47 protein-coding genes, 2 tRNA genes and 3 rRNA genes (1 of these 52 running past the window's edge) are annotated in these 56973 nt (G+C 66.4%); 15 read left to right on the top strand and 37 right to left on the bottom strand.

All coding sequences use genetic code 11. The features are described 5' to 3' along the window. Positions 1-111: 111 nt before the first annotated feature. The 12 genes from rrf to phnS all read right to left on the bottom strand — a co-directional run bounded on the left by rrf (position 112) and on the right by phnS (position 13145). Positions 112-224, bottom strand: a 5S ribosomal RNA gene (gene rrf / locus JYG32_RS29735). Between the two features lie 152 nt (positions 225-376). Continuing rightward, positions 377-3258: ribosomal RNA gene (locus JYG32_RS29730) — 23S ribosomal RNA — on the bottom strand. A 296-nt stretch (positions 3259-3554) separates the two neighbouring features. Then, a tRNA-Ala gene (locus JYG32_RS29725) sits at positions 3555-3630 on the bottom strand. Between the two features lie 39 nt (positions 3631-3669). Further along, positions 3670-3746: transfer RNA gene (locus JYG32_RS29720), tRNA-Ile, on the bottom strand. A gap of 63 nt (positions 3747-3809) precedes the next feature. Next, positions 3810-5342 (bottom strand): 16S ribosomal RNA (locus tag JYG32_RS29715). The 16S, 23S and 5S rRNA genes sit together here with 2 tRNA genes alongside, the layout of an rRNA operon. A 514-nt stretch (positions 5343-5856) precedes the next feature. Continuing rightward, the gene (locus JYG32_RS29710; RefSeq protein ID WP_213265979.1) at positions 5857-6408 is read right to left on the bottom strand and encodes a phosphonate degradation HD-domain oxygenase; all 552 of its coding nucleotides are present in this window, start codon (positions 6406-6408) and stop codon (positions 5857-5859) included. Between the two features lie 4 nt (positions 6409-6412). Further along, positions 6413-7867, bottom strand: coding sequence for a phosphonoacetaldehyde dehydrogenase (gene phnY / locus JYG32_RS29705; protein WP_213265978.1), 1455 nt, complete (start codon positions 7865-7867; stop codon positions 6413-6415). After that, positions 7864-9171 (bottom strand): phosphonoacetate hydrolase, encoded by a 1308-nt coding sequence (phnA, locus tag JYG32_RS29700; RefSeq protein ID WP_213265977.1) that lies wholly within the window; start codon positions 9169-9171, stop codon positions 7864-7866. Before phnA ends, phnY begins: the two co-directional genes overlap by 4 nt. Beyond that, on the bottom strand, positions 9168-10028 hold the full coding sequence (gene phnV / locus JYG32_RS29695) for a 2-aminoethylphosphonate ABC transport system, membrane component PhnV (RefSeq protein ID WP_213265976.1): 861 nt from the start codon (positions 10026-10028) through the stop codon (positions 9168-9170). The genes phnA and phnV overlap by 4 nt, the downstream gene beginning before the upstream one ends. Next, the gene (phnU, locus tag JYG32_RS29690) at positions 10018-10938 is read right to left on the bottom strand and encodes a 2-aminoethylphosphonate ABC transporter permease subunit (RefSeq protein ID WP_174382656.1); all 921 of its coding nucleotides are present in this window, start codon (positions 10936-10938) and stop codon (positions 10018-10020) included. The genes phnV and phnU overlap by 11 nt, the downstream gene beginning before the upstream one ends. Further along, positions 10916-12010, bottom strand: a complete 1095-nt coding sequence (phnT, locus tag JYG32_RS29685) for a 2-aminoethylphosphonate ABC transport system ATP-binding subunit PhnT (RefSeq protein ID WP_213265975.1) — start codon at positions 12008-12010, stop codon at positions 10916-10918. Before phnT ends, phnU begins: the two co-directional genes overlap by 23 nt. 43 nt (positions 12011-12053) lie before the next feature. Then, a complete protein-coding gene (gene phnS / locus JYG32_RS29680; RefSeq protein ID WP_213265974.1) occupies positions 12054-13145 on the bottom strand; it encodes a 2-aminoethylphosphonate ABC transporter substrate-binding protein in 1092 nt (363 codons plus the stop codon). Between the two features lie 259 nt (positions 13146-13404). Here phnS and JYG32_RS29675 point away from each other — a divergent pair, with 259 nt between their 5' ends. Beyond that, the gene (locus tag JYG32_RS29675; RefSeq protein ID WP_213265973.1) at positions 13405-14514 is read left to right on the top strand and encodes a 2-aminoethylphosphonate--pyruvate transaminase; all 1110 of its coding nucleotides are present in this window, start codon (positions 13405-13407) and stop codon (positions 14512-14514) included. 111 nt (positions 14515-14625) lie between these two features. Here JYG32_RS29675 and JYG32_RS29670 read toward each other — a convergent pair whose 3' ends face one another. The 3 genes from JYG32_RS29670 to aroQ are packed head-to-tail and all read right to left on the bottom strand — an operon-like array spanning position 14626 to position 17324. Beyond that, on the bottom strand, positions 14626-15969 hold the full coding sequence (locus JYG32_RS29670; RefSeq protein WP_213265972.1) for an MFS transporter: 1344 nt from the start codon (positions 15967-15969) through the stop codon (positions 14626-14628). A gap of 48 nt (positions 15970-16017) precedes the next feature. Beyond that, entirely contained in the window at positions 16018-16872 is an 855-nt protein-coding gene (locus JYG32_RS29665) for a shikimate dehydrogenase (RefSeq protein ID WP_213265971.1), read from the bottom strand. Continuing rightward, positions 16869-17324: a type II 3-dehydroquinate dehydratase gene (aroQ, locus tag JYG32_RS29660; RefSeq protein ID WP_174382662.1), complete on the bottom strand. Its 456-nt coding sequence runs from the start codon at positions 17322-17324 to the stop codon at positions 16869-16871. Before aroQ ends, JYG32_RS29665 begins: the two co-directional genes overlap by 4 nt. 257 nt (positions 17325-17581) lie before the next feature. Between aroQ and JYG32_RS29655 the strand changes: the two genes are divergently transcribed. Next, a complete protein-coding gene (locus tag JYG32_RS29655; protein ID WP_213265970.1) occupies positions 17582-19474 on the top strand; it encodes a bifunctional sugar phosphate isomerase/epimerase/4-hydroxyphenylpyruvate dioxygenase family protein in 1893 nt (630 codons plus the stop codon). A gap of 288 nt (positions 19475-19762) precedes the next feature. After that, positions 19763-20026, top strand: coding sequence for a hypothetical protein (locus JYG32_RS29650; RefSeq protein WP_174382664.1), 264 nt, complete (start codon positions 19763-19765; stop codon positions 20024-20026). 70 nt (positions 20027-20096) lie between these two features. Here the strand turns inward: JYG32_RS29650 and JYG32_RS29645 are convergent, their stop codons facing one another. Then, the gene (locus JYG32_RS29645) at positions 20097-20891 is read right to left on the bottom strand and encodes an AraC family transcriptional regulator (RefSeq protein WP_174382665.1); all 795 of its coding nucleotides are present in this window, start codon (positions 20889-20891) and stop codon (positions 20097-20099) included. Positions 20892-21538: 647 nt separating this feature from the next. On the opposite strand from JYG32_RS29645, the gene JYG32_RS29640 reads away from it, so the two are divergent. Further along, a complete protein-coding gene (locus JYG32_RS29640) occupies positions 21539-22675 on the top strand; it encodes a branched-chain amino acid ABC transporter substrate-binding protein (RefSeq protein ID WP_174382666.1) in 1137 nt (378 codons plus the stop codon). A gap of 314 nt (positions 22676-22989) precedes the next feature. Next, entirely contained in the window at positions 22990-24300 is a 1311-nt protein-coding gene (locus tag JYG32_RS29635) for an MFS transporter (RefSeq protein ID WP_174382667.1), read from the top strand. A gap of 90 nt (positions 24301-24390) precedes the next feature. Here JYG32_RS29635 and JYG32_RS29630 read toward each other — a convergent pair whose 3' ends face one another. From JYG32_RS29630 to garD, 4 genes are all read right to left on the bottom strand, one after another. Continuing rightward, positions 24391-24828 carry a DoxX family protein gene (locus JYG32_RS29630; RefSeq protein ID WP_174382668.1) on the bottom strand — a complete coding sequence of 146 codons (438 nt, stop codon included), beginning with the start codon at positions 24826-24828 and terminating at the stop codon, positions 24391-24393. A 206-nt stretch (positions 24829-25034) separates the two neighbouring features. Further along, positions 25035-25490, bottom strand: a complete 456-nt coding sequence (locus JYG32_RS29625; RefSeq protein WP_174382669.1) for an RbsD/FucU family protein — start codon at positions 25488-25490, stop codon at positions 25035-25037. A 79-nt stretch (positions 25491-25569) separates the two neighbouring features. Beyond that, positions 25570-25971 carry a nuclear transport factor 2 family protein gene (locus JYG32_RS29620; protein WP_213265969.1) on the bottom strand — a complete coding sequence of 134 codons (402 nt, stop codon included), beginning with the start codon at positions 25969-25971 and terminating at the stop codon, positions 25570-25572. Positions 25972-26189: 218 nt separating this feature from the next. Beyond that, positions 26190-27743, bottom strand: a complete 1554-nt coding sequence (gene garD, locus JYG32_RS29615; protein WP_213265968.1) for a galactarate dehydratase — start codon at positions 27741-27743, stop codon at positions 26190-26192. A gap of 230 nt (positions 27744-27973) precedes the next feature. Here garD and kdgD point away from each other — a divergent pair, with 230 nt between their 5' ends. Continuing rightward, positions 27974-28888, top strand: coding sequence for a 5-dehydro-4-deoxyglucarate dehydratase (kdgD, locus tag JYG32_RS29610; protein WP_174382672.1), 915 nt, complete (start codon positions 27974-27976; stop codon positions 28886-28888). 202 nt (positions 28889-29090) lie between these two features. Here kdgD and JYG32_RS29605 read toward each other — a convergent pair whose 3' ends face one another. Next, positions 29091-29642: a hypothetical protein gene (locus JYG32_RS29605; RefSeq protein ID WP_174382673.1), complete on the bottom strand. Its 552-nt coding sequence runs from the start codon at positions 29640-29642 to the stop codon at positions 29091-29093. 195 nt (positions 29643-29837) lie between these two features. Further along, positions 29838-31415 carry an aldehyde dehydrogenase (NADP(+)) gene (locus tag JYG32_RS29600; RefSeq protein ID WP_213265967.1) on the bottom strand — a complete coding sequence of 526 codons (1578 nt, stop codon included), beginning with the start codon at positions 31413-31415 and terminating at the stop codon, positions 29838-29840. 248 nt (positions 31416-31663) lie between these two features. Between JYG32_RS29600 and JYG32_RS29595 the strand changes: the two genes are divergently transcribed. Next, positions 31664-33040 carry an MFS transporter gene (locus tag JYG32_RS29595; protein WP_213265966.1) on the top strand — a complete coding sequence of 459 codons (1377 nt, stop codon included), beginning with the start codon at positions 31664-31666 and terminating at the stop codon, positions 33038-33040. A 61-nt stretch (positions 33041-33101) separates the two neighbouring features. On the opposite strand, the gene JYG32_RS29590 is transcribed toward JYG32_RS29595, so the two are convergent. Then, positions 33102-33827, bottom strand: a complete 726-nt coding sequence (locus tag JYG32_RS29590) for a site-2 protease family protein (protein WP_174380786.1) — start codon at positions 33825-33827, stop codon at positions 33102-33104. Further along, complete coding sequence (locus tag JYG32_RS29585) at positions 33824-34777, bottom strand: DUF2167 domain-containing protein (RefSeq protein ID WP_213267507.1); 954 nt, start codon at positions 34775-34777, stop codon at positions 33824-33826. Before JYG32_RS29585 ends, JYG32_RS29590 begins: the two co-directional genes overlap by 4 nt. A gap of 201 nt (positions 34778-34978) precedes the next feature. On the opposite strand from JYG32_RS29585, the gene JYG32_RS29580 reads away from it, so the two are divergent. Together JYG32_RS29580 and JYG32_RS29575 are read left to right on the top strand one after the other, a co-directional pair. Continuing rightward, a complete protein-coding gene (locus JYG32_RS29580; protein ID WP_213265965.1) occupies positions 34979-35824 on the top strand; it encodes a helix-turn-helix domain-containing protein in 846 nt (281 codons plus the stop codon). Between the two features lie 200 nt (positions 35825-36024). Then, the gene (locus JYG32_RS29575) at positions 36025-37053 is read left to right on the top strand and encodes a hypothetical protein (protein WP_213265964.1); all 1029 of its coding nucleotides are present in this window, start codon (positions 36025-36027) and stop codon (positions 37051-37053) included. Here the strand turns inward: JYG32_RS29575 and JYG32_RS29570 are convergent. The 11 genes from JYG32_RS29570 to JYG32_RS29520 form a co-directional block, all read right to left on the bottom strand. Beyond that, on the bottom strand, positions 37023-38510 hold the full coding sequence (locus JYG32_RS29570) for a dihydroorotase (RefSeq protein WP_433960864.1): 1488 nt from the start codon (positions 38508-38510) through the stop codon (positions 37023-37025). The genes JYG32_RS29575 and JYG32_RS29570 overlap by 31 nt on opposite strands. A 3-nt stretch (positions 38511-38513) precedes the next feature. Next, positions 38514-39074: a carbonate dehydratase gene (locus JYG32_RS29565; protein WP_213265963.1), complete on the bottom strand. Its 561-nt coding sequence runs from the start codon at positions 39072-39074 to the stop codon at positions 38514-38516. Continuing rightward, the gene (locus JYG32_RS29560; protein WP_174380782.1) at positions 39071-39652 is read right to left on the bottom strand and encodes a 6-pyruvoyl trahydropterin synthase family protein; all 582 of its coding nucleotides are present in this window, start codon (positions 39650-39652) and stop codon (positions 39071-39073) included. The genes JYG32_RS29565 and JYG32_RS29560 overlap by 4 nt, the downstream gene beginning before the upstream one ends. Continuing rightward, a complete protein-coding gene (gene folE2 / locus JYG32_RS29555) occupies positions 39646-40566 on the bottom strand; it encodes a GTP cyclohydrolase FolE2 (RefSeq protein WP_213265962.1) in 921 nt (306 codons plus the stop codon). Before folE2 ends, JYG32_RS29560 begins: the two co-directional genes overlap by 7 nt. A gap of 60 nt (positions 40567-40626) precedes the next feature. Beyond that, entirely contained in the window at positions 40627-41835 is a 1209-nt protein-coding gene (zigA, locus tag JYG32_RS29550) for a zinc metallochaperone GTPase ZigA (RefSeq protein ID WP_213265961.1), read from the bottom strand. Between the two features lie 177 nt (positions 41836-42012). Then, complete coding sequence (locus JYG32_RS29545; protein WP_174380779.1) at positions 42013-43224, bottom strand: acyl-CoA dehydrogenase family protein; 1212 nt, start codon at positions 43222-43224, stop codon at positions 42013-42015. Continuing rightward, entirely contained in the window at positions 43221-44072 is an 852-nt protein-coding gene (locus tag JYG32_RS29540) for a hypothetical protein (protein WP_213265960.1), read from the bottom strand. The genes JYG32_RS29545 and JYG32_RS29540 overlap by 4 nt, the downstream gene beginning before the upstream one ends. 54 nt (positions 44073-44126) lie before the next feature. Continuing rightward, positions 44127-44783 (bottom strand): methionine ABC transporter permease, encoded by a 657-nt coding sequence (locus tag JYG32_RS29535; protein WP_047902352.1) that lies wholly within the window; start codon positions 44781-44783, stop codon positions 44127-44129. Next, positions 44776-45954 carry a methionine ABC transporter ATP-binding protein gene (locus JYG32_RS29530; protein ID WP_213265959.1) on the bottom strand — a complete coding sequence of 393 codons (1179 nt, stop codon included), beginning with the start codon at positions 45952-45954 and terminating at the stop codon, positions 44776-44778. Before JYG32_RS29530 ends, JYG32_RS29535 begins: the two co-directional genes overlap by 8 nt. 18 nt (positions 45955-45972) lie before the next feature. Then, positions 45973-47385, bottom strand: coding sequence for an LLM class flavin-dependent oxidoreductase (locus JYG32_RS29525; protein ID WP_174380775.1), 1413 nt, complete (start codon positions 47383-47385; stop codon positions 45973-45975). An 11-nt stretch (positions 47386-47396) separates the two neighbouring features. Next, complete coding sequence (locus JYG32_RS29520) at positions 47397-48257, bottom strand: MetQ/NlpA family ABC transporter substrate-binding protein (protein WP_213265958.1); 861 nt, start codon at positions 48255-48257, stop codon at positions 47397-47399. A gap of 433 nt (positions 48258-48690) precedes the next feature. Here JYG32_RS29520 and JYG32_RS29515 point away from each other — a divergent pair, with 433 nt between their 5' ends. The 5 genes from JYG32_RS29515 to JYG32_RS29495 all read left to right on the top strand — a co-directional run bounded on the left by JYG32_RS29515 (position 48691) and on the right by JYG32_RS29495 (position 54859). Further along, complete coding sequence (locus JYG32_RS29515; protein WP_174380773.1) at positions 48691-50055, top strand: 2-hydroxycarboxylate transporter family protein; 1365 nt, start codon at positions 48691-48693, stop codon at positions 50053-50055. 103 nt (positions 50056-50158) lie between these two features. Further along, a complete protein-coding gene (locus JYG32_RS29510; RefSeq protein WP_213265957.1) occupies positions 50159-52042 on the top strand; it encodes a sensor histidine kinase in 1884 nt (627 codons plus the stop codon). Continuing rightward, the gene (locus JYG32_RS29505) at positions 52032-53393 is read left to right on the top strand and encodes a sigma-54-dependent transcriptional regulator (RefSeq protein ID WP_213265956.1); all 1362 of its coding nucleotides are present in this window, start codon (positions 52032-52034) and stop codon (positions 53391-53393) included. Before JYG32_RS29510 ends, JYG32_RS29505 begins: the two co-directional genes overlap by 11 nt. Before the next feature lie 25 nt (positions 53394-53418). Next, positions 53419-53760: a DUF3579 domain-containing protein gene (locus JYG32_RS29500; protein ID WP_213265955.1), complete on the top strand. Its 342-nt coding sequence runs from the start codon at positions 53419-53421 to the stop codon at positions 53758-53760. Positions 53761-54007: 247 nt separating this feature from the next. After that, positions 54008-54859 (top strand): alpha/beta fold hydrolase, encoded by an 852-nt coding sequence (locus JYG32_RS29495; RefSeq protein ID WP_174380768.1) that lies wholly within the window; start codon positions 54008-54010, stop codon positions 54857-54859. Between the two features lie 124 nt (positions 54860-54983). On the opposite strand, the gene JYG32_RS29490 is transcribed toward JYG32_RS29495, so the two are convergent. Further along, positions 54984-55424, bottom strand: a complete 441-nt coding sequence (locus JYG32_RS29490) for a PACE efflux transporter (protein ID WP_213265954.1) — start codon at positions 55422-55424, stop codon at positions 54984-54986. Between the two features lie 122 nt (positions 55425-55546). Between JYG32_RS29490 and JYG32_RS29485 the strand changes: the two genes are divergently transcribed. After that, positions 55547-56413: a LysR family transcriptional regulator gene (locus tag JYG32_RS29485; protein WP_213265953.1), complete on the top strand. Its 867-nt coding sequence runs from the start codon at positions 55547-55549 to the stop codon at positions 56411-56413. 29 nt (positions 56414-56442) lie between these two features. On the opposite strand, the gene JYG32_RS29480 is transcribed toward JYG32_RS29485, so the two are convergent. Continuing rightward, positions 56443-56973, bottom strand: the 3' portion of a protein-coding gene (locus tag JYG32_RS29480) for a LysR family transcriptional regulator (RefSeq protein ID WP_213265952.1). 438 nt of this gene lie beyond the right edge of the window; the window shows 531 of its 969 coding nt (coding positions 439-969); its start codon lies off the right edge, out of view; its stop codon occupies positions 56443-56445.

Here is a 56973-nt window from a genome sequence, read left to right as displayed (position 1 = left end):
GCCTGCGGGACCCCGCTCCGACCACGCTGCCCCTTGCTCGGCCGGCCTGCAATTTGGCCGCGCCAATGCAAAAACCCCCGCCTTTACGGGCGGGGGTTTCTGGCTTAGGGAGCCTGACGATTACCTACTTTCACACGGGAATCCGCACTATCATCGGCGTAGAGTCGTTTCACGGTCCTGTTCGGGATGGGAAGGGGTGGGACCGACTCGCTATGGTCATCAGGCAAAGAGGGGTGTCGCGCGGCTTCGCAGCGCGACCAATCGGGAAGAAGCAGTAATCTTGGGTTGTGTGTATCACACACGAGAATCCAACCCGTCTCTCTCGGATGGCAGCACGTGCATCGCACGGCGCTCATCTACAAGGCAGACTTGTTATAGGATCAAGCCTTACGGGCAATTAGTATCAGTTAGCTGAACGCATTACTGCGCTTACACACCTGACCTATCAACGTCCTGGTCTCGAACGACCCTTCAAGGGGATCTAGTCCCCAGGGATATCTCATCTTAAGGCGAGTTTCCCGCTTAGATGCTTTCAGCGGTTATCTCTTCCGAACATAGCTACCCGGCGATGCCACTGGCGTGACAACCGGTACACCAGAGGTTCGTCCACTCCGGTCCTCTCGTACTAGGAGCAGCCCCCTTCAAATATCCAACGCCCACGGCAGATAGGGACCAAACTGTCTCACGACGTTTTAAACCCAGCTCACGTACCTCTTTAAATGGCGAACAGCCATACCCTTGGGACCGGCTACAGCCCCAGGATGAGATGAGCCGACATCGAGGTGCCAAACACCGCCGTCGATATGAACTCTTGGGCGGTATCAGCCTGTTATCCCCAGAGTACCTTTTATCCGTTGAGCGATGGCCCTTCCATACAGAACCACCGGATCACTATGACCTGCTTTCGCACCTGCTCGACTTGTCGGTCTCGCAGTTAAGCACGCTTATGCCATTGCACTATCAGCACGATTTCCGACCGTACCTAGCGTACCTTCGTACTCCTCCGTTACGCTTTGGGAGGAGACCGCCCCAGTCAAACTGCCTACCATGCACTGTCCCCGACCCGGATCACGGGCCAAGGTTAGAACCTCAAACAAACCAGGGTGGTATTTCAAGGACGGCTCCACCGAAACTAGCGTTCCGGTTTCATAGCCTCCCACCTATCCTACACAGATCGGTTCAAAGTCCAATGCAAAGCTACAGTAAAGGTTCATGGGGTCTTTCCGTCTAGCCGCGGGTAGATTGCATCATCACAAACACTTCAACTTCGCTGAGTCTCGGGAGGAGACAGTGTGGCCATCGTTACGCCATTCGTGCAGGTCGGAACTTACCCGACAAGGAATTTCGCTACCTTAGGACCGTTATAGTTACGGCCGCCGTTTACCGGGACTTCAATCAAGAGCTTGCACCCCATCATTTAATCTTCCGGCACCGGGCAGGCGTCACACCCTATACGTCCACTTTCGTGTTTGCAGAGTGCTGTGTTTTTATTAAACAGTCGCAGCCACCAGTTTATTGCAACCCCTTCACCCTTTGCCCGCAGGGGCATCAAGCTACAAGGGCGTACCTTATCCCGAAGTTACGGTACCAATTTGCCGAGTTCCTTCTCCCGAGTTCTCTCAAGCGCCTTAGAATACTCATCTCGCCCACCTGTGTCGGTTTGCGGTACGGTCATCGTTAGACTGAAGCTTAGAGGCTTTTCTTGGAACCACTTCCAATTGCTTCGCTCCCTAAGGAGCTCGCGCCACACCCTTGAATTCCGCGCCCGGATTTGCCTAAGCGCCTTCTCCAATGCAGCGACCGGGACTTCCAACACCCGGACAACCTTCCGCGATCCGTCCCCCCATCGCATCTAACAATGGTGCAGGAATATTGACCTGCTTCCCATCAGCTACGCATTTCTGCCTCGCCTTAGGGGCCGACTCACCCTACGCCGATGAACGTTGCGTAGGAAACCTTGGGCTTACGGCGAGGGGGCCTTTCACCCCCTTTATCGCTACTCATGTCAGCATTCGCACTTCCGATACCTCCAGCACGCTTTTCAACGCACCTTCGCAGGCTTACGGAACGCTCTCCTACCATGCGAGCATAGCTCGCATCCGCAGCTTCGGTATATAGCTTAGCCCCGTTACATCTTCCGCGCAGGACGACTCGATCAGTGAGCTATTACGCTTTCTTTAAAGGGTGGCTGCTTCTAAGCCAACCTCCTGACTGTTTTAGCCTTCCCACTTCGTTTCCCACTTAGCTATATTTGGGGACCTTAGCTGGCGGTCTGGGTTGTTTCCCTCTTGACACCGGACGTTAGCACCCGATGTCTGTCTCCCGTGATTGCACTCTTCGGTATTCGGAGTTTGCTATGGCGGGGTAATCTGCAATAGACCCCCCAACCATGACAGTGCTCTACCCCCGAAGGTGAGACACGAGGCACTACCTAAATAGTTTTCGGAGAGAACCAGCTATTTCCAAGTTTGTTTAGCCTTTCACCCCTATCCACAGCTCATCCCCTAACTTTTCAACGTTAGTGGGTTCGGACCTCCAGTACGTGTTACCGCACCTTCATCCTGGCCATGGATAGATCACTTGGTTTCGGGTCTACGCCCAGCAACTGAACGCCCTATTCGGACTCGCTTTCGCTACGCCTGCCCTATACGGTTAAGCTTGCTACTGAACGTAAGTCGCTGACCCATTATACAAAAGGTACGCCGTCACCCCTTGCGAGGCTCCGACTGTTTGTATGCATGCGGTTTCAGGATCTATTTCACTCCCCTCCCGGGGTTCTTTTCGCCTTTCCCTCACGGTACTGGTTCACTATCGGTCGATCACGAGTATTTAGCCTTGGAGGATGGTCCCCCCATCTTCAGACAGGATTTCACGTGTCCCGCCCTACTTGTCGTACACTTAGTTCTTTCATACTGTTTTCGCCTACAGGGCTATCACCTGCTATGGCCGCACTTTCCAGAGCGTTCGGCTAACAATACAAATAAAGAGTACAAGGCTCATCCCATTTCGCTCGCCACTACTTTGGGAATCTCGGTTGATTTCTTTTCCTGCGGTTACTTAGATGTTTCAGTTCACCGCGTTCGCTTCACTGGACCTATGTATTCAGTCCAGGATGACCCAAAAGGGCCGGGTTTCCCCATTCGGACATCTACGGATCAAAGCTCGTTTGCCAGCTCCCCGTAGCTTTTCGCAGGCTACCGCGTCCTTCATCGCCTGTGATCGCCAAGGCATCCACCACATGCACTTGTTCGCTTGACCCTATAACGAGTCTGTCTCGTTACAGGTTGAGTTCTCGCGTTGTGCCGTATTCCAAAATCGAGTCGAACATGAAGTTCGAATCATCTTGAGATACATCGATACAATCACAACCCGGATAGTTTTCACGTCCATCTCATAGACGCTTCCGCTATCCAAATTACTTGCTTCTTCCAGATTGTTAAAGAACGACAGCCGATATGGTGTTACTCATATCACTCTGACTGGCTCAATCGCCAATGGCAAATGCTCGTCTCACACGTCACTTTCGTGTGATCCAAACGCTTCCCATTGAAGATTGGTGGAGGCAGACGGGATCGAACCGACGACCCCCTGCTTGCAAAGCAGGTGCTCTCCCAGCTGAGCTATGCCCCCATGTACAGAGACCTCAGGTACCCACATACCGCCAGACAATGGTGGGTCTGGTTGGATTCGAACCAACGACCCCCGCCTTATCAAGACGGTGCTCTAACCGACTGAGCTACAGACCCCTGAGTCTGTCTTTAATTTACAGCCGATAAGCGTGAGCGCTCAACTTTGCGAGATAGCTCTGGAAAGGAGGTGATCCAGCCGCACCTTCCGATACGGCTACCTTGTTACGACTTCACCCCAGTCATGAATCCTACCGTGGTGACCGTCCTCCTTGCGGTTAGACTAGCCACTTCTGGTAAAACCCACTCCCATGGTGTGACGGGCGGTGTGTACAAGACCCGGGAACGTATTCACCGCGGCATGCTGATCCGCGATTACTAGCGATTCCAGCTTCATGCACTCGAGTTGCAGAGTGCAATCCGGACTACGATCGGTTTTCTGGGATTAGCTCCCCCTCGCGGGTTGGCAACCCTCTGTTCCGACCATTGTATGACGTGTGAAGCCCTACCCATAAGGGCCATGAGGACTTGACGTCATCCCCACCTTCCTCCGGTTTGTCACCGGCAGTCTCCTTAGAGTGCTCTTGCGTAGCAACTAAGGACAAGGGTTGCGCTCGTTGCGGGACTTAACCCAACATCTCACGACACGAGCTGACGACAGCCATGCAGCACCTGTGTATCGGTTCTCTTTCGAGCACTCCCGCCTCTCAGCAGGATTCCGACCATGTCAAGGGTAGGTAAGGTTTTTCGCGTTGCATCGAATTAATCCACATCATCCACCGCTTGTGCGGGTCCCCGTCAATTCCTTTGAGTTTTAATCTTGCGACCGTACTCCCCAGGCGGTCAACTTCACGCGTTAGCTACGTTACTAAGGAAATGAATCCCCAACAACTAGTTGACATCGTTTAGGGCGTGGACTACCAGGGTATCTAATCCTGTTTGCTCCCCACGCTTTCGTGCATGAGCGTCAGTATTGGCCCAGGGGGCTGCCTTCGCCATCGGTATTCCTCCACATCTCTACGCATTTCACTGCTACACGTGGAATTCTACCCCCCTCTGCCATACTCTAGCCTGCCAGTCACCAATGCAGTTCCCAGGTTGAGCCCGGGGATTTCACATCGGTCTTAGCAAACCGCCTGCGCACGCTTTACGCCCAGTAATTCCGATTAACGCTCGCACCCTACGTATTACCGCGGCTGCTGGCACGTAGTTAGCCGGTGCTTATTCTTCCGGTACCGTCATCCCCCGGCTGTATTAGAACCAAGGATTTCTTTCCGGACAAAAGTGCTTTACAACCCGAAGGCCTTCTTCACACACGCGGCATTGCTGGATCAGGCTTTCGCCCATTGTCCAAAATTCCCCACTGCTGCCTCCCGTAGGAGTCTGGGCCGTGTCTCAGTCCCAGTGTGGCTGGTCGTCCTCTCAGACCAGCTACTGATCGTCGCCTTGGTAGGCCTTTACCCCACCAACTAGCTAATCAGCCATCGGCCAACCCTATAGCGCGAGGCCCGAAGGTCCCCCGCTTTCATCCGTAGATCGTATGCGGTATTAATCCGGCTTTCGCCGGGCTATCCCCCACTACAGGACATGTTCCGATGTATTACTCACCCGTTCGCCACTCGCCACCAGGTGCAAGCACCCGTGCTGCCGTTCGACTTGCATGTGTAAGGCATGCCGCCAGCGTTCAATCTGAGCCAGGATCAAACTCTTCAGTTTAAACCTGTTACTGTTTTCGGTTCTTTCGAACCGGTCGCTCACTCAAAGCTGACAGGTATATGAATCACTTCATAAACCTGACTTACTTTAGTGTGAGACTCTTGATACTTTCGCTATCTGATCCGAGGATCAGCTCGCTTCCATCAAGCGCCCACACTTATCGGCTGTTAATTTTTAAAGAGCGGTTCTGCGAGAAATTCGGCGTTGGCTTCGTTTCCCGGCAGCGCTGCGTTTTCAGCAGCAGAGAAGCGAGATTATGAACCGTGTTTCGCAGCGCGTCAACAACTTTCTGAACGACTTCGTTGCGACTGCGGGGCCCATCTTCCGTCGCCAGCCGTGCGCCCAACCTGCTGCACACCACCGACTCCGCTTCCCTCTCCCGCGCCGCGTTTCCGTGAGCGCGAAAGAGGCGTGATTCTATGCAGCCCGCGGCAATCGTGCAAGGGGTTTCGCAAAAAATATAAGGCCCCGCACGCTACCGCGTGCGGGGCCTTATATAGAAGCAGCCAAACCGTCAGGCCGCGCGTACCTGGCGCGCGACGATCTCCATATAGTGATCGAGATCCGGCGTCGTTTTTCCTTCTTCCTTCGCCGTATCGTCCCAGCGGCGCAGACGCAGCGCGTCCTCCGCGAACGGGCGCTGCAGGAATGCCGCCGTCTCCTCTTCACTGAAGATGCCGCCCTGCAGCGCGAGGCTGCGCACCGAGTCCGGCGACAGGCTCTTGAAGTAGCCGGCGTCCGTGCGGCACAGGCAGCGCTTCGCGTCGACGTGCAGCCGGATCGGCTCCAGCACCGCGTCGGAAAACAGCGGCCGCACGAACGGCAGCACGTAATACTGATGCAGGTCGTCGATCCCGCGCGCGCTCGGCGTCTCGCCCTGGCGATTCAGCAGATGCCCGAGATCGTGCAGGAACGCCGCCGCAACCAGCGCTTCGTCCGCGCCCGCCTCTTCCGCCAGCAATCCGCTTTGCAACGCATGCTCGAGCTGCGTGACAGGTTCACCGCTATAAGCCACATGGCCATGCTCGCGATACAGCCCGTGGATCTCTTCCACCGTCAATGCCATTCGTTCACTCCCAGGGCAGCGAAAACGTCTTCAGGTTCGTGAAGCTCTTCATCGCCTCCTGAACGCCTTCCTTGTAACCGAGCCCCGAATCCTTGATCCCGCCGAACGGCGACAGTTCGATCCGGTATCCGGGCACTTCCCATACATTCACGGTGCCGACGTTCAACTCGTTCACGAACCGCACGACGGCAGCCGTGCTGTCGGTGCAGACACCCGACGACAATCCGAACGCCGTCCCGTTGCTGATCCGGATCGCGTCGTCGATCGTGTCGAACGTGATGACGGGCGATACGGGACCGAACGTCTCCTCGCGCACGATCGTCATCGACGGATCGACGTTGTCGAGCACGGTCGGCGCGTAAAGCGCGCCGCGCCGCACGTTGCCGGTCAGCAGGCGTGCGCCCCGCGCGACCGCCTCTTCGACCCGCGCCTCGAACAGCCGCGCCGCCGCCTCGTCGATCACCGTGCCCATTTCGTTCGCGGGATCGAACGGATCGCCGTACTTCCACGCGCGCGTCTTCTCGACGAGCAACTCGGTGAACGCGGGCGCGATCGAACGCTGCACCAGCATCCGCTTGACGGCCGTGCAGCGCTGGCCCGAATTCCGGTACGAGCCGAGCACCGCCAGCGATGCCGCACGTTCGAGATCGGCGTCTTCGAGGACGATCAGCGGATCGTTGCCGCCCAGTTCCAGCACGATGCGCCGGTAGCCGGCCCGCGCAGCAATCGCCTTGCCGATCGCCACGCCGCCGGTAAACGTGATCAGCGACGCATGCGGATGCGTGACAAGCTCGTCCGCGATCTCGCGCGGATCGCCGGTCAGTACCTGCAGCATCGGCTCCGGCAATCCGGCCTCGACCAGCAGGTCGGCCAGATAGAACGCCGACAGCGGCACCTTCTCCGACGGCTTCACGATCACGCGGTTGTTGGTCGCGATCGCCGGCGCGATCTTGTGCGCCACCTGGTTCATCGGATGATTGAACGGCGTGATCGCGACGATCACGCCGTCGAGCGGCTGCCGCTGCGAGAACACGCGCCGAGCCTTGCCGTGGGGCGTCAGGTCGCACGAAAAACTTTGCGCGTCGTCGCGCAGCGCCTCGACCGCCGCGAACTTCAGCACGTCGGCAACGCGGCCGATCTCGTAGCGGGAATCCCGTTTCGACAGCCCCGATTCGAGCGTGATCAGGTCGGACGCTTCCTCGGTGCGCTCGCGCAGCAGCGCGGCCGCGCGCTCGAGGATCTGCGAACGCTCGTAGCGCGTGAGCTTCGGCCGGTAGGCCATCGCATAATCGAACGCGGCGCGCACGTCGTCGACACTGGCGAGCGGCGCGGTGCCGACCCGGGCGCCCGTATAAGGATCGTCGATGTCGAAGGTGCGCTCGCGCGTCGCGCGCGTGCCGCACCAGCGCAGCGCCTCGGCGCGAAACTCGGGGTGGTCTTGCCGGGGGTGAGCCATCATGTCGCGATCCGGTTCAGCACGAAATCGAACACGTCGAAGTTGCGCGGGCGACGCGCGGGATCGTCCCGCTCGATACGGCGATTGAACAGCAGCGGCACTTCCTGCTCCGACACACCGCCATGCGAACGCAGCGGCACCGTGAGGCCCGACAGATCATGTTCGCGCTCGCGCGTACCAAGCGTCGTGTCGCGGCGGCCGATCACGACGAGATCGCCGATCCGGTCGGCCGGCAGCTCGAAGCGTGCGGCGGCTTCCGCGTTGTCGAGCACGAGCTCGACGCCGTCGAGGCCGCCGACGCGCCACATCGCCTCGGCCCGGTCGACGCCCGGCGCGAGATAGACGGTCGCAAACGAGCCCAGCGCGCCGTGGTGCACGACGTACGGATCGGTAATCGGCAGGATCACGCGCGCAGCCTGCGCGCCGTACCAGCCGTCGAACGCATCCTGCAGATAGATCACGTTCGGCCGACCGGTCGCGGGATCGTGCTTCGCGTTCATCCCGTGGTCGGCCGTGAGCCCGATCGCCCAGCCGAGCGCGTCGAGCTGCGCGAGGTAGCCGTCCATCATCGCGTAGAACGCGTTCGCGCCGGCGCTGCCCGGCTCGCACTTGTGCTGCACGTAGTCGGTGGTCGACAGGTACATCAGGTCGACCTGGCGCGTCTGCGCGAGCCGCACGCCGGCCGCGAATACGAATTCGGACAACGCCGCGCTGTATACATCCGGCGACGGCAGGCCGACCCAGTCGAGCACGTCGACGATGCCGTTTTCCGCGAGATTCGCCTGCGCGGCCTTCTCGGCGGAAAAGCAGATGCCGTTCATCTGCCAGCCGAGCAGCCGGCGCAGCTTGTCCTTCGCCGTCACGACGGCCACCCGTGCACCGTCGTCGGACACCGCCGCGAGCAGCGTGCCGGCCCGCAGATAGGCCGGGTCGTTCATCATCACTTCGGCGCCGCGCCCGCCGTCGGCGGTCGCGTCCCAGAAATAGTTGCCGCAGATCCCGTGGACCGACGGCGGCACGCCGCAGACGATCGACAGGTTGTTCGGGTTGGTGAAGGTCGGCACGACGCAATCGGCGCGCCACGCCGTACCTTCCGCGATCATCCGGCCGATGAACGGCGCGACGCCCGCCTCCACCGCGCGTTCGAGATAGTCGTACTCGCAGCCGTCGACGCAGACGACCACGGTCGGCTCGACCGGCAGCCGGTAGCGCCGGCCGTTGACGTCGACGGATCGTCCCGCGAGATCCGGCGATGCGCCGGGCGCCGACGCTTCACCGGGATGGCGCAATGCGAACGCGGCGTTCATGATGCCGCGCGCGTGCCGCGCGGCACGCGCGCGGCGATCAGCAGCAGCGCCGCGAGCGACGCACCGAGCATCAGCAGCGACAGCGCCGATGCCGGGAGGTAATAACCACGCTCCACCTGGCCGATCACGACGATCGGCACGGTCGCGAAGCCGGGCGGATAAACCGTCAGCGTCGCGCCGAGCTCGCCGAGCGACAGCGCGAAGCCGAGTGCGAGGCTCGCGCGCAGCGCCGGCACGAGTTGCGGCAGCAGCACGCGGCGCAGCACCATCGCGGGCGGCGCACCGAGGCTCGCCGCGGCTTCGCGCAGCACGGTCAGTTCCGGACGCAGCGCGGCGGCCGCGCAGCGATAGCAGAACGGCAGAATCAGCGCGAGCTGCACGAGCACGACGATCGCCGCCGAGCTCGACAGGTCGAGCGGCTTCTGGTGATACGCGATCAGCACCGCGAGCCCGAGCACGACGCTCGGCACACCGTTCGGCACCATCACGAGCGCGTCGACGACCGCGCCGAGGCCGCGCCGGTCGCGCCCTTCGAGCGCAAGCGCGAGCCACAGCCCGAGGATCGTGCCGATCGCCGCCACGCCGAAGCCGATCTCGAGGCTCGTCAGCAGCGCGTCGTATTCCGGCGACCCGAGCCGCTCGAACCAGCGCAGGCTGTAGCCGGCCGGCAAGATCGTGCCCGACCATTGCGTCGACACGCTCGACAGCGCGACGACGATGACGGGCAGTACGAACAACCAGAAGCACGCGAATGCGGCCAGCGCGAGCGCCGCGCGAGACGCATGCTTGAGCAGCGCGTCGCTCCAGCCGATCTGGTGACGCGGCACGCCCTGCCCGATACGGAATTCAGCGGACATCGTTTCCTCCCGTCGCGCGCCGGTTCACCCGGCGATAAACCATGTACAACGCCAGCGACAGCGCGAGCATCACGACCGCGCCGGCCGACGCGGTCGGCAGGTCGAGATCGACGGTCGCGCTGCTGTAGATCGCGACCGGCAGCGTCACGAGCCGCGCGCTGCCAAGCACGAGCAAAATCCCGAATTCGTTCAGCGTCAGCAGGAAGCACAGCACGGTGCCGGCGGCGATGCCCGGCCACGCGATCGGCAGCACGACGCGGCGCGCGAGCATCCAGCCAGGCGCGCCGAGGCTGCGCGCGGCTTCGATCAGCCGCAGGTCGAGCGTCGCGAACGATGCGAGCGTCGGCCGCACGACGAACGGCGTATAGAACACGGTCTGCGCGAGAATCACGCCACCGATGCCGAACAGGAAATCGAGCGGCGGATTCTCGAGATGGAACAGGTGCTGCAGCGCGATGCTGATCGACCCTTGCGAGCCGTACAGGAAGATCAGCGTGAACGCGACGAGGAACGACGGAAACGCGACGTACAGTTCCAGGAAGCGCGTGACGAGCGATGCGCCCGGAAACGGCTTGAAGAACAGCAGCGCGGCCAGCAGCACGCCGAGCACCGACGCGGTGCCGGCGCTCGCGAACAGCACGCCGAGCGTCGTCAGCAGCACGTTGCGCGTGTCGGGGTTGCCGAAGAAGGTCCGGTACGCGGCCAGGCTCAGCCCGTGATCGCCCGATACGCTCAGCAGCACGAGCCGCACCAACGGATAGATGACAAGCGGGCCCAGCACGACGGCTGCGAGCGCGGCCAGGTGCAGGTCGCCCATGCGCTTGCGGCGCCGCGCGACGGCGGCGTGCGCGGCGGCGGACGCGAGCACGTGCGGCGGCAGGCCGGCTTCAGGGCTCGATAAGGACGACATCGTCTGCCTCGCAATGCAGGGAAACGCGCGCACCGCGCTCGGGGGCCGCGCCGCGGCCGCGTTGCATCGTCACGCGCACGGGTTCGTCGGGTGCCGCGTCGATCACGACCGCGATCGACAGGTCCGCGCCCTGCCATTCGACGGACGACACCGTGCCGTGCAGGCCGCCCGCCGCGGGCGGCATCACGGTCAGGCGCTCGGGGCGCACGCACGCGACCTTGCCGCGCACGTCGTGGCGCGGATCGCCGAGCGGGAAGATCACGTGCGGCGGCAGCAGGTTCGCCGGGCCGAGATAGCGTGCGACGTAGCCGTCCCGCGGCTCGTCGTAAAGCTGCTGCGGCGTGCCGAGCTGCGCGATGTGGCCGTCGCGCATCAGCAGCGCGCGGTCGGACAGCACGAGCGCGTCGTCGCGGTCGTGCGTCACGCAGACGACGGTCAGGTTCGGCAGGCGCTCGTGCAGCGCCTTCAGTTCGCTGCGCACCGACGCGCGCAGGTTGGCGTCGAGCGCCGACAGCGGCTCGTCGAGCAGCAGCACGTCCGGCTCGATCACGAGCGCGCGGGCCAGCGCGACGCGCTGCTGCATCCCGCCCGACAGTTGCGCGGGCAGGTGGTGGCCCGCATCGCCGAGCTGCACGAGCTTCAGCGCGTCGGCGACGCGTCGCGTCACTTCCGCCGACGCCATGCTGCGCGCGCGCAGCCCGAATGCGACGTTCTCGAACACCGACAGGTGCGGGAACAGCGCGTAATTCTGGAACAGCAGACCGAGATTGCGCTTGTGCGGCGGCGCATAGGTCAGGTCACGTCCGGCAACGGTCAGCGTGCCGGTCAGGCCGTCGGCCTTCACGAACCCGGCGATGAAGCGCAGCAGCGTGGTCTTGCCGCAGCCGCTCTTGCCGAGCACGGTCAGAAATTCGCCGGCGCCGATCGACAGCGACAGATCTTCCAGCACCGTGCGTGCGCCGTAGCGCACGCTCAGGTGCTCGACCTGCACGCCGCCCGGCGCGCCGGACCGCAGCGTCGCGTGCGGTGCGGCGGCGCCGAATGCGCCGGGATGGGTCAGGGTGGTTTCCACCGGGTTCGTCCTCTTGCTCGCTAATACAGGCGGCGTGCGCCGATCACTTCGGCTTGACGACGTCGAGCTGCTTGCCCGAGCTGCCGATCACGTCCTTCTTCCAGCGCTCGATCCACACCGGCTTCTTCGCCATCACCTGGGTCCAGTCGACCGGGATCAGCTTCACGCCCGCGATCGCCTTCTTGACCGCGTCGCCGTTCTTGCCGGCCAGCGGCACGTCCGTGCGGCCCGGGATGCCGTACATGTCCGGCACCTTCGACTGCACTTCCGTCGACATCAGGTAGTCGATCAGCTTCTTGCCGACGTCCTGGTTCGGGCCGCTCTTGATCAGGCCGATGCCGTACGGGAGCTGGAACGTGGTCGGCTGGTCGCCTTCCTTCGCGGCCAGGAAGATCGGCTTGACGGACAGCGCGCCGTGTTCGGCGTCGTCGAGGTCCATCTGCAGGTCGCCGTTCGCGACGCTGATCTCGTTACGCGACAGCAGCACGTTCAGGTAGCCCGTGCCCTTCGTGTGGAACTTCACGCTCTGCGACAGCTTCGCGAGGTAGTCGAACGCCTTGTCCTCGCCCATCAGCGAGGTCGTCAGGATCAGCACCGCCATCCCGTCGCCGGCCGTGGCCGGGTTCGAGTACGCAACCTTGCCGGCATACGCCGGCGACAGCAGGTCGGCGAACGTCTTCGGCTGGTTCTTCACGACGTCCGGGTTGATCGCGAACGAGAAGTAGTTGTTCACGAACGTCGCCCACATGCCGTCCTCGGACTTCGCGATGGCCGGCACGTTCTTGTAGTTCACGCTCTGGTACGGCTGCAGCAGGCCCATCTGGCCGGCCTGCTGAATGAACGGCGGCAGCGTGACGATCACGTCGGCCTTCGGGGAATTCTTCTCGATGTTCGCGCGGTTGACGACCTCGCCGCTACCCGCCGTCACGATGTTGACCTTGACGCCTTCCTTCTTCTCGAAGGCCGGCAGTACATCGCGATAGAGGTTCTCGAGACCGTCCGCCGTATACAGCACGACCGCGTTTGCCGCATGCGCCGGCATCGCGGCACCTTGCAGCAGACCGGCGGCGCAGGCGGCCAGCGCGAGCTTGCGGAACGCGCCGGCAGCGGCGCGCGAGGAATTCTGCAGTGTCATCTCACTTCTCCGTAGGCGGAACACCAAACGGCCGGGGCACGATCCGGCGCCTGTTATCGATCCGGGCGAACCGCTTGGCCGGCCCGCCTCGTTGCCGCGCTGAAGGTGGTTTCGCGCGGCAACCGAAGGATCACAGCGTTCGATGACAAACCCATGACGAGTGCCACAATTTCCAAAAAATGACACATTTTGCCACTATCATGCAAGTCATTCAGAAATGCCGCCCGGCGTTTCGTCCGACCTTCGCTAGAGAAAACCCATGCCCGATCCGATCCTGCTCACGCCCGGCCCGCTCACCACGTCCGCCACAACCCGCCACGCAATGCAACATGACTGGGGGTCGTGGGACGCCCCTTTCAACCAACTGACGGCCAGCGTCTGCGCGGACCTCGTCACCATCGCGCGCGGCGGTGACGACTACGTGTGCGTGCCGATGCAGGGCAGCGGCACGTTCTCGGTCGAGGCCGCGCTCGGCACGCTGGTGCCGCGCGATGGCGTCGTGCTCGTGCCCGACAACGGCGCGTATTGCGCGCGCATCCTGAAGATCCTCGGCCGCATCGGCATCGACGCGATCGCATTGCCGTTCGGCGAGGACGCGGCCGTCGACGCGGCAGCGGTCGAGGCCGCGTTCGCACGCGAGCCGCGCATCACGCACGTCGCGCTCGTGCACCTGGAAACGAGCGCCGGCATCCTGAATCCGCTGGACGCAATCGCGGCCGTGTGCCGACGCCACAACAAGCGGCTGATCGTCGACGCAATGAGTTCGTTCGGCGCGCTGCCGATCGCGCTGGCGGACAGCGGCATCGACGCGTTGATCTCGGCGAGCGGCAAATGCCTCGAAGGCGTGCCGGGGATGGGTTTCGCGATCGTGCGGCGCGACGCGCTCGACGCAAGCGAAGGCAACTCGCGGTCGCTCGCGCTCGATCTCCACGATCAATATGCGTACCTGCGCAAGACGGGTCAGTGGCGCTTCACGCCGCCGACGCACGTGATCGCCGCGCTGCGCGCCGCGCTCGACCAGTATCTCGCCGAAGGCGGCCAGCCGGCGCGCGGCGCGCGCTATGCGGAGAACTGCCGGACGCTGGTCGAATCGATGCGCGCGCTCGGCTTTGTCCCATTCCTCGACGCGAGCGTGCAGGCGCCCGTGATCGTCACGTTCCACGCGCCCGACCATCCGGCCTACGATTTCCGCCGCTTCTACGACGCGGTGCGCGACGCGGGTTTCATCCTGTATCCGGGCAAGCTCACGCAGCTCGAGACGTTCCGCGTCGGCTGCATCGGCGCGATCGATGCCGACGATATCCGGCGCGCGGTCGCGGCGATCGCGCAGGCGGTCGAATCGCTCGGCATCGCCGTGCAGCGCGCTTGACGCGGCACGCGAGCCGGGACACAAGTCGGCACACCCGCCGGCGCACCAACAAAAAGCCCGGCGGCCAACCGGCCGCCGGGCGAACGCACGCGAGGTGCGTGGAGCCGGTGCTTAAAGCTCGATCCGCTTGATGTCGCCGACGACGAAGATGTACGACAGCGCACCGACCAGCGCGATCACGCCGATGAACACGAGCGCGCCGACGAACGACCCGGTCGACGCGACGATGAAGCCGACGACCAGCGGCGTGACGATCCCCGCGAGGTTCGCCGCGAAGTTGAAGATGCCGCCCGTCACGCCGAGCAGCCCGTCCGGCGCGATGTCCGACACGAGCGTCCAGCCGAGTGCGGCCATCCCCTGCGCGAAGAACGCAACCGACATGATCGCGATCACGGCTTCATTGCTCTTCACGTAGTTCGCGAGAATGATCGTCGATGCGAGCAGCAGGCCCGCGATGATCGGCAGCTTGCGTGCGAGGTTCGCGGACTTGCCGCGGCGCAGCAGCCAGTCGGAGAAGATCCCGCCGAACATCACGCCGACCGACGCGGCGATGAACGGCATCACCGCGAAGAAGCCGATCTTCAGCCAGCCCATGTGGCGCTCGGTCGCGAGGTAGGTCGGGAACCAGGTCAGGAAGAACACGAGCGTCGAGTTGCCGGCGAACTGGCCGAGGCAGATGCCCGCGAGCTGGCGCTTCTTCAGCAACTGGCCGGCCATCGCCCAGCTGAACTTCTTCTGCTCGCCCTTGCCGCCGTTGTCGCCGTCCTTGCGTGCAGCGTGCACGAGACCGCCGCCCGCCTCGATATACGCAAGCTCTTCCGAGTTGGCGCCCGGATGGTTGCGCGGCTCGTGATAGAACTTCCACCAGACCAGGCCGAACGCGATGCCGACCGCGCCGACGACCCAGAACAGCGAGCGCCAGCCGAACGCGCCCATCAGCGCGAACAGCACGGGGCTGAAGAACGCGAGACCGATGTACTCGCCGACGGTATAGGTGCCGGTCGCCATCGCGCGTTCGTTCTGCGGGAACCACGTCGCGACGACGCGGCTGTTGGTCGGGAAGCACGGCGCCTCTGTCACGCCGAGGCCGAGCCGGCATGCGAACAGCGTCGCGATGCCCGGCACGAAGCCCTGCAGGAACGTGCACAGCGACCACAGCGTCATCGACCAGTAATAGGTGATCTTGCTGCCGAAGCGGTCGAGGAACAGGCCGCCGGGCACCTGCATCGCGACGTACGTCCACGAGAACGCGGAGAACATGATGCCCATCACGGCCGCGTTGATGCCGAGTTCCTTGGTGAGCTGCGGCGCAGCCACCCCCAGCACGGTACGGTCGAGATAGTTGATCATCGTGCCGATCGCGAGCAGCGCGAGAATCTTGTAGCGCGCTGACGTGCGCCGGACCGTGCCGGTCGCCTGCGCCGGCGCGGCATTCGTGTGGGTGGTGTGCTGCATGGTCGTCTCCTGGTCTCTCTTTCTGTATCTACAAGGTCTACAAGGGGGTCAGCGCGCGACGAGCGACTGAAAGTGATCGAACATCCGCTCGGCGTCGGGCGTACGTCCGGTGAAGATCTCGAACGCGTCGACAGCCTGGTAGACGGCCATCCCGCCGCCCGGCAGCGTGGCGCAGCCGGCCGCACGCGCGGCACGGATCAGTTCGGTTTCGAGCGGGAAATACACGATGTCGGCCACCCACATGCCCGCATGGAGCAGTTCGGCCGGCAGCGGCAGGCCGGGGTGCTTGGTCATGCCGGTCGGCGTCGCGTGGATCAGGCCCGTCGCGGCACGCATCGCGGCCGCGAGATCGTCGCCCTGCACGACCCGTGCCGCAGAGAAACGCTGCTGCAGCTCGGCCGCGAGCGCGGCGGCACGCGTGCCGTCGACGTCGAAAATCGTCAGTTCTGCCGCGCCCATCTGCAGCGCCGCGTGGGCCACGGCCGCGCCCGCGCCGCCGGCGCCGAGTTGAACGACGCGCTCGAGCGACGCGCCGGGCAGCCCGCGGCGGAATGATTTCGCGAAGCCCGACCAGTCGGTGTTGTGGCCGATCCGCTTGCCGTCGTTGAACAGCACGGTGTTCACCGCGCCGAGCGCGCGGGCGTCGTCCGACAGCGCGTCGAGGTGCTCGATCACGCGCTGCTTGCACGGGTGCGTGATGTTGAGGCCGTTGTAGCCCATCCGCTGCGCGGCATCGAGCAGTTGCGGCAGCGCGTCGACGGTCACGCCGAGCGCGTCGAGATCGATGCGCCGGTAGACGTAGCCGAAGCCCTGGCGGAATCCCTCTTCCTCGTGCATCGCGGGCGACAGCGAACCGCCGATACCCTGGCCGATCAGGCCGATCAGAAACGACGGGCGGCTCATCGCGCGGCTCCCTGCGCAAACAGCGTCGACAGACGCTGCAGCGCGAACACGTAGCCTTCGGTGCCGCAGCCGCAGATCACGGCTTCGGCGACCGCCGACACATAGGAATGGTGGCGGAACGCCTCGCGGCGATGCACGTTCGAGATATGCACTTCGATCACCGGCTTCGCGATCGCGGAAAGCGCATCGGCCAGCGCCACCGACGTATGCGTATAGGCGGCCGGGTTGATCACGATGCCGTGCGTGTCGTGACGCGCGGCATGCAGCCAGTCGATCAGTTCGTGCTCGGCGTTCGACTGGCGGAAGTCGATTTCCAGCCCGAGCCCGTCGGCCGCCGCGCGGCAGCGCTGCTCGACGTCGGCGAGCGTTTCCGCGCCGTAGATGTGGGGCTCGCGCGTCCCCAGCAGATTCAGGTTCGGGCCGTTCAGCACCAGCACCTTGTGCTTGCTCATGTGATTTTGCTCCAGAAACGGGGGCGAATCGTTAGCCGACTCCGCCCCCTGACGTCAAGATTTGGCGCTAGTGTGCGCTTGCGCAAGCTCGATGTCTTTTCGGGTTTTCGCTAATTTGTACCACCTAGTTAGTTTGTATAATTCGTCTCACTTACCCAGTAAATTCGGGATATGGCGTGTGCCCGGAACTCAACGACTGGTTCATTCAGGGCCGGTTCGACCGACGCCACGCCCCGCTCATCCGCAGGAATCGCCCCATGCAGCGCTCGATCGCCACCGTGTCACTGTCCGGCACGCTCGCCGAGAAGCTCGCCGCCATCCAGGCCGCAGGCTTCGACGGCGTCGAAATCTTCGAAAACGACCTCGTCTACTTCGACGGATCGCCCGCCGACGTCCGGCGCATGGCCGCCGATCTCGGCCTCGACATCGTGCTGTTCCAGCCGTTTCGCGATTTCGAGGGCGTGAGTGCGGCACAGCTCGCGCGCAACCTCGATCGAATCAAGCGCAAGTTCGACGTGATGCACGCGCTCGGCACCGACCGCATCCTCGTCTGCAGCAACGTGTCGGCCGACACGATCGCGGACGACGGGCTGCTCGTCGACCAGCTCGGCGCGCTCGCCGAAGCCGCGCGGCAGGCCGGCGTGGTCGCCGCGTACGAAGCGCTCGCGTGGGGCCGCGTCGTGAACCGGTACGACCATGCGTGGAAACTCGTGGATGCGGTGAACAGCCCGCATCTCGGCCTCGCGCTCGACAGCTTCCACACGCTTTCGCTCGACGATTCACCGGATGCGATCGCCGGGATTCCCGGCGACCGGATCGCCTTCGTGCAGATCGCCGATGCGCCGAAACTCGCGATGGACGTGCTCGAATGGAGCCGCCACTACCGCTCGTTCCCGGGCCAGGGCGACTTCGACCTTGCGCGCTTCACCGCGCGCGTGATCGAGTCGGGCTACACGGGGCCGCTGTCGCTCGAGATTTTCAACGACGGCTTCCGCGCGGCGCCGACCGCGATCACGGCCGCCGACGGCCATCGCTCGCTGCTCTATCTGGAGGAACTGACGCGCACGCGGCTCGCGCAGGACGGCCGTGCGCCGGCCGCCGGCCAGCCGCTCTTCGCGCCGCCGGCACCGCCCGCGCACGTCGGGTTCCAGTTCATCGAATTCGCGGTCGACGCGCAGGCGGCGGCGACCGTCGGCGAATGGCTCGGCAGGATGCGCTTCCGGCTCGCCGGCCGGCATCGCTCGAAGGACGTGACGCTGTTCCAGCACGGCGCCGCGTCGATCGTGCTGAACGCGGAGCGCGACTCGTTCGCCGATGCGTTCTTCCAGCAGCACGGGCTGTCGCTGTGCGCGTCGGCGTTCCGCGTCGACGACGCGAAAGTGGCATTCGAGCGCGCAGCCGGCTTCGGCTACGCGCCGTTCTCCGGCCGCGTCGGCCCGAACGAGCGCGTGTTGCCGAGCGTGCAGGCGCCGGACGGCAGCCTCGAGTATTTCGTCGACGAAGCGCCGAACGCGCCGACGCTGTATGAATCGGACTTCGTGCTGACCGACATCGACGGCCCGAGCGAAGTCGGCCCGCTGACGGGCATCGACCATGTGTGCCTCGCGCTGCCGGCCGACGCGCTCGACACGTGGATCCTGTTCTTCAAGACGGCGTTCGGCTTCGAGGCCGAGCGTAGCTGGCTCGTGCCCGATCCGTACGGCCTGATGCGCAGCCGCGCGGTGCGCAGCGCCGACGGCTCGGTGCGGATCGCGCTGAACGCGTCGGTCGACCGTCACACGGCCGTCGCCGAATCGCTCGACCGCTACCACGGCACCGGGCTGAACCACGTCGCGTTCCGCACGGACGACATCGTGAAGACGGTCGCCGCGTTCGCGGCCGACGGCGTGCCGTTCCTGCGCATTCCGCCGAACTACTACGACGATCTCGCCGCGCGCTACGCGTTGCCGGACGAACTGATCGACACGCTGAGCGCGCACCACCTGCTGTACGACCGCGACGAGCACGGCGGCGAATTCCTGCACGCGTATACGGAACTGGTCGACAACCGCTTCTCGCTCGAGATCGTCGAGCGGCGCGGCGGATATGACGGCTATGGCGCGACGAACGCGGCCGTCCGGCTCGCCGCACAGGCGCAGCGCAGGAAATAAGGGAAGGATACGAATCGCGCTTTTCGAGGCCGAATTGCATCGCGGCCAGCGGCCGACGCAAAGGGCCGCATCCGACGCGCACCATCATGGTGAATCGTGTGGCCCCGCACCAGCCCGCGCGGCTGCACGCGACCCGGCCGGGCGCCGCGCTCCGTATGACGTTACATCCGGTAACCCGTACCGCAGCGCAGCATCCCGTCACCGGCCACGGTTTTAAGAATCGCTTAAGTCTTCGACGGCACCATCCGCAACCAGTACCCGATGGATATCTCGAAAAGGAGGAAAGCGATGAGCGCCGTAGAAGCACCCGCGGGCCGCCAGGCCGCGCCCCCTGCAAAGAAGACGATGCTGCGCCGCCTGCTCAGTCATCATGAAATCGCGACGCTGCTCGTGCTGCTGCATGCACCGATCGGCGCGAACGCCAAACCCGAACTGCCTGCGCTGCAGGAAGCCGGCCTCGTGGAGATGGTCAAGCTCGACCCCGATACGGCCCCGAGCTTCCGGCTGACCGACGACGGCACGGCCGTCCTGAAAGGGCTCGGCTACCGCTGAGCCGCCGTTTTCCCCGTTTCCCCGTATTGCCCCGATCCCTGCGACGCGTCGGCCCGGCCGGCGTCTCGCGTCACCCCGCCCGCTCCTGCAACATCAGCCGGTATTCCGTCGGCGTCACGCCGACCGTCGCCTTGAACTGGCGCGTGAACGCGCTGTGATCCGTATAGCCGCATAGCGCCGCAACGTCGGTCACCTTGTCGTGCGTGATCAGCAGCGCGGTAGCCGCATCGAGCCGCGTCTTCAGCAGTACCTGGCGCGGCGTCAGGTGGAACACCTTGTGGAAGTAGCGTTCGAGCTGCGCGACCGACATCCCGGCCATCTGCGCAAGCTGCTTCAGGTTCAGCGGCTGCACGTAGTGATCCTGGATGTGCTGGACCACGTCGGCGAGCCGGCTGTAGGCCGGATGCGATCCCTCGTGCGCCTTCAGGTCTCGCGAGATGCCCGCGAGGCCGACCACCTTGCCCGCGGCATCGCGCAACGGCTCCTTGCAGGTCAGGCACCAGCCCGGCTGGCGGCCCGGATACAGGTGCAGCTCGAGCTGGTCCATCAGTTGCTGGCCGGCGTTGATCGTCGCCATGTCCTGCTCGAAATAGCTGCGGCCGAAGCGGCGCGGAAACACTTCGTCGGCCGTCTTGCCGAGCAGGTCGCGCTTGTCCTTGTAGCCGCAGCGCATCGCCAGCGTGCGGTTGACGAGCGCGTAGCGGCCGTTCGCATCCTTCACGAAGAACGCGACGTCCGGCAGCGCATCGAACACCGGTTCGAGCAGGCGGAAGTGCGCGAGCATCGCGCCGAGATCGGCGTTGTCGGGCTGGTTGCGCAACGTATCGGGCAGGCTCATGGGCGGTACGGCAAGCAAGGTCGTCATCCCGGCAACCGCGAAGCGAGTGGCAGATGGCGTCGATTATAGGAGCGCCGCTTCAATCGCGTCGTGACGATTGCAAGGGCGGACAAGCTGGCGACAGCCGTCGCATCGCGTCGCCGATCGGCCAGCATCGGCAAGCGACACACGTTGCGCGCGCAACCACTGTGCCGCGCGTACACGGCCGGCTGCGAATCCGCTTGCACCGCCGCATGCGGTCACACATGCACCGATGCCGACCTGCCGCATTGGCGCACCGGCACCGCGCGCCCGAATCTACCATCCTAAAAATGCGGGCGTGCAGCGTCTTGGCGCGATTGTGCATTCCGGGTGACGATTTCGGCATATATCAGGGTTATCGACGATATGCCGATATCGTCGCCGGCCACGCACCGTACGCGCAAGACGCGCGCATTTTCGCTATCTAGACTTCGCTTCACGGTCACGAGACGACTTCGCGCCGCTGCAGCAATCGGCACGCACGGCCCGCTCAAGCAACCGTCGCGCACGCCGATTCCGGCACAAGCCGGGCAGCGCGCGGCGAGCAGGTACGGCCCTCGCATCCGCCTGCCGACCGAAACGTCTCGCCCGGTTTACCGGCGCCGGCCCGCTGGCCGGCGGCGGCCCAACCACGCCATCAAGGGGAAGTGAAAGTGAAGCTGAAGGTATCGCACGTCGCGCTGGCCGCTGCCTGCGCACTGTCGGGCGCGCACGCCATCGCCGCCGACGTCGTCAAGATCGGTTTCGCCGCACCGCTGACCGGCCCGCAGTCGAACTACGGCACGGACATGCAGAAGGGCGTGCAGCTCGCGATCGCCGACTTCAACGCGACGCGTCCGACGATCGGCGGCAAGCCCGTCACGTTCCAGCTCGACTCGCAGGACGACCAGGCCGACCCGCGCACGGGTACGACCGTCGCGCAGCGGCTGATCGACGACAACGTCCGCGGGGTCATCGGTCACTTCAATTCGGGCACCAGCATTCCGGCGTCCGACCTGTACGATCGCGCGGGGCTGCCGCAGATCTCGATGGCGACGTCGCCGCAGTACACCGCGCGCGGCTACAAGACGACCTACCGGCTGCTGACGAGCGACGCGCAAGCGGGCCGCATCGTGGGCACGTACGCGGTGAAGACGCTGCGCTACAAGCGCATCGCGATCATCGACGACCGCACGGCCTACGGCCAGGGCATCGCCGACGAATTCGCGAAGGCCGTCGAGGCGGCGGGCGGCACGATCGTCAAGCGCGACTTCACGAACGACAAGGCGCTCGATTTCTCCGCGATCCTGACCAACCTGAAGGGCGTCAATCCGGATGCGGTCTTCTACGGCGGCGGCGACGCGCAATCGTCGCCGATGATCCGCAAGATGCGCCAGCTCGGGATGAAGTCGGCGTTCGTGACGGGCGAGATGTCGCGCTCGCCGACGTTCCTGAAGGTCGGCGGCGAAGCGGCCGAAGGCGCGATCGTCTACATGGGCGGGCTGCCGAAGGAAAAGATGCCGGGCTTCGCCGGCTACGCGGCACGCTACAAGGCGCGCTTCAACGAAGACGTGATCACGTATTCGCCGTACGCGTACGACGGCACGATCGCGCTGCTCACCGCGATGAAGGACGCGAACTCGACCGACCCGAAGGTGTACACGCCGTATCTCGGCAAGGTGTCGATCAAGGGCGTGTCGGCCCCCAGCATCGCGTACGACACGAAAGGCGACCTGAAGGATGCGCCGGTCACGATCTACAAGGTCGAGCGCGGCGCGTTCAAGCCGGTCGATACGATCGCCGGCAACTGATCCGCGAGACCCTGCCTCGCGCGGCGCGTCAGCGGCTCACCGGCCGCCCGCGCCGCGCGCACTTCGGCTGCACGGTCCGAAACGTTCCTCGACGCGCACCCGCGCGCGCATTTCGCGCTCCTGTAGAATCCCCTCACCCGCTTTGACGCTTCGTCTGCGCCGCGCCCCATCCCGGTGCGGCGGCGCGTGTCTCGTGCCCTATCCGGCACCCGGCACGCTTCGACGACGCAAGCCGCGCCTTGTCAGTCCATGCCGATAGCGGGCCCTGGAGACGCAGCACCGACAACAACATTCGAAAACCGATCGTCCTGACCATGCAAGCTTCCGAATTGAGCGGCGTGCCTCGCGCCGCCGAACGCGCGCTCACGCGCAGCGACTACAAGACCCTTGGCCTTGCCGCACTCGGCGGCGCCCTCGAGTTCTACGACTTCATCATCTTCGTGTTCTTCGCCCCGGCGATAGGACAGCTCTTCTTCCCGCACGACATTCCCGACTGGCTGCGCCAGTTGCAGACGTTCGGCATCTTCGCGGCCGGCTATCTCGCGCGCCCGCTCGGCGGCGTGATCATGGCGCACTTCGGCGACCTGTTCGGCCGCAAGCGGATGTTCACGCTGAGCGTGCTGATGATGTCCGTGCCGACGCTGCTGATGGGCCTGCTGCCGACCTACGACACGATCGGCATCCTCGCACCGGTGTTGCTGCTGCTGTTCCGCGTGCTGCAGGGCGCGGCGGTCGGCGGCGAAGTGCCGGGCGCGTGGGTGTTCGTGTCCGAGCATGTGCCGTCGCGTCATATCGGTTATGCGTGCGGCACGCTGACCGCGGGCCTCACGGCCGGCATCCTGCTCGGCTCGCTGGTCGCCGCCGGCATCAACAGCCGTTACTCGACCGCCGAAGTCGGGGCGTTCGCATGGCGCATCCCGTTCCTGCTCGGCGGCGTGTTTGGGCTGTTCTCCGTGTACCTGCGCCGCTGGCTGCATGAAACGCCGGTGTTCGCCGAGATGAAGGCGAAGAAGGCGCTCGCGGCCGAGATTCCGCTGAAGGCTGTGCTGCGCGACCACGGCCGCGCGGTGATCGTGTCGATGCTGCTCACGTGGATGCTGTCGGCGGCGATCGTCGTCGTGATCCTGATGACGCCCGCGCTGCTGCAGAAGCAGTTCCACCTGACGCCCGCGACCACGCTGTTCGCGAACAGCGTCGCGACGCTGTGCCTGACGGCCGGCTGCATCACCGCGGGTTCGCTCGCGGGCTGGATCGGCGCGAAGCGCGTGCTCGCCATCGGCGGCCTCGGGCTGGCCGCGTGCTACTACCTGCTGTTCGTGCAGGTCGCGGCCGACGCGTCGACGCTGCCGCTCTACTACGGGATCGCGGGCTTCATGGTCGGCACGATCGGCGCGGTGCCGTTCGTGATGGTCAGGAGCTTCCCGGCCGTCGTGCGCTTCTCGGGCATCTCGTTCTCGTACAACGTCGCCTATGCGATCTTCGGCGGCCTCACGCCGGTGATCGTGTCGCTGATGATGAAGTCGAATCCGCTCGCGCCGGTCGTGTACGTCGCGGCGATCTGCGTGCTCGGCGCGATCGCCGTGCAGTTCTCGAAGGATGCGAAGGACGTGAAGGACACGCACTGAACGCGGCGCGCGACCGTTCCATGAACAAAGGGCCGAATCCCGCGGGATTCGGCCCTTTTGTTTTGCTTCAGCGCAACGGCGTGCGCGAGGTCAGCGCAAGCCGCCGTACGACGAACTCGGCCGGCGCAGGCCGTCGATGCTCGCGCCGCCGGCGCCGGTGACGAACAGCAGCAGGAAACCGCCGGCGATCGAGATGTTCTTCCAGAAGTGGATCACCATGTCGTGCTGGACCGCGGCGTCCGTCGCGTCCCAGAAATTGTGCCCGACCATCGCGGTCGCGACCGTATAGAACGCCATCATCAGCGCGAGCGGCTTCACCTTGTAGCCGACGATCAGCAGCAGGCCGCCGAGCCCCTCGATCGCGACGACGATCGGCCCGATGACCTGCGGATACGGCACGTTCAGCCCATGCAGGTAACCGACGAAATCGCTGTAGCCGAGCAGCTTCATCACGCCGCCCCACAAGAACAACGCCGCCAGTGCCAGGCGTGCGAAAAAAATGACGCCGGAATCGACGGAACGCGTCATGCCTCTCTCCTCGTATGCAATTCGGCCGGCCGCACGGGGCGCGCCCGTGAAGCTCGGGGCCGCGCGACCCTGCGGGGCCCGCGGCAAATGGGCCAGCATAGAGGGTCTTTCGGCCGGGTCCAAGAAAAAGGTTGTAGCAAATCTTTACACGGCGGCGGCCGTGCGGCTCGATGGCGGCGGCACGAAAAAGACGCAACAAGGGGCGTTTAGCCCGCGTCGCTCAACAACACGCCTTTCTTGAAGAGGAAGCAGCCGTAGCCGCGCAGCTCGCCGGTGACGATCACCGCGTACGCCTGCTGCGCGCGCTCGTAGAACGCGAAACGGTCGACGCCCGCGAGCGGCACCGCGCGCCCTTCCGCTCGGTCGATCTCGGCCTGCACCTCGCGCTGCACGGGCGGCACCGCCGCCGCATCGCCGACGACTTCCATCCGCCACGCGGGCGTGTCGACGAACGTGTCGAGCGGCAGCACGGACAGCACCGCACGCGCGACGCGCGCCGAATCGGCGCCGTCGATCCGCAGCGCGCGGCCGACCACCGTGTGCTCCGCGACGGATTCCGCCGGAAAATTCGCGTCGCAGATCGCGATTTCGTCACCGTGGCCCATCGCGCGCAGCGCGTGCAGGATGTCGGCGTGCAGCAGCGGGTCGAGATTCTTCAGCATGTCGGCTAGTCTCCGGGATCAGGAACGAACCGCATAACGTTACCCGATCCCGGCGGCGGCTGCGCATGCGTCGCTCGCGTCACGACGCCGCGGCCGGCATTTCGTCGATGAAACCGGTGACCGACTTCAGGCGGCCCGACGCGTCGACGGTGCCGAAGTCCGAGCCCTTCACGATCGCCGCGCCGTCGGGCGACACGAGCGCCCACGAGAACCGCAGGTGCTGGCCGAACGCGTCGACGTCGGTCGTGCGGCGGAAGCGGTATGCGGGGAAGCGCTCCTGCACGGCCGCGATCATCGTGTCGATGCCCGCGTGGCCGTCGCCGGCCATCAGCGGATCGCGATAGGCCGCGTCGCTCGCGTAGGCCGCATCGATCAGTGCGCGGCGGCGCACGACGTCGGGTTCGTTCCATGCGTCGAAGTAGCGGTCGATCAGGTCGGCGTGAGCGGACTGGGCGGACGGTGCGGATTGGGCGGTGTTCATTGCGAGGCTCCTTGTATCGATGAGGGGACGATGTCGCGAACGATTCGTGTCCGCGTGCAGCCATCGTCGCCGGCCTCGCGCGGGCGGTCGATTACGTGACAGGTAAGGAATTCGCACCGTGTGCGTACGACACGCATGCGCCGAATCGCGAACCCGCCGCCGCAATTAAAACGGGCGCCCGAAGGCGCCCGCGTCGTCTGCCGTCACCGCCGTGCGCATCAGGTCACCGGCGCCGGATTGAACAGCGTCAGCGCATTCGCGAGCTTCCATTGCTCGGCCCATGTGCGGCGCTTGCCGCTCGCGACGTCGAGCATCAGCCGGAACAGTTCCCAGCCCACGTCCTCGATCGTGGCCGCGCCCGTCGCGATCTGCCCCGCGTCGAGATCCATCAGGTCGTGCCAGCGGCGCGCGAGGTCGCTGCGCGTCGCGACCTTGATCACCGGCACCTGCGCAAGACCGTACGGCGTGCCGCGACCCGTCGTGAAAATGTGCAGGTTCATCCCCGCCGCGAGCTGCAGCGTGCCGCAGATGAAGTCGCTCGCGGGCGTCGCCGCGTACAGCAGCCCCTTCTGCCGCGCGCGATCGCCGGGGCGCACGACGCCGGCGATCGGCGCGCTGCCCGACTTCACGATCGAGCCCATCGCCTTCTCGACGATGTTCGACAGGCCGCCCTTCTTGTTGCCGGGTGTCGTGTTCGCGCTGCGGTCGACGCGGCCGCGCTGCAGGTAGCGGTCGTACCAGTCCATCTCGCGGATGATGTCGCGCGCAATATCCTCGTTCGCCGCGCGCGACGTGAGCTGCGCGACGCCGTCGCGCACTTCCGTCACCTCGGAGAACATGATCGTCGCGCCCGCGCGCACGAGCAGGTCGGCCGCGAAGCCAACGGCCGGGTTCGCGGTGAGCCCCGAGAACGCGTCGCTGCCGCCGCACTGCACGCCGACGACGAGGTCCGACGCGGGGCACGTCTCGCGGCGGCGGCGGTTCAGCCGCTCGAGATGGGATTCGGCCATCTTCATGATCGAGTCGATCATCGAGTTGAAGCCGACGTGCGCGGCATCCTGCAGGCACACGACGCCGCCGTTGTCGGTCGCGCCGTCGGCAGCCACCGGAATCGTGCCGGGCGGCAGCAGGCGCTCGGGCTGCAGCTTCTCGCAGCCGAGGCTCACGGTCATCACCTCGCCGCCGAAGTTCGGATTCAGGCTGATGTTGCGCAACGTGCGGATCGGAATGTCGGCGTCGGGCGCATCGATCGCGACGCCGCAGCCGTACGTGTGCTCGAGCCCGACCACGTCGTCGACGTTCGGGTAGCGCGGCAGCAGCTCGGCCTTGATCCGCTTCACCGCATGCTCGACGACGCCCGACACGCACTGCACGGTCGTCGTGATCGCGAGGATGTTGCGCGTGCCGACCGAGCCGTCCGCATTGCGGAAACCCTCGAACGTATAGCCTTCGAGCGGCGCGAGCGGCGGCGCGGCACGCGTCGCGAGCGGCAGGTCGTCGAGCCCCGGCGGCTCGGGCATGCGCATCGTGCGCTCGTTGACCCAGCTGCCGCGCCGCAGGTCGGCCAGCGCATAGCCGATCACCACGTTGTAGCGGACGATCGGGTCGCCGGCCGCGAGATCGGCAAGCGCGACCTTGTGCCCCTGCGGCACGCCTTCGCGCAGCGTCAGCCCGTCGGCAAACGTCGCGCCTTCGGGCAGGCCGCCGTCGTTGACGACGATCGCGACGTTGTCGTCCGGGTGCACGCGGATGTAGAGAGGGGAGGCAGTCATCGGAATTCCTGGAGGCTATCGGCCATATTGTTAGTCATCATACAACACTCGCCCTCAACCGGTGATGCTGCGTAAACCCTTATCCGGAAAGACCCTACTATCGAACCGCCAGCAAACCGCTTGCGTCACCTTTCCCCTCGTTGTACGATGACATACAACGACATCGCCAATGTGGCTCGTATGCCGTTCCCGACGAACCCAGCACTCGCGCTAGACGGACGACCCCAACCATGACTTCACCGCAAGAACTCAAACAGATCATCTCCCACGGCCTGCTGTCGTTTCCGCTGACGGATTTCGACACCGACGGCAGCTTCCGCCCGACCACGTATGCCGAACGCCTCGAATGGCTGGCGCCGTATGGCGCCAGCGCGCTGTTCGCGGCCGGCGGCACCGGTGAATTCTTCTCGCTCACGCAGCGCGAGTATTCGGACGTGATCCGCGTCGCGACGGAAACCTGCAAGGGCAAGGTGCCGATCCTCGCCGGCGCGGGCGGCGCGACGCGCGTCGCGATCGAATATGCGCAGGAAGCCGAGCGCCTCGGCGCGAGCGGCGTGCTGCTGATGCCGCACTACCTGACCGAAGCGAGCCAGGAAGGGATCGCCGAGCACGTCGAGCAGGTGTGCCGCGCGCTGAAGATCGGCGTCGTGGTGTACAACCGCGCGAATTCGAAGCTGAACGCCGACATGCTCGAGCGCCTCGCCGACCGTTGCCCGAACCTGATCGGCTTCAAGGACGGCGTCGGCGAAATCGAGAGCATGGTCACGATCCGCCGCCGCCTCGGCGACCGGTTCGCGTACCTCGGCGGCCTGCCGACGGCCGAAGTCTATGCGGCCGCGTACAAGGCGCTCGGCGTGCCGGTGTACTCGTCGGCCGTGTTCAACTTCATCCCGAAGACAGCGATGGATTTCTACGAAGCGATCGCGAAGGACGACCACGCAACGGTCGGCCGCCTGATCGACGATTTCTTCCTGCCGTACCTGAAGATCCGCAATCGCCGCGCGGGTTATGCGGTCAGCATCGTGAAGGCGGGCGCGAAGCTCGTCGGCCACGACGCGGGCCCGGTGCGCGCGCCGCTCGTCGACCTCACCGAGGCCGAAGCGGCCGAGCTCGACGTGCTGATCAAGAAGATGGGCCCGCAGTAAGCGGGTGTGGCCGGCGCGGCGCCTTTATCGGCACCGCGGCCGGCTATCTTTGCGGCGCGGCCGGTTTGCACCCGTCGCGACCGCTTGTATCGGCAAGCGCGCATGCATCCACTGCGATGCATGCCGCGTCGGGCGCAGCGCTCAGCCGCTCAGCCCTCCGCCCGACGCCGGCCCGCTTCGCTTCGCGGGCTGGCCGTCCCCGTCACATCTGCGCGATGATCCCGACGATCCGGTAGCGCACGTTCCCCAGCTTGACCCGCGTCGTCTCGATCTGGCCCTGCGCGCCCGTACGCGCACGCGCATTCGATTCGCCGTCGAGAATCTGCCCGAGCACGTCGCGGTCGACGACCGCATCGAAGAACCGGCCGACCGTGATCGTCGCCGACTGCTTCGCGGTCGCGAGCTGGCTGTTCGCCTGCGTCAGCGCTTCGGCACGCAGGCCCTGGTCGCGTTCGTCGATGCTGCGCCGGTATTGGAGCGCGAACACCAGCGCTTCCATGTCCTGCCGGAAGCGGCGAACGGCTTGCCCGAACACGAGCGAATGCGCGTCGGCACCGGTGACGAGCCGCCCCTGGTTGATCGTCACGTCGAATTCGCTGCCGCCCAGGTCGCGCTGGAATTCCAGCAGCGCATTCGCGAGCACGCGCCCTTCGCTGTACTGGCCGATCTGGGTGCGCACGGATTTCGCGACATCGCCGATCGCTTTCCACAATCCGGCCGCGAACAAGTGATCGCCACGCTTGTTGATGTTCATCGGAGGGTTCCCTCGTTGTCTTTTGTCGGTCTCTCAGGCTCGCCCGCGGACCGTGTGGTCCGGGGACTCGCTACTGTAGGAGAAATTCGGGGGACGTGGAAGGCACCATGAAAAAAGCGGAGACAGCCAGCCGGCCGCCTCCGCTTTCGCACATTCGGCGAGCGGCCCGGCATTTTGCCGCCGGGCCGCCCCTCGTCACTCCGCCTTCCCGTCCCGCAGACGCGGAATCGCGAGCGGATTGCGTTCCTGCAACCCTTCGGGCAGCAGGTCGTCCGGGAAGTCCTGGTAGCACACGGGCCGCAGGAAACGCTCGATCGCCGTCGCACCGACCGACGTGACGGCCGGGTTCGACGTCGCGGGGAACGGCCCGCCGTGCACCATCGCATCGCACACCTCGACGCCGGTCGGGTAACCGTTGACGAGCAGGCGCCCGGCCTTGCGCTCGAGGATCGGCAGCAGCCGGCGCGCGAGCGGCTTGTCGTCGGCGTCCATCTGCAGCGTGGCCGTGAGTTGGCCTTCGAGCGCGTCGAGCACGCGCGCGACTTCGTCGAGATCGCGGCAGCGCACGATCAGCGACGCCGGCCCGAACATCTCGTGGCTGAACGCCGGTTCGGCCAGGAACGCCTGCGCGCCGACTTCGTACAGCGCGCCGCCCGCCTGACATTCGGTTTGCGCCGCCTCACCCGCGCCGATTTCGCGCACGCCCGGCAGTTCGGCCAGCTTGCCGCGGCCGCTGCGATACGCATCGGCGATGCCGCGCGTGAGCATCACGCCGGCCGGCTTCTTCGCGAGCGCCTGCGCGGCGACGGCTTCGAAGCGGTCGAGGTCGGGGCCGTCGATCGCGAGCACGAGGCCGGGGTTCGTACAGAACTGGCCGACGCCGAGCGTCAGCGAATCGACGAAGCCTGTCGCGATCGCCTCGCCGCGCGCGGCGAGCGCGGCCGGGAACAGCACGACGGGGTTGATGCTGCTCATTTCCGCGTAGACGGGAATCGGCTGCGGGCGCGCGTTCGCAAGCTGCACGAGCGCCATGCCGCCCTGCCGCGAACCCGTGAAGCCGACGGCCTGGATCGCCGGATGGCTGACCAGCGCCGCGCCGATCACGCGGCCCGGGCCGACCAGCAGCGAGAACACGCCGTCCGGCATCCCGCATTTCGCGACGGCGGCGCGGATCGCGCGGCCGACCAGCTCGGACGTGCCGAGGTGCGCCTCGTGCGCCTTCACGATCACCGGACAGCCGGCCGCGAGCGCCGACGCCGTATCGCCGCCGGCCACCGAAAACGCGAGCGGGAAGTTGCTCGCACCGAACACGACGACGGGCCCGAGCCCGACCTTCTGCAGCCGCAGGTCCGCACGCGGCAGCGGCGTGCGCGCGGGCTGCGCGGGATCGATCGACGCGGCAAGGAAGCGCCCGTCGCGCACGACACGCGCGAACAACCGGAGCTGGCCGACGGTGCGGCCGCGCTCGCCCTGCAGCCGCGCGACGGGCAGGCCCGTTTCGGCGTGCGCGCGCTCGATCAGCGCGTCGCCGAGCGCGACGATTTCATCCGCGATCGCGTCGAGAAACGCCGCGCGGACCGCGAGCGGCTGCGCGCGGTACGCATCGAACGCGTCGCGCGCGAGTTCGCATGCGCGGTCGACGTCGGCCTGCGTCGCGACGCCGAACGCCGGCGCATCGATCGGCGTGCCCTTCGTCGGGTCGAACGCGAGCAAGGTTCCGGCCGAGCCGGTCACCGCGTCGGCGCCGATCAGCATCTCTCCTGTCAGTTGCATGGGGTGTGCTCCGTGGTTCGGGAATGGATCGCCCATTGTAGCTCAACAGATATGATGTCTGCCGACGACATTTCATGTTTCGCCTGTCCTGCCGGCCATCCGGCGACTCGCCCGAAATCCTTGCCCAGCGCACCCTATCGCCATATTTTTACCACTTCGCGTCATCACCCAGAGGGAAAACCCGAGGTTTCTGCGTCCGGACAATGCCCATAAACTTCCGCTCATGTCATACGACGACGTACACTAAAGTGCCTAATCAGACCACCCCTCGCGATCTTCCGATCGAGCTCGCGCGCACCGCGCGCCGGACCGCCGTGCGCTACTGGATCCTGGCGATGCTGTTCGTCGTCACGACGCTCAACTATGCGGACCGCGCGACGCTGTCGATCACCGGCACGCCGATCCGCAAGGCGTTCGGCATCGATCCGGTGACGATGGGCTACATCTTCTCGGCGTTCAGCTGGGCGTACGTGCTCGCGCAACTGCCGAGCGGCTGGCTGCTCGACCGCTTCGGCGCGCGGCGCGTATATGCGGCGAGCATCTTCCTGTGGTCGGCGTTCACGTTGCTGCAGAGCACGATCGGCCTCGGCGGCAGCGCCGCGTTCGCGGTCGCCGCGCTGTTCGCGATGCGCTTCGCGGTCGGCATCGCCGAAGCGCCCGCGTTCCCCGCCAACGCGAAGGTCGTCGCGAGCTGGTTCCCGACCGCCGAGCGCGGCACCGCGTCGGCGATCTTCAACGCCGCGCAGTATTTCGCGGCCGTCGTGTTCTCGCCGCTTATGGCGTGGCTCACGCATGCGTACGGCTGGCACCAGGTGTACCTGTGGCTCGGCCTCGCGGGCATCGCGCTCGCGTTCCTGTGGCTGCGCGTCGTGAAGGATCCGGCCGACCATCCGGCCGTGAACCGCGCGGAGCTCGACCATATCGAGCAGGGCGGCGGCCTCGTGCGGTCGAAGTCACGCGGCACCGGCGCGGCGTCCGAAGGCAGCCGCGTGGCCGGCTGGTATTACGTGCGCCAGCTTCTGTCGAACCGGATGCTGATCGGCGTGTACCTCGGCCAGTACTGCGTGAACGTGCTCACGTACTTCTTCCTCACGTGGTTCCCGATCTACCTCGTGCAGGCGCGCGGGATGTCGCTGCTGAAGGCCGGCTTCATGACGTCGCTGCCCGCGATCTGCGGGTTCCTCGGCGGCGTGCTCGGCGGGATGCTGTCGGACGGGCTGATCCGCCGCGGCGTATCGCTGACGCTCGCGCGCAAGATCCCGATCGTCTGCGGGATGGCGCTGTCGATGGTCATCATCGGCTGCAATTACGTCGACAGCGAAGCGCTGGTGATCGTGCTGATGGCCGTGTCGTTCTTCGGCAAGGGGATCGGCTCGCTCGGCTGGGCCGTCGTCGCGGATACCGCGCCGAAGGAAGCGATCGGCCTGTCGGGCAGCCTGTTCAACATGTTCGGCAACACGGCCGGCATCGTCGCGCCGATCGCGATCGGCTACCTCGTCGGCGCAAGCGGCTCGTTCAACGGCGCGCTCGTGTTCGTCGGGCTGAACGCGCTCGTCACCGTGTTCAGCTATCTCGTGATCGTGAAGGACATCAGGCGTGTCGAGCTGCGTCATCGAGACGCTTGAGCATCGGCGGAAAAGAAAGGAAGACGACGGCGGCCGCGTAACAGCGGCCGCCGTTTTTGCGTCAGGTCGCGGAATGCGCGACGCGCAGCATGTCGTGCACGCCGGACGTCATCAGCGCGAGGAACGCGAGCAGGCCGACGTAGCAGAGCGCGTACGTCGTCTTCGTCTCGATCGACGTCGCGTAGTACACGCGGTTCTCCGGCGCGTCGGGATCGTAGCGCCACGCGCGCTTCAGTTGCGGCAGCGCGAGGATCGCCATCACGATCAGCAGCGGGCTCGGGCGATACACGAACAGCGCGATCAGCACCGGCACGCCCGCGAACCAGATGCGCGGCGACAGCACCGCGGTGATCCGCCCGCCGTCGAACGGCGACAGCGGGATCATGTTGAACAGGTTCAGGAAGAAGCCCGTGTACGACAGCGCGAGCAGCAGGTTGCTGTCGTAGTGGCGCGCGGCCGCGTAGCAGGCCAGCGCGCCGAGCGTGCCGACGAACGGCCCGGCGAGCCCGACATACGCTTCGGTTTCCGCGTCGTGCGGCATCTCCTTCAACTGGATCCATGCGCCGACGAACGGGATGAACGTCGGCAGCCCGACGTCGAGCCCGCGCCGCTGCGCGGCCAGGTAGTGACCGGCCTCGTGCACCAGCAGCAGCGCGACGAAACCGGCCGCGAACCGCCAGCCGTAGAACAGCGCGTAGACCGCGATCGACGCCAGCATGGTGCCCGCCGAAACGAGCACCTTGCCGAGCTTGAGGCCGCCGAAGATCAGCAGCAGCAGCTTCGTCATTCCTTGCGCTCCGCGCCGGATACGTCGGACGCGTCGGCGACGGCCGGCACCGCGGCCGCCTTCGGCTTGCGCCCGAAGAAGCGCTTCAGCGCCGCACCGCCGGCCAGCAGCGCGACCGCGCCGATCTTGAAGAACTTCACCGCGAACGCGCCGATCAGCGCGAGCAGGCCGAGCTTCTTCGCGCCGACGCCGACGATCAGCGCCGCGAGGCCGTACTCGGCGACGTGGTCGGTCGACTTGTTGAAATCGGCGTAGCGCTTGCCGTCGTTGAAGCTGATGTTCGACAGCAGGTCGTCGGCCGACGCCTTGTACTTCGGCAGATCGGCCAGCGTCGACGCCATCGTCAGCGACAGGTAGCCGTCGCGGCCGAGCACGAGCGTCCGGTAGTTCACGCCGTCGTTCCCGGCGTTCGGGGCCGCGCCCTTGTCGCGGATGATCGCGGACCACACGAGCCGGTGCGTGGCCGCGTCGTACGCGGGCGCCTTCGCCCAGCCGACCACCTCGGTTTCGGGCAGGCCGCGCTCCTTGCGCGCCGGGTTGTCTTCCTCGGTGCCGGCCTGCAGGCTCTTCAGCAACTCGTCGGGCTTCCAGTCCTTCGCGTCGTCGTCGCGGATGTAGCCGCTCGGCTCGAACGACACGACCGAGATCCAGTCGGCATCGGGGTCGTCGGGCAGCACGAGGCCGACCAGCTTCGATTCGTCGATCGAGTTGCCCATCGAGCGCAGGTAGCGGCCGGCTTCGGCGGCCGGCACGAACGACTCGCCGGCCTTCAGCTTCAGCACGACTTCATGCTTCACGTCGATGTCGGTCGGCCCCTTCACGACGGCCTCGTTGGCGGCCGCGGCGGCGGCCCTCATTTCCACCTGCGCAGCTTCGGTCTGCGCATGGCCGCTGGTCGCGGCGAGTGCGAGCGTCGCCACGCAGGCGAGCCGGACGGCAAGTTTTTTCATTTTCATTGTTGGATTCCCCTGGAATGCCTTGTTGTGAATGTGCACGACAACGGCCCATGCGTTGTCGTCGCGGGTCCGGCGTCGCCTCTCAGTTGGCACGGGGGCTATGGTAACGCAGCGCCGGGACGCGCCCGGGAAGCGGCGCGATGCTTACGTCGCAGGTAATGCCCAACGCGCGCAGGATTGCCTATCATCTGCGTCATGAACCCGACCGCCGCCCTCCATTCGCCCTCCCCGTCCGCCGGCCGCGCGTCCGGCATCGGCCCGCTGCTGCGCACGTGGCGGCAACGCCGGCGCCTGAGCCAGATGGCGCTCGCGCTCGACGCGGAAGTCTCCGCGCGCCACCTGAGCTTCGTCGAATCGGGCCGCGCGCAGCCGAGCCGCGAGATGGTGCTGCATCTCGCGGAGCGGCTCGACGTACCGCTGCGCGAACGCAACGCGCTGCTGGTTGCGGCGGGCTTTGCGCCGCTGTTTCGCGAACGGCCGTTTTCGGATCCGCAGCTGGATGCCGCGCGCCATGCCGTCGAAGCGGTGCTGCGCGGCCATGAGCCGTACCCGGCGCTCGCGGTGGACCGCCACTGGACGCTGCTCGCCGCGAACCGGATGCTCGGCGCGCTGGTCGCGCAGGCCGATCCGTCGCTGCTGCAGCCGCCCGTCAACGTGTTGCGGCTGAGCCTGCATCCGGACGGCCTCGCATCGCAGATCGTCAACTGGCATGAATGGCGCGCGCACATCCTGCATCGGCTGCAGCGGCAGATCGATGCGAGCGGCGACCGCACGCTGCACGCGCTGCGCGATGAGCTTGCCGCGTATCCGGCACCGGCCGGCCAGCCCGACGACACGCAGGCGCGCACCGACTTCGCGGATATCGCCGTGCCGCTGCGGCTGCGCACCGCGGCCGGCGAGCTGACGTTCTTCAGCACGACGACGGTATTCGGCACGCCGGTCGACGTGACGCTGTCGGAGCTCGCGATCGAGGCGTTCTTTCCGGCGGATCGGGACACGGTGGACGCGATGCGGGCGCTGGCGGATGCGTTGGCGGCGTAACCACACGCGCATGGCGCACCTCGCTCTTGTCAGACAATTGCATTTGAACATTACAATGTGCGCCATTCGTACAAGCCCTTGAAGCGTCGTTCGCCACCGCGGCTGCTCAGGCGGCGGCAACCGCCGCCTGACGATGTCGGCATGCCCGGCGGTACCAGGGCAATTCCAACCATGATCCCGTTCGGGCGCTCGCCTTTCCGATGATTCCCGCTCCGATTTTCTCCGGCACCCTCTTCATCGTTCTCGGCATTTCGTTTCTCGCAACCGTGTCCGTGCTGGTGTGGGCCGCCGCGCTGGCGTTGTTTCCGCGCGCACGACGATCGTTTCGCACGCATCGGGTACGCGCCACCGCCATCTTGGCCGCGCTATGCGTGATGAGCAGTTTCTTCGTTTTCATGGCAACGATCTGGCTGCGGGTCGATCTGAACATGAGAAAAGAGGAGGCCGCGCGGCACCCCACGCTGGAGAAGGGCGCGCATCTGCTGGGTATCGACATGCCGCCCGGTACCAGACTGTCGCTCTATACCGCCGGCGACATGAAATCGATCGAGCGAGCCGAGTTCCCGCACGCGGTCGGCGTCTACGGAATTCCCGCCGTGGCGGTGGAGATCGTCGGCGAATATGACGACGAAACCTCGTGGAATAACCTGTCTCCCGTCTGGCTCACTGCGCTGAAGCTCACCGTAACCGGCACCCCGACGATCGACGGATGGACATGCGGCGCGAGCGAACCGCTGGAAATCGTGCTGCGCAACGATGCGCGGATCAGGACGCTTTGGTCGTGCCGCCTGGCCGACGGCAATCGCGTAGCCGGCGCCATCGTGCCGGCCCGCTCGCGATTGATGAGAAGCACGACCGCCTATGGCGACGGTCTGCGCGACAACGACTATTGGGAAATCAGGGTCGCCGATGGCGCCGTATTCGAACTGCCCGCACTACCGCTGCTTCAGCCGACGCTGAAGCTCGACCGGGAACACAACATTCTGGCCTTCGACTACGCGACGCTGGCACGCGCGGCGAGCATCGGCGACATCACCTACCCGGCCGGTACCGAAGTCGTGTCCGGGGTGCGCGGGCTGCGCGAAAACTATCCCGGTACATGGCTTTTCAAGACTGTTCATGGCCGGCACGCCGTCAGCAACGCCACAGGGCCGATCGCCGACGGCGCGTCGGTCGTGCAGGCGCCTTCCGGAAAGGTCTACGCGCTCTTCCCGCACAAATCGGATTGAACGGGCGGTGCAATGACCGGCGCTGGCTGCACCCAGGAGCAGTGCCGAAACCGGGATTCCACTGAAGCGCATGAAGCAGGCGGCTTGTCCGCCTCCATAAACGTCACAGCCTCCCCTGCCGGCTGCCCGTTCAGCACACCGTCGCGCACGGCAACCTGCCCGCGCACGACCGTATGCACGGGCCAGCCCGTGACCGCGCACCCGTCGTAAGGCGTCCAGCCGCTCACGCTGGCGATCCATTCGTCGCGGATGATCCGCCGCGCGCGCAGGTCGACGACGCTTAAGTCGGCGTCGTACCCGATCGCGATGCGCCCTTTTCCCTCGATGCCGAAGATGCGCGCCGGCCCGGCGCTGGTCAGGTCGACCAGCCGTTCGAGGCTCAGGCGGCCCGCATGCACGTGGTCGAGCATCAGCGGCAGCAGCGTCTGCACGCCGGTCATGCCGCTCGGCGATTGCGGATAGGGCCGGCGCTTTTCGTCGCGCGTATGCGGCGCGTGATCGCTGCCGATCACGTCGACCACGCCGTCGCGGACGGCCTGCCACAGCGCATCCCGATGATGCCGTTCGCGCACGGGCGGATTCATCTGCGCGAACGTGCCGAGCCGCTCGTAGCAATCGGGCGCGTGCAGGCTCAGGTGATGCGGCGTGACCTCGACCGTCACGCGCCGCCGGTGCTGCACGAGCAACGCCATTTCGTCGGCGGTGGACACATGCAGCACATGCAGCCGGCGGCCAGTCTCGGCGGCGAGCCCGACGATGCGCCGTGTCGCGGTCAACGCGCTTTCCTCGTCGCGCCAGCGCGGATGGTCGCGCACGTCGCCGCTCGCTTCCACGAGCGCCCTGCGTTCGCGCAACCGCGCTTCGTCCTCCGCATGCACGGCCATGCGCCGCCGCCCGTTTCGCAGGATCCGGCGCAACACGGTTTCGTCGTCGGCCAGCAGATCGCCGAACGAACTGCCCATGAAGACCTTCACGCCCGCGCAGCCCGGCAGGCTTTCGAGCGCCGGCAGCCGTTCGGCGTTCACGGCCGAGCCGCCGATGTAGAACGCGTAATCGCACCACGCACGGCCGCGCGCGAGATCCAGCTTTGCCTGCAGGTCCTGCTCGTCGAGCGTCAGCGGATGCGTATTGGGCATCTCGAAGATCGTCGTGACGCCGCCGAGCACCGCGCCGCGCGTGCCGGCCTCGATGGTCTCCTTGTGCGTCAGGCCCGGTTCGCGGAAATGCACCTGGCTGTCGACGACGCCCGGCAGCACATGCAGTCCGCCGGCATCGAGCAGGACATCAGCGCTCCATGTGCCGTGCAACGCGCCCAGCGCGACGATGCGGCCGCCCACGCAGGCCACGTCGATCCGCTCGGCGCCGCTGGGCGACATCACCGTGCCGCCGTGCACGAGCAGGTCGGCGTGGCGTCGCCCCGGTTCGCCGCCTCCTTCGCGTCGCATCGGCTCGCCCATGACTCAGAACTCGTTCTGGATATGCTTGTAGCCGAGCACCAACGCATTGTTCGTGCGCGCGACGTCCTCGGAGAATTCGCTCGCATCGGCCGTCACCTGCGGCAATGCGGCGAGATCGGTTTCCGGCCCGATGCGTTCGGTCGAGCGCACGTAGAAGCCAGGCGGCAGGTGGCAGCCGTCGACGACCGCGTTGTAGCGCACGACGCAACCGTCGTCGATCGTGCAGTTGAACAGCACGCTGTTGAACCCGACGAACACGCCGTCGCCGACCTTGCACGGCCCGTGGACGATCGCGCGATGCGCGATCGACGTGTGCCGGCCGATGGTGACGCTCGCGCCCGACTTCGAATGGATCACCACGCCGTCCTGGATGTTCGAATGCGCGCCGATCACGATCGGAGCGATCCGGCCGCCGGCGTCCGTTTCGTCGGCGCGGATCACCGCGTACGGGCCGATGAACACGTTCTCCTCGACGATCACGAGCCCGCACAGGATGGCGGTCGGATCGACGAACGCGCTCGGATGGATCTGCGGCAGGTCGCCGCGCGGGTTCTTTCTGATCATGAGGATTCCTGCTGATAAATCGGATAGTCGCGCTTGAGTTTCTCGAACAAGCCCGGATCGCGCCACTGCACGGCGACAGCCGGCGAGAACACGATGTCGTCCAGGTCGATGCGGCCCATGCGCGGATTGAACGCGTCGTCGCGAAAGCACTGCGCGTAGCCGGTCTCGGTCTCGTGAACGATGACCGAATACAGGCGCACGTCGCCTTCGCCGTTCGACATGCGGGTACAGGACAGCGCCGCATCGACGAGACGAAAGAACACGCGCGAGAACTGCTCGGCGCTAGGGGAAACGGGCAGCTGCACCCAGCGCTCCGAGTGGCGGCGCATGCTGTCGAGATAGTCCGGATCGTCGCCCGACCACAGCGTCACCGCATGGTCGAACGCGTCGATCAGGTCACGCACGTCACCCTTGAGCAGCCCGAAGTCGTAGATCATCTGCCCGTGGTCGAGCGCATGCGCTTCGAGCAGCAGCTCGACGCGGTACGAATGGCCGTGGATCGAATGCGAGCAGCGCCGCGTGCTGCAGCCGCGCACGACGTGCGCATTCTCGAAGCGGAACAGCTTGCGGATCAGCATGCGTCGACGCCTTCGCGAACCGGCGCTGCCCAGGCCACCGCATCGTGCGGATGCAGACTTTCCAGATGGCGCACGTGGACGCGCGGGTTCGCATGGCGACTGTCCAGCGCGGCCTGGACGCGGCGCGCGGCATCCTCGACGAACATCAGGTTCTCGCCGTTCAACACTGCGAACGCCTGCTCGTCCGCGCGCTTGACGGCCGTCTGCACCGGTGTGCCGAGCGCTTGCTCGACGCGATCGATCAGGTCGATCAACCCCAGCGCCGTGGCGTCGGCAGGCAGCCCGACGCTCACGACGGCTTCGCTGCGCTGGCTGTGCGGTGTCGCCGCCGTCGCATGCCGCTGCAGCCACGCGGCGACCGCGGCCGGCGCCACGCGATCCTCGCTGCCGAACGCCGCCAGAAACGCCTGTTCGACCCAGTGCCGCGACAGCGCGGCCGAGCACGGGCACGTCGACGAATAAACGACCGTCACTTGCGCGCGCAACTCGAACGCGTCACCGGTGAGCACCGCGTCGACACGAACCGGATAGGACTTCCATCCGGCCAGCCCGTCCGTCACCAGCGCCGCGCGGCGCGCCAGCAGGTCGAAGCACAGCCGTACCCGCGCGCTGCGCGAGTCGCAGTCGCGATGGCTGTCGACCATTGCGCCCAGCACGTGCCGCAAACCGGCCGGCGACAGCGCTTCGCCGTCGCCAAGCCCGTCGAGCAGCCGGTACAGCCGCGACATGTGGATGCCCTTCACATGCGGCGCAGGCAGATCGACCTGCACGTCGGCGCGCGCATGCACGTCGCGCCGGCAGCCGGGCTCGGCCACGACCACGGGCAGGTCGATGCCCTGCATGCCGACCCACTCGAGCGGGCGACGGCCCGGTACGGCATCGGTCAGGGAAATATCGGGAAGGGCTGCATTCATGCTCGGGATCCGGTGGAGCGCCTTCCCCATCCGGATCGATGCAGGAAGCGCGCGTTCAGGTCAGGGCCAGTCGCGAAACGGGTTGTCCCACGTGGTCCAGTGTTCGGGGCCGCCGGCCATCTCGGCGTCGGTCAGCAGACACGCGTCGAAGCGCGCGCGCAGCGTGGGTTCGTCCATGTCCATGCCGATCAGCACGAGTTCCTGCCGCGCGTCGCCGACGCGCTCGTCCCATCTCGCGCGGATCTGCGCGACGGCTTCCGCGTCCTGCGGCCAGCGCTCGGGCGGCACGGCCGCCCACCAGTGGCCGGCCGGCCCGTGCCGCGCGACCGCGCCGGCCTGCGACCACGAGCCGGCGACGATCGGATGGGTGGCCAGCCAGAAGAACCCCTTCGAGCGGACGACGCCCGGCCATTCGCTTTCGACGAGATCGAAGAAGCGCTGCGGATGGAACGGCCGCCGCGCGCGGTAGACGAAGCTGCGGATTCCGTATTCGTCGGTCTCCGGCGTGTGCGTGCCGCGCATTTCCTGCAACCAGCCCGGCGCGCGCGACGCCTCGTCGAAATCGAACAGGCCCGTGTCGAGCACGCGCTCGAGCGGCACCTTGCCGAATTCGGCGATCTCGATCCGCGCGCGCGGGTTCAAGCCGCGCAGCAGCGCGACCAGCCGCTCGCGCGCGCTCGCGTCGATCAGGTCGATCTTGTTGATCACGATCACGTCGCAGAATTCGATCTGGTCGATCAGCAGATCGACGACCGTGCGCGCATCCTCGTCGCCCATCGATTCGCCGCGCGACTGCAGGCTGTCGCGCGACGCGTAGTCGCGCAGGAAATTGAACGCGTCGACCACCGTCACCATCGTGTCGAGCCGCGCGACTTCGCCGAGGCTGCGGCCATCCTCGCCTTCGAACGTGAACGTCTCGGCCACCGGCAGCGGCTCCGAGATGCCGGTCGATTCGATCACGAGCTGGTCGAACCGGCCTTCGCGCGCGAGCCGGTCGACCTCGATCAGCAGATCCTCGCGCAGCGTGCAGCAGATGCAGCCGTTGCTCATCTCGACCAGCTTCTCGTCGGTGCGCGACAGCCCCGCGCCGCCGTCGCGAACAAGCGCGGCATCGATGTTGACCTCGGACATGTCGTTGACGATGACCGCGACGCGCCGGCCCTCGCGATTGTTGAGGATGTGATTGAGCAGCGTCGTCTTGCCGGCGCCGAGGAAGCCGGACAGGACGGTCACGGGAAGCCGCGTGGACGGATGGAGTGCGGGGCTCATCGGGCGATTCCTGAAGAGGACGTCGAGGGTGAAATGATATATTGTATCGATACGATATAACATATCATTCCAGGCGTCCAGCGGATGGAACGATCGATGTGCCGGTATGGGTGCCAGGCACCGGCGCTTGTGGCCGGCGTGGAGCCGCCGCGAAGCGCCGCTGCGGCGGCCCCGTCGTCACGTATAGAGCGACGCCGGCGGCAATTCTCCCGTCAGCGCGAACCGGCCGACATCGCGCAGCCGGTAGTCGAGCGGATCGTGCAGCGTATGCGTGCGCGCATTCCGCCAGAAGCGGTCGAGGCCGAGCGATGCGGCCGTCGCGCGCGCGCCGCATGCGTCGAACAGCGCCTCGCCGTTGTCGAGCGCCGCGCGCTGCGCGACGATCTTTGCGTCCGAAACCGCGAGCGCCACTTCCGCTCGCTCGTCCGACGTCAGCGCATCACCCCGCGCCCACGCGTGCTGCAACGCGCCGGCCGCGCGATCGGCCAGCGCCGCCGCGGCAACGGCCCGCACGCGCATGTCGCCGAAGCGCTGCAGCGTGTACGGATCGTCGCTCGCCTGCTCGACGTCCGAGTGAATCCACGGCCGGCCATGCTTCAGCACATAGTCGCGCGCGTCGGCCAGCGCGCCTTCCGCGAGCCCGACGAACAGGTTCGTCAGCACGAGCTGCGACACGAGCGTGCGCAGCGTCGCGCGCGGTGTCGGCGGCGCCTCGGACCGGTGCAGCACCTCGTCCGGCGCAAGCGTCACGCCGTCGAAGCGCACGCTGCCGCTGTCGGTCTGGCGCTGGCCGATCGGATCCCAGTCTTCGTTGATCGTGATCCCCTGGCGATCGGTCGGCACCACGCCGAACACGGTGCGGCCGGTTTCCGGATCGTGTGCGGACACCGTCATCCGCTGCGAGCCGCGCGTGCCCGAACAGAAGCCCTTCACGCCGTCGAGCCGGTAGCCGCCGTCCGGCGTCGCGGTGGCCACGAGCCGCGTGTCGAGCGGATTGACCGCATTGCCCCACCACCAGCGCTGCTCGACCGTGCCGCGCAGATAGCGTTCGCGCTGCGCCGCGCTGCCCCACACGTCGACGCTCACCACCTGCAGGCACTGGAACCCGACGAGATGCGCGAGCGCGCTGTCGACGCGCGCGATCTGCCGGATCGCGTCGTAGATCGCGGGCCACGCGGCTTCCTGCCCGCCGAACGCGCGCGGCACCGCAAGCGTCAGCAGGCCCGCGTCGGCGAGCCACTGCTTTTCCTGCGCGGCGTGGCCGCCCGCGCGATCGCGCACGGCGGCAGTTTCGCGTAGCGCACCGATGACGCGCGCAAGTGCGTGCGGATCGATTGCTGACACATCCGTTGCCGCGGCGAGCGTCGCCGGGCCGCGTGGATCGTTCATGCGACGGCTTCCTGTTCCTGGGTCGAGACAGCTTCCGACAACGGCACGAGTTTCCCGAGTTCGCGCCTGCCGGTCAACCGCACGAGGATCTCGCGCCGCCAGTCGTCGTAGATCGCGCGATAGTCGGCGATATCCGCGCCGAACACGTGCGCGGTGTGCGCGTACTCATCGTGCAGATAACCGTCGAGCCGCGCCTGTGTTTCCTCGTCGGCCGCGATCACGCGATCGATCAGCGCGTCGCGCTCGGCGGCCGGCAGCGCCTTCAACGTGTCGAACCACCACTGGACGATCTGCACGCGATGCCACTCCTCGTCCGGCCGGATCCGGTTCTCGCCGTGCTCGCGCATCGCGCCGTCGCCGATGCGGCCGGTCTTGCGCTGGATCCACAGCTTCGCGAGGATGTGCAGCTCGTAATGCCATTCGAACGCGAGAAAACCCGCGACGTCGCGCACCGCGATATCGCCGATGCGCGCCCAGTGCGCGGCGACGAGCCGGTCGATCTCCGGCAGCGGGTCGCGCCCCGTCAGTTCGGTCACGCGCTCGCGGCCGATCACCGCGTGCGCGCCGTCGTCGCCGAGCTGGCGCGACAGGATCAGCTGGAAATGCGGATCGTCGCGGAACAGCGTGTCGATCGCCCTCGCGACGACCTGCACGATGAACAGGTCGTGCGACGCCATCTTCGTGTAGTAGTCGGCGACGGCGGCCAGTTCGTCCGCATTGCGCGGTTCGCGCGGCGGCGTGGCCAGCTTGGTCGGGAAGCCGGGACGATGGCGTCGCGCCACGTCGAGAAACAGCGCTTCCTCGAATTGTCCGTTCCATTCGCGCGGCGCGCCGATGGGCAAGGTCATAGGGTTCGTTCTCTCAGGGTCATGAATGAAGCGAGCGGACGCTCGTGGCGTCGCTCAGGTGCGCCGGGTCACGCGTCGGACCAGGCGGTCGCCCGTGATTTGCACGGCCGAAACGAGTGCGATCAGGATCACGATCACGGTCACCATGACGGTGGTGTCGAAGCGCTGGTAGCCGTAGCGGATCGCGAGATCGCCGAGCCCGCCCGCGCCGACGGCGCCCGCCATCGCGGTCGAGCCGATCAGCGCGACAACGGTGATCGTGAAGCCGCCGAGCATGCCGGGCAGCGCCTCCGGCAGCAGCACGTGCCACACGATGTGGCGGCGCTTCGCACCCATCGCGAGCGCGGCCTCGATCAGCCCGCGATCGACTTCGCGCAGGCTCACTTCGGCGATCCGCGCGAAGAACGGGATCGCGGCGATCGACAACGGCACGACGGCCGCCCATACGCCGATCGTCGTGCCGATCAGCACGCGCGTGAACGGCAGCAGCGCGACGAGCAGGATGATGAACGGCGTCGAGCGGAACACGTTGACGAGCGCGCCGAGCACCGCGTTCACGCCGCGCCGCGCGTAGATGCCGCCGGGCGCGGTGGTCACGAGGATCACCGCGAGCGGGATGCCGATCAGCGCCGCGATCGCGGCCGACGCGGCGACCATCGACAGCGTGTCGCGGATCGCGTCGAGCAGTTCGGGCCACCAGAGTTCAAACATAACCGAGCACCTCCGCGTGATTCGCGTGGCGGCGCGCACGTTCGAGCAGCGCGGCGACCGCGTCGCCGCGTGCCGACGACTGGCCGGCTTCATCCGCGCGCGGCGAAGCCGCGATCACGAGCCGCCCTTGCGCATGCCCCTGGATCCGCTCGATGCCGCCGTGCAGGAAACGCACGGAGCCGCCGAGCGCCGCCGCGAGCGCGCCGACGTCCGGCTCGCCGCCGCTTTCGCCCGTATAACGAACGTCGAGCACGACCTGCGCGCCGTCCGGCAATGCGGCCTGCTCGGGCAGCGGCTGCACGCGCGCGGCCAGTTCGGCCGGCAGGTCGTGCACGAGCGTGCTGAGCAGCGCGCGCGTCGCGCCGTGGCGCGGATCGCCGAACACGCGCCACACGGGGCCCGTTTCGACGACTTCGCCCTGTTCGATCACCGCGACCGTGTCGCACACCGCGCGGATCACTTCCATCTCGTGCGTGATCAGCACGATCGTCAGCCCGAGGCGGCGGTTGATGTCGGCGAGCAGCGCGAGGATCGACTGCGTCGTCTCGGGATCGAGCGCCGACGTCGCCTCGTCGCACAGCAGCACCTCGGGATCGTGCACGAGCGCGCGGGCAATGCCGACGCGCTGCTTCTGCCCGCCCGACAGGCTCGCCGGATACGCATCGCGCTTCGCGGCGAGCCCGACGAGTTCGAGCAGCGCGTCGACCTTGCGCACGCGCTCGGCCTTCGGCACGCCGGCGATCTTAAGCGGCAGCGCGACGTTCTCGAATACCGTCTTCGCGGAGAGCAGGTTGAAATGCTGGAACACCATGCCGGTGCGGCGGCGCAGTGCGACGAGCCCGTCCTCGTCGAGCGCGCCGACGTCGACGCCCTGCACGCGCACGCGGCCCGAGCTCGGCCGTTCGAGCCCGTTCACGAGCCGCAGCAGCGTCGACTTCCCGGCACCGCTGCGGCCGATGATCCCGAATACCTCGCCGCGCCGCACGTCGAGCGTCACGTCGCGCAACGCGGCGGCGTGGCCGCGCGGCGTCGCGAACACCTTACCGACCTGCTCCAGCGACACGGCCACACCATCAGCCGGCGTGGCCGTTTTCTCGTGCACCGTCGCAGCGGCGCCGGCACGCGCGGCCGATGCGTCGATGAAACCCAGCGTATCGAACAATTGCGTCATCGCTTCGCTCCGTCACGTTCAGGCATGCGCGGGATGCGCGGGTTCGGGCACGGCGGCCGGCCGGTGCTGCGCGCCGGTGTGCCATGCGGGCAGGCGCGCGCCCGCGCCGAACAGCTTCTCGCGCAGCGTCGGCGCGGGATCGTAGTCTTCCTTGTAGACACCGCGGTTCTGCAGTTCGGGCACGACCCAGTCGACGAAATCCTCGAACGACTCGGGCATCACGGTGCGCGTCAGGTTGAAGCCGTCGATGCCCGTCTCGTCGATCCACGACTGCAGCTCGTCCGCGACCTGCGACGGCGAACCGACGATCGGCGCATAACGGCCGCCGAGCGACATCTGTTCGAGCATCCGGCGCACGGTCCACGTGCCGGTCGAGCTCTTGCGCGAAATCGCGTCGACGGCCGACTGGATCGAATCGGTCTTCACGTACGAGATCGGCTCGTCGAGGCCGTACTTCGCGAAGTCGATGCCGGTCGAGCTCGCGAAATGCGCGAGGCCGGCTTCCGGGCTCGCGTAGCGCCGGTATTCGTCGAATTTCTCGCGCGCGAGCCGCTCGGTCTCGGCCGTCACGACGCTCACGCCCGCGAAGATCCGGATCGACGCCGGATCGCGCCCCTGCCGCGCGGCGGCCGCGCGGATGTCGAGCGCCGCCGCGCGCGCGGCGGCCTTGCTCTGCCCGTTCACGAACACGCATTCCGCATGCCGGCCCGCGAACTCGACGCCGCGCGCGGACGAACCGGCCTGGTACAGCACCGGCGTGCGCTGCAGCGACGGCTCGCTCAGGTGGATCGCGTCGACCGAATAGAACGGCCCGTCGTGCTTCACGCGCCGCACCTTGCCCGGCTGCGCGAACACGCGCGCCTGGGCATCGCGGATCACCGCGTCGTCGTCCCAGCTCTGTTCCCACAGCTTGTAGACGACGTCCATGTAATCGTCGGCGCGCTCGTAGCGGTCGTCGTGGCCGATCTGCTGCGCGAGGCCCATCCCGCGCGCGGCGCTGTCGAGATAGCCGGTGACGATGTTCCAGCCCACGCGCCCTTTCGTCAGGTGATCGAGCGTCGACATGCGGCGCGCGAACAGGTAAGGCGGCTCGTAGGTCAGGTTCGCGGTCACGCCGAAGCCGAGATGCCGCGTGACCTGCGCCATCGCGGGCACGAGCAGCAGCGGATCGTTGACGGGCACCTGCACCGATTCGCGCAGCGCGGCGTCGGGGCCGCCGCCGAACACGTCGTATACGCCGACGATGTCCGCAAGAAAGATCCCGTCGAACTTGCCGCGTTCGAGCGTCTTCGCGAGATCGGCCCAGTAGTCGAGATCGGTGTAGTGCGCGGAGCGGTCGCGCGGATGCGTCCACAGCCCGTGATTGATGTGCCCGACGCAGTTCATGTTGAACGCGTTGAGCAGGATCTTCTTGCGGTTCGCCGTCGTCATGTTCGCCTCCGTCACCACGCGATCGCGTACAGCGAGCCGAACGCGTTGTCGAGCGCCTTGCGCACGGCCGGCGAGTGCTGGTAGATCGCGATGAACTTGCGGATGCGCGGATCGTTCACGCTGTCGGGCCGCACGACCCACTGGATCGCGAAGATCTTGTTCTCGGTGCCGTCGAACAACAGCGCGCTGTTCGGGTCGGTCGTGCCGGCGAGCTTGATGAAGCTCGGGTAGCCCTGCGCGAGATCGACGTCGTCGAGCGAACGCGCGAGCTGCGACGCTTCGAGCGGAATGATCTTCAGGTGCTTCGGGTTGGACACGATGTCGTGCGTCGTCGCGCGATAATCGGCGCCCGGCTTCAGCGTGATCAGGCCCGCGCGCTGCAGCAGCAACAGCCCGCGCCCGCCGTTCACCGGGTCGTTCGCGATCGCGACGCGCGCGCCGTCCTTCAGCTCGCCAAAGCTTTTCACCTTCTTCGAATAGAGGCCGATCTTCATGATCGTGCCGGGTGCAATCGATACGAAGTTGTAGCCGCCCTGTTTGTTCGCGTTCTCGAGAAACGGGATGTGCTGGAAATAGTTGACGTCGATGTCCTTGTTCGCGAGCGCCGCGTTCGGCGTATTCCAGTCGGTGAACTCGACGATCTTCACGTCGAGCCCCTGCGCCTTCGCCTCCTTCGCGGCGACCTTCAGCGCTTCGATCTGCGGGCTGGTCGAGATGCCGACCTTCAGCGGCGCGGTGTCGGCGCGTGCGCCGTTCGGCAGCACGACGCCGATCAACCCGGCGAGCAGCGCGGCCGCCAGCAGGCGGGCCGGTCGGGCGAAACCGGCAAAACGGCCGGAGGAAAAGCGGGCGGAAAAAACGGCATGCAGCATGGAAACCACTCTCCTGTCCAAAGACGGTATCGATGGATGAGCGACACCGCGGCGAACGCGCGGGCGTTCTCCGGACAGTCGTCGTCGCATCGGAAAAGGATCAGTCGATGATAGAGAGCGGCGGAGGGACGGTCTACGAAGCGATTGTGCGAAGAAAATCGCGCGCGGCGATATGGCGAGAGATCGAGCGCGGCCGGATGCCTGGCCGGGCGCCTGGCCGGCCATCCGGCCGAAATCTCGGCCTGCCCGCCGCGCGAATTCCGAATTCTCGGCCTGCCCATCGGGCGAGCCTTTCAGCAGACGAAATAATTTCTTTATGAATCAATTGGTTATAAACGCGCCGGCAAGCCAGATCCTTGGCACGGAGGTTGCGTAATAGTCGGCACACGATGCCGCGAAGCAAAGCAGGCATTCCAACATCAGGAGACACGTCTTGCAGACCTCAATCCATACCCCGTCCCATCCCGAGCCGCTTGCCGAAGCCGGTCCCGCCACGCGCGAACGCTTCTGGCCGGAAGGCTGGTGGAAGCTGATGGAAATCCGCATCGGCATCATCCCGCTGCCGGTCTACCTGATCCTGTTCGGGCTGATCGTCGGCTTCGCGGTGACGGGCAAGGTGCCCGGCGAGATCTCGATGGCGATCGCCGTGCTCGCGTTCTTCGGCTTCACGTGCGCCGAACTCGGCAAGCGCCTGCCGCTGCTGCGCAACATCGGCGCGGCCGCGATCTTCGCGACCTTCGTGCCGTCGGCGCTCACGTACTACCACCTGCTGCCGAAGCCGGTGCTGAACCTGACGGTCGAATTCACGAAGTCGACCAACTTCCTGTACCTGTTCATCGCGTCGATCATCGTCGGCAGCATCCTGAGCATGGACCGCCGCGTGCTGATCCAGGGCTTCGTGAAGATCTTCATCCCGCTCGCCGCCGGCTCGGTCGCCGCGGTGATCGTCGGCACGGCGGTCGGCACCGCGCTCGGCCTCGGCGCGCGCCACACGCTGCTGTACATCGTCGTGCCGATCATGGCCGGCGGCGTCGGCGAAGGCGCGATTCCGCTGTCGATCGGCTATTCGGAACTGATGCACCTGCCGCAGGGCGAGATGTTCGCGATGGTGCTGCCGCCGGTGATGCTCGGCAGCCTGACCGCGATCATCCTGTCGGGCGCGCTCGACATGCTCGGCAAGCGCCTGCCGCACCTGACCGGCAACGGCCGCCTGCAGGTCGGCGAAACCGGCGACATGACGCCGGAAAACGAAGAAATCCGCGGCCACGTCGACGTCACGCACATCGCGGGCGCCGGCATCACGGCGATCACGCTGTACCTCGTCGGCCTGATGGCGCACAAGCTGTTCGGCCTGCCCGCGCCGGTCGCGATGCTGTTCCTCGCGGTGCTCGTGAAGCTCGCGCGCGCGGTGTCGCCGCCGCTGCAGGAAGGCGCGTTCGTCGTCTACAAGTTCTTCTCGACCGCCGTCACGTATCCGCTGCTGTTCGCGATCGGCGTCGCGATGACGCCGTGGGACAAGCTGACCGCCGCGTTCACGATCGTCAACGTCGTGACCATTGTGTCGACCGTCGCGACGCTGATGGGCACCGGTTTCGTGGTCGGCCGCCTGATGAAGATGTACCCTATCGACACCGCAATCGTGAACGCCTGCCATAGCGGGCAAGGCGGCACCGGCGACGTCGCGATCCTGACCGCCGCGAACCGGATGCAGTTGATGCCGTTCGCGCAGATCGCGACGCGGATCGGCGGCGCGATCGTCGTCACGGTGACGCTGATCCTGGTCGCGCACTTCGGATGACGCGCCGCCGCGCGCACCGTCGCGCAGGCCGCTTCGCACGCGCCGCCGCCGGCTCTGCCGGCGCGCGGCGCGCGTCGTTCCGGCCGGCCGGTTGCGGGCTTCGATGAGGGCGAACGTGCAGAAGAGCTTCAAGGGAATCCCGTGGTGGGGCTGGGCGTCGGCGGCCGTGCTGTATGTCGGCGTGGCGGGCGCGGCCGTCGATTTCGCATGGGAACGCGCGATCGACGCGCTCGAGGAAACCGGCGCGCACCGGCTCGACCTGTATGCGTCGAGCCTGAAGAGCGAACTCGGCCGCTTCGAGATCCTGCCCGGCCTGGTCGCGCGACAGGACGGCGTGCGCGCGATGCTGAAGGCCGTGCCGCGCGACGCGCCCGAGCTCGTGCACACGGTGAACACGTACCTCGAAGCCGTGAACCGCGACGCGGGCAGCGGCGCGGTCGACGTGATCGACCTGCAGGGTGAAGTGATCGCCGCCAGCAACTGGAACGAGACGCTCAGCTTCGTCGGTACGAACGTGTCGTACCGGCCGTACTTCAAGGACGCACTCGCGCGCGGCAGCGGCCGCTTCTTCGGCATCGGCACCAACACGGGCGTGCCGGGCGTCTACTTCGCCAGCGCGGTGCGCGACGACGGCGTGCCGATCGGCGTCGCCGCCGTGAAGATCAGCGTCGATTCGCTCGAATCGGCATGGCGCGCGCCGGGCGTCGCCGCGATGGTCGTCGACAGCAACGGCGTGGTCGTGATCTCGACCGAACCCGAATGGAAATTCACCGCGCTGCGCCCGATCACCGCGCAGCAGCAGCGCGACATCCAGGCGTCGCGTCAATACGCGGGCCGCACGGTCGACGCGCTGCCGTACCGCCGCATCGGCGACCGCAGCGCGGCCGCCTGGTTCGGCACGTTCCCCGATCCGCGCCACGCCGGCCGCACCACGCGCTATCTCGTGATGTCGCGCCCCGCGCCGCAGGCCGGCGACTCGCTGATGGTGCTGCTCGACATCGCGGGCGCACGGCGCCAGCAGCAGACGGCGTTCGTGTTCGTCACCGGCGCGTTCCTGATCGCCGCGCTGCTGGCCGGCTACGCGATCCAGCGCCGCCGGGCGATCGTCGCGCGGCTGAATGCGCAGGACGCGCTGCGCCGCGCGAACGACCGGCTCGAACTGACCGTCGCGCAGCGCACGGCCGCGCTGACGGCCGCGAACGAGCAGATGCAGCGCGAGATCGTCGAACGCGAGCGCACCGAGCAGCGGCTGCGCGATTCGCAGCAGGAAGTCGTGCACGCGGGCAAGCTCGCGGTGCTCGGGCAGATGGCCGCCGGCCTCACGCACGAGCTGAACCAGCCGCTCGTCGCGATCCGCACGCTGTGCGACAACGCGCGCACGTTCTTCGAGCGCGGCCAGCCTGCGCCGGCGTATGCCAATCTCGAACGGATCGGCAAGCTCGTCGACAGCATGGCCGTGCTCACCGGCGAGCTGAAAACCTTCGCGCGCAAGCCCGACGTCGAGCGCGTCGCGGTGTCGCTGAACGAGGCCGTCGCGCATGCACGGCTCATCTACGATGCGCGGATCCGCGACGAAGGCGTGCGGCTCGACGTGAACATCGCGCCCGGCACCGCGGTGTCGGCCGAATCGAGCCAGTTGCAGCAGGTGATCGTGAACCTGCTCGGCAACGCGCTGGACGCGGTGCATGACGCGCCCGTGCGCCGCATCGTCATCGATGCGGCCGGGCCGGACGAAGCCGGCCGCGTGCGCTTCACGATCGCCGACAGCGGCGCCGGCATCGCACCCGAGGTGCTGCCGCACCTGTTCGAGCCGTTCGTCACGACCAAGCCGCGCGGCCAGGGCCTCGGGCTCGGCCTCGCGATCACGTCGCGCATCGTCGAGGCGTTCGGCGCGAAGATCGCCGCGACGAACCGCGACGAAGGCGGCGCGCAGTTCAGTATCGAATTCGCGGCGGCGACGCTGCAAAGGACAGAGCATGGAAGATGAGATTCGGGTGCTGGTCGTCGAGGACGATGAAAACGTCCGGATCGGCGTCGAGCAAGCCGTCGCGCTCGCCGGGTTCCCGGTCGACGCGTTCGCGTCGGCTGCCGACGCGCTCGCGCACGTCGCGCCCGGCGCGCCGGTCGTGATCGTGTCGGACGTGCGGATGCCGGGCATCGACGGGCTGCAGTTGCTCGACCGCGTGATGGCTGTCGATGCGCAGATTCCGGTCGTGCTGATCAGCGGCCACGCGGATATCTCGACGGCCGTCGGCGCGATGCAGGTCGGCGCGTACGACTTCATCGAGAAGCCGTTCTCGTCGGACGTGATCGCCGGCCGCGTCGCACGCGCGGTCGAGAAGCGCCGCCTGACGCTCGAGGTGCAGGGGCTGCGCGCGGCGCTCGGCAACTGGCAGGGCATCGAGGCGTTCGTGCTCGGCAAGTCGCCCGCGATGGCCGACGTGCGCAAGAAGATCCTGCGCCTCGCCGATACATCGGTATCCGTACTGATCACCGGCGAGACGGGCACCGGCAAGGAACTGATCGCGCGCAGCCTGCACGACTTCGGCGGCCGGCGCGATGCGCACTTCGTCGCGCTGAACTGCGGCGGCCTGCCCGAGCAGATCTTCGAGAGCGAACTGTTCGGCCACGAGGCCGGCGCGTTCACCGGCGCGATCAAGAAGCGCATCGGCAAGATCGAATGGGCGCACGGCGGCACGCTGTTCCTCGACGAGATCGAGACGATGCCGATTTCGCTGCAGATCAAGATGCTGCGCGTGCTGCAGGAGCGCGTGGTCGAGCGGCTCGGCGCGAACGAGCTGATTCCGGTCGATTGCCGCGTGGTTGCCGCGTCGAAGGCCGATCTCGCGGAACTCGCGGCCGACGGGCGTTTTCGCGCGGACCTGCTGTATCGCCTCAACGTCGCGCAGATCGAACTGCCGCCGCTGCGCGAGCGGCGCGAGGACGTGCCGCTGCTGTTCGAGCATTTCGTGCTCGCGGCCGCGCGGCGCTTCGGGCAGCCGGCGCCGGTCGTCTCGGCTGCGCAGGTGTCCGAACTGATGACGCACGCGTGGCCCGGCAACGTACGCGAGCTGCAGAACGTGGCCGACCGCTTCGTGCTCGGGCTGACCGGCGACAGCCTGCTGTCGTCCGGCGGCGCGCCGATCGCGGGCGGCACGCTCGCGGAGCAACTCGCGTATTTCGAGCGGATGCTGATCGAGGACGCGCTGCAGCGTCACCACGGCAACGTCGCGGATGCGAGCGTCGCGCTCGGCATGCCGAAGAAGACGCTCTATCACAAGCTGCGCAACCTGCGGATTCCCGCGCGCGGCGACGCGGCGGCCGACGGCGGCGAATGACGCGGACTAGGACACGCACAACAGCATGGATCGCATCGAAGTCACCGAACACGGCCGCCTCATCGGCCAAACCCACGGCCACCTGATCCGCGGCGTCACGCGCGCGCAGAAGACCTTCCGCCCCAGCGACTGGCCCGAACGCCTCGCGGGCGTCATCACGCTGTTCGTCGGCGAACGGCGGCCCGGCTATCCGTGCGCGCTGTCGCGGCTCGCGATGCCGGTCGTCGACGGCGGCGCAAAATGCCTGTTCGTGTCGGACGAATTGCGCGGCGTATGCGCGGACGCATTCGACTTCGCGATGCAGTTCGCGGCCGACAACGATCTGCCCGTCGAGCTTCAGGCCGCGCCCGCGTTGACGGTGCGTTGACGCGCAGCCCCTGCTTCCCCTCATTTTCCGGTGCGTTTGCGCATGCGCGCAGGCCGCCGCGCGCCCTTTCGGCGCCGAAATAAATCGTTAGATGATTGAAGGCTTCGACACATGCGCACGCTCCGACAGGGGTTTCCGGCACAGCCATCAATAAAATTGATCGTCACGATGAAAATTATGCGTTTTCCTTGCAGGTCGCCGTGATGCATAGTTGCGTCGTGTTGACGCACCTTTGAGTCTTTCAGCCATGAACATGCGAATCGAGCCGTCCGTGCTCGCGAACCCCGACCTGCAATTTGCGACGCTTTCGTCAGGCATCAGCCTGCCGTATGTCGAGCGGGGCAGCGGCGCGCCGATGGTGTTCGTGCACGGCTCGTTGTGCGACTACCGCTACTGGGATCCGCAGCTTGCGTCGCTGTCGGCCCACTACCGCTGCATCGCGCCGAGCCTCAGCCATTACTGGCCGGCCGTCGAAGCGGGCATCCAGGACGAGTTCAGCTGGCAGAACCATGTCGACGAGCTCGCCGAATTCATCGATGCACTCGATCTCGGCCCCGTACACCTGGTCGGCCATTCGCGTGGCGGCAGCGTCGCGTTCAACGTCGCGCGCCAGCATCCGCAGCTCGTCGAGTCGCTGACGCTCGCCGATCCGGGCGGCCCGCTGCAGCAGCCAGGCGTGCGCGAAGCCGCGCTGCCGGCCGCCGCGATCGCACTGCGCACGAAGGCCGTGAACCTGATCGGGCAAGGCGACGTCGAGTCCGGCCTCGAGATGTTCGTCGATTCGGTGAGCCTGCCGGGCGCGTGGAAGAAGAGCACGTCGCGCTTCCGCACGATGGCGATCGACAACGCGAGCACGCTGCCGAAGCAGTTGCGCGACCCGCTGCCCGCGTATTCGCAGCACACGGCCGGCGATATCGCGTGCCGCACGCTGCTGATCGACGGCCAGCGCAGCCCGAAGATGTTCCGCAACAACGTCGACACGCTGTCGCAGTGGATCGGCGATGCGCAACGGCAGACCGTCGCCGGCGCGTCGCACGGGATGAATGCGGCGAGCCCCGCCGTGTTCAACCGCTACGTGCACGCGTTCATCGCCGCGTAATTTCCCGGGCGGCGTTCGTTCCGCCCGATCTTCCCCGTTTCGTTTCCGCACGACGCGCGTTGCCGGCGCGTCGCTTTCGGCGATCCGCCGGCACGTTCGGCCAGCCGATATTCCCTGCACCGCTTTACGCAACCGGCTCGGCCTTGCGCGTCACCGCATCGGGCAGCCCGAACACGCTGTCGAACGACCAGTTGTACGCGAACGTGAAGATCGGGAAGAACACGATCAGCACCGCGTCGTACAGGAACGCCTGCAGCAGCGACACGTCGAGCCACCACGCGATCAGCGGGATCAGGAACGTCACGAGCGCGACCTGGAACCCGACCGCGTGCAGCACGCGCCGCCCCACAGTGCGCGTCGTCGCCGCGCGCCGCCGCTCCCACGCCTCGAACGCGAGGTTGTACAGGAAATTGACGGTAACGCCCGTCGTCGAGATCATCACGCCCAGCAGGCCGCTCGTTTCGGCGCTCGCGCCGCTCAGCATGCCGAGCACCGACGACGCGACCAGGATGCCGAGCACCTCGAACATCACGACGTAGACTATGCGTCTCTTCCACCCTTGCATGACCATCCACCTTCTAGCGAACAAGGTGGCGAGACTATCAGCGGGTATCGCGTCCGCAAAAGTCAGGTCCTTTCAATTTTTCTGACAGGAGGCAACGCGTACTGACCAGCGACCACATCGACATGCTGCTGACCGTCATCGACAAAGGCTCGTTCTCGGCGGCCGCGCGCGCACTCGGCCGCACGCCGTCGGCGGTCAGCATGGCGATCGCGAACCTCGAGGCCGAACTCGACCTCGTGCTGTTCGACCGCGGCACGCGCGAACCGACGCCGACTGCCGCAATGGCCGCGCTGCTGCCCGATGCACGCTCGATCGCCGAACGGCTGCACGCGCTGCGCGCGCATGCGCAGCACCTGTCGGAAGGCGTCGAGGACACGCTGCGGCTCGGGCTCGCGGCGGAGATCGACGGCGCACCCGTCGCCCGCGCGCTGACGGCCGTCGCCGCGAAGTACCCGGCGCTCGCGATCAGTGTCGTTACGGCGCCGCAGGACGCGATCGTCGACGCGCTGCATCGTGCCGCCGTCGATCTGTGCGTCGCGTACGGCGGACTCGACCTGCATCCGCAGGAACAGATCCACGCGCTGTGGACCGAAACGCTCGTCGCCGTCGCCGCGCCGAGTCATCCGCTGATCGCCGAAGCCGCGCATCCTGAAGCGATCGAGCGGCTGTCGGGCTTCCGGCAGATCGTGATCGCCGATCCGGAGCGGCCATTGACCGACGTGCGGCCCGTGATCGGCAACCGGACGTGGAAAGTGACCGACATGGCCACGGCGATCGCGCTCGTGACAGCCGGTCACGGCTGGGCGAACCTGCCCGAATCCGTGATCGGCCGATACGTTGCCGAAGGCGAACTCGCGCCGCTCGCGTTCGCGAACATCCGCAACGGGCTGCCACTGCCCGTGTACCTGCGGCGGCCGAAGCACACGGGGCTCGGCAAGGCGGCGAGCGAACTGGTTCGCGCGCTGCGGGCTGCCGGCGACGCTGCCTGAACGGCGCCGGCGGCGGCGGCGCGAGGCAACTAGCGCGCGCGTCTGGCCGTCGGCGGCCGCTTGGCGGCCTTGCCCCGACCCGCGCCGTGCGCCGCGAACATCTTCATGTCGTGCAGCAGACAGTTCAGCAACGTGTCGGCCGCGACGCCGAGTGTCCGCCCCACCTTAACCAGCAGTCGCGCCTTGGCGGAATCGAATAACGGATGTGCGATCGGCAGCGCGACGAGTTCGCCGCTCTCCAGTTCCCGGTACGCCGCGAACGCGCCGATCAGCGTGATCCCGTCATGGCGCTTCACGAAGTGGCGCAGCACGGCGAGGGAATTGGTCGTCAGCGTCGGGCGGATCGACAGGTTCTCCGTATAGGCGAGCATTTGCGCAACCTGGCCGAGGCCGAATGCCGGCGGCATCAGCGCGAGCGGATACTCGCAGAGTTCGTGCGCGCGGACCGCACCGCCGCGCACCGCGAGCGGATGGCCGGCGTGAACGAGCGCCACCACCGGCTGCGACGAGGTGGCGAGATACTCGATCTCCGGATGGGCCGGGGGGTTGTACGCAAGCCC

The organism is Burkholderia pyrrocinia (genome assembly GCF_018417535.1).
Taxonomy (GTDB): Bacteria; Pseudomonadota; Gammaproteobacteria; order Burkholderiales; family Burkholderiaceae; genus Burkholderia; species Burkholderia pyrrocinia_E.
Note: the sequence above shows the minus strand (reverse complement) of the source record. Positions and strands in the feature narration are given on the sequence as shown.

Bases quoted from the DNA above. Each gene is read 5' to 3' on its own strand.
- JYG32_RS29710 (WP_213265979.1), bottom strand. From the start codon at position 6,408: ATGGCATTGACGGTGGAAGAGATCCACGGGCTGTATCGCGAGCATGGC.
- phnY (WP_213265978.1), bottom strand. From the start codon at position 7,867: ATGATGGCTCACCCCCGGCAAGACCACCCCGAGTTTCGCGCCGAGGCG.
- phnA (WP_213265977.1), bottom strand. From the start codon at position 9,171: ATGAACGCCGCGTTCGCATTGCGCCATCCCGGTGAAGCGTCGGCGCCC.
- phnV (WP_213265976.1), bottom strand. From the start codon at position 10,028: ATGTCCGCTGAATTCCGTATCGGGCAGGGCGTGCCGCGTCACCAGATC.
- phnU (WP_174382656.1), bottom strand. From the start codon at position 10,938: ATGTCGTCCTTATCGAGCCCTGAAGCCGGCCTGCCGCCGCACGTGCTC.
- phnS (WP_213265974.1), bottom strand. From the start codon at position 13,145: ATGACACTGCAGAATTCCTCGCGCGCCGCTGCCGGCGCGTTCCGCAAG.
- JYG32_RS29675 (WP_213265973.1), top strand. From the start codon at position 13,405: ATGCCCGATCCGATCCTGCTCACGCCCGGCCCGCTCACCACGTCCGCC.
- JYG32_RS29670 (WP_213265972.1), bottom strand. From the start codon at position 15,969: ATGCAGCACACCACCCACACGAATGCCGCGCCGGCGCAGGCGACCGGC.
- JYG32_RS29665 (WP_213265971.1), bottom strand. From the start codon at position 16,872: ATGAGCCGCCCGTCGTTTCTGATCGGCCTGATCGGCCAGGGTATCGGC.
- aroQ (WP_174382662.1), bottom strand. From the start codon at position 17,324: ATGAGCAAGCACAAGGTGCTGGTGCTGAACGGCCCGAACCTGAATCTG.
- JYG32_RS29655 (WP_213265970.1), top strand. From the start codon at position 17,582: ATGCAGCGCTCGATCGCCACCGTGTCACTGTCCGGCACGCTCGCCGAG.
- JYG32_RS29650 (WP_174382664.1), top strand. From the start codon at position 19,763: ATGAGCGCCGTAGAAGCACCCGCGGGCCGCCAGGCCGCGCCCCCTGCA.
- JYG32_RS29645 (WP_174382665.1), bottom strand. From the start codon at position 20,891: ATGACGACCTTGCTTGCCGTACCGCCCATGAGCCTGCCCGATACGTTG.
- JYG32_RS29635 (WP_174382667.1), top strand. From the start codon at position 22,990: ATGCAAGCTTCCGAATTGAGCGGCGTGCCTCGCGCCGCCGAACGCGCG.
- JYG32_RS29630 (WP_174382668.1), bottom strand. From the start codon at position 24,828: ATGACGCGTTCCGTCGATTCCGGCGTCATTTTTTTCGCACGCCTGGCA.
- JYG32_RS29625 (WP_174382669.1), bottom strand. From the start codon at position 25,490: ATGCTGAAGAATCTCGACCCGCTGCTGCACGCCGACATCCTGCACGCG.
- JYG32_RS29620 (WP_213265969.1), bottom strand. From the start codon at position 25,971: ATGAACACCGCCCAATCCGCACCGTCCGCCCAGTCCGCTCACGCCGAC.
- garD (WP_213265968.1), bottom strand. From the start codon at position 27,743: ATGACTGCCTCCCCTCTCTACATCCGCGTGCACCCGGACGACAACGTC.
- kdgD (WP_174382672.1), top strand. From the start codon at position 27,974: ATGACTTCACCGCAAGAACTCAAACAGATCATCTCCCACGGCCTGCTG.
- JYG32_RS29605 (WP_174382673.1), bottom strand. From the start codon at position 29,642: ATGAACATCAACAAGCGTGGCGATCACTTGTTCGCGGCCGGATTGTGG.
- JYG32_RS29600 (WP_213265967.1), bottom strand. From the start codon at position 31,415: ATGCAACTGACAGGAGAGATGCTGATCGGCGCCGACGCGGTGACCGGC.
- JYG32_RS29590 (WP_174380786.1), bottom strand. From the start codon at position 33,827: ATGACGAAGCTGCTGCTGCTGATCTTCGGCGGCCTCAAGCTCGGCAAG.
- JYG32_RS29585 (WP_213267507.1), bottom strand. From the start codon at position 34,777: ATGAAAAAACTTGCCGTCCGGCTCGCCTGCGTGGCGACGCTCGCACTC.
- JYG32_RS29580 (WP_213265965.1), top strand. From the start codon at position 34,979: ATGAACCCGACCGCCGCCCTCCATTCGCCCTCCCCGTCCGCCGGCCGC.
- JYG32_RS29575 (WP_213265964.1), top strand. From the start codon at position 36,025: ATGATTCCCGCTCCGATTTTCTCCGGCACCCTCTTCATCGTTCTCGGC.
- JYG32_RS29570 (WP_433960864.1), bottom strand. From the start codon at position 38,510: ATGGGCGAGCCGATGCGACGCGAAGGAGGCGGCGAACCGGGGCGACGC.
- JYG32_RS29565 (WP_213265963.1), bottom strand. From the start codon at position 39,074: ATGATCAGAAAGAACCCGCGCGGCGACCTGCCGCAGATCCATCCGAGC.
- JYG32_RS29560 (WP_174380782.1), bottom strand. From the start codon at position 39,652: ATGCTGATCCGCAAGCTGTTCCGCTTCGAGAATGCGCACGTCGTGCGC.
- folE2 (WP_213265962.1), bottom strand. From the start codon at position 40,566: ATGAATGCAGCCCTTCCCGATATTTCCCTGACCGATGCCGTACCGGGC.
- zigA (WP_213265961.1), bottom strand. From the start codon at position 41,835: ATGAGCCCCGCACTCCATCCGTCCACGCGGCTTCCCGTGACCGTCCTG.
- JYG32_RS29545 (WP_174380779.1), bottom strand. From the start codon at position 43,224: ATGAACGATCCACGCGGCCCGGCGACGCTCGCCGCGGCAACGGATGTG.
- JYG32_RS29540 (WP_213265960.1), bottom strand. From the start codon at position 44,072: ATGACCTTGCCCATCGGCGCGCCGCGCGAATGGAACGGACAATTCGAG.
- JYG32_RS29535 (WP_047902352.1), bottom strand. From the start codon at position 44,783: ATGTTTGAACTCTGGTGGCCCGAACTGCTCGACGCGATCCGCGACACG.
- JYG32_RS29530 (WP_213265959.1), bottom strand. From the start codon at position 45,954: ATGACGCAATTGTTCGATACGCTGGGTTTCATCGACGCATCGGCCGCG.
- JYG32_RS29525 (WP_174380775.1), bottom strand. From the start codon at position 47,385: ATGACGACGGCGAACCGCAAGAAGATCCTGCTCAACGCGTTCAACATG.
- JYG32_RS29520 (WP_213265958.1), bottom strand. From the start codon at position 48,257: ATGCTGCATGCCGTTTTTTCCGCCCGCTTTTCCTCCGGCCGTTTTGCC.
- JYG32_RS29510 (WP_213265957.1), top strand. From the start codon at position 50,159: ATGAGGGCGAACGTGCAGAAGAGCTTCAAGGGAATCCCGTGGTGGGGC.
- JYG32_RS29505 (WP_213265956.1), top strand. From the start codon at position 52,032: ATGGAAGATGAGATTCGGGTGCTGGTCGTCGAGGACGATGAAAACGTC.
- JYG32_RS29500 (WP_213265955.1), top strand. From the start codon at position 53,419: ATGGATCGCATCGAAGTCACCGAACACGGCCGCCTCATCGGCCAAACC.
- JYG32_RS29495 (WP_174380768.1), top strand. From the start codon at position 54,008: ATGAACATGCGAATCGAGCCGTCCGTGCTCGCGAACCCCGACCTGCAA.
- JYG32_RS29490 (WP_213265954.1), bottom strand. From the start codon at position 55,424: ATGCAAGGGTGGAAGAGACGCATAGTCTACGTCGTGATGTTCGAGGTG.
- JYG32_RS29485 (WP_213265953.1), top strand. From the start codon at position 55,547: ATGCTGCTGACCGTCATCGACAAAGGCTCGTTCTCGGCGGCCGCGCGC.